We start from the raw sequence: 42,022 nt of genomic DNA, 5'->3' as shown, positions 1-42,022 counted from the left end.
GCCACCAGGTACGACAAACTCGCCGTCCGCTACGAAGCGACAGTGCTGGTCGCAGCCATCAACGAATGGCTGTGACCAGCACTTTCACAACAGGCCCTAGCTCTCCTCGCTCCGCCACGGGATCAATTATCGGCCGGGGCCTGCCGCCAGCCGTCGATGCCACCGAGCAGCTCGGTCAGGACGAGTCCGGGGTCGTCGGCCTCTGCGGACCAGCGGTCGTAGGTCGCCTCCCACAGCGGGGCGAGCTGGGAGGCCCACGGCAGCCGGTAGCGATGGGTGAAGGACGCCTCGCCGGGCTGCTCGATGGTGAGCCGTTGTCCCAGCCAGCCCAAGCGGTGCTGCACCACCGCATCGGGCTTCAACACGATCCGCCGCTCGCCGATGATGAGCATTTGGCGGTCGCCGACTTGGCAGAGCTCCGCCCGCTGGCGACCGAGCTGCCCGGACCAGAGGAGCGTTCCTTGCGATCCAACAGGTTCGGCTTCCAACGAACTTCTCCGTTCACCTGGAGGTCAGGACATGTGGCGCGGCCCTTTGAGGCGGCCGCCCGAACAGAGTGTCCCCTTGCCTGTTCCAGCCGCAAGATCATTTGTCAGACAGGCCTCGCCGCCTACTTCGCCCACACCGACGCTTCGGAACCCCGGCTGTACTCGTACTACGGCGGGCAGGACATCGGCCGGCTTCACATGCTCTGGGACCACAGCCGGGCCGTGATGCCGTAGTTCATCCCGCAGTGGTTCACCGAGCTCCAGGGCCTCATCGTCGACGCTGGGAACCCTCCCATGCCGGCGCAGGCCTCGGGCGAGCACCACGCCCTGGCCGATGCCAGGTACAACCGCGTCATGCACGAGCACCTGCTGCGCCTCCGCGCCGGCCGGGACGGTGCCCGGTGACCGTGCTGGCCACGGGCATGCTGCCCGACGTGAAGCTCGCGACACCGGCGCCGGTCAGCGCCGCGGCCATGTCACGGCCGTGGTCGCCAGGCCTCATCTCCTCGGCAGCTGCGCAAGGTGCCAGGCCCCCTGCCACCGCTACGGGGTCGGCGGCAATCCCTTGTGCCCGGAGCACCGGGCCGAGGTCGCCACCCAGCAGAACCGCACAGGCACCTTCCGAGTCCGGGTCGTGCCCTTCAGCAATATTTCGTACGCCGCCGCCCGCGCCTGCCGCGCCCCCGCTCCCGCTGATGACGGGCGGTCTCCGCGTCCCGCAGCGCCTGCCGGCGGGCCGACTCCGCCCCGGCCGCGGCCGCGTAATGAGGTGCGGTCCAGAACGGGCCCCGGTATGCATCGCCGGAGTCGCCCGCGCCGTAGACGTACCGCTCCTCGTGCTGAACCAGGCGTCCCTCGAGGATCCAGGTCACCGCGTCGTGCAGGGGTATGCCCTCGGCCGCGGTCCAGCCGTCGTCGGCCGTGTACCGGGCGACCACACCGCGTACCGCCCGAGGCCCCCCTGCCGACTCCGTCAGATGCAGCGACGGGACCGCCGCCATCCACGGCCGTGGGCGCTCCCGATCGTCGAACCAGCACACCTGCACCTCGTCCGCCGCGTACCGCTGGGTGCGGTCGCGGACACCAGCCTCGGTGATCGGCGAGAGCTGGGCCTCCAGCGCGAACCGGCGGCCGTCCGGGGCCAAGGCCAGGACGTCGGCCCACCAGGCGCCGTGGGGCGCAGCGGCCTCGAGGAGTGCGTCCCATCCGGCCGCGCGTGCTGCCGCGGCAAGGTCGGACTTCAGCAGCAGGTGCCCCGCGCTCTCCCCTGCAAGGGGGCAGTCGGGCGTGCGGCGGCGGTGGGCGAAGTGTGGTAGTCCCAGCACCGAGACTCGGGCGACCATCCGCCCGTCACAGGCCGGGCAGTGCAGCGGGGCCCGGGCCCGGTGGATCGTCTCCCAGCTCACTCCGCATCCCAGATCGGGCTGGGTGGCGTCCAGCCTCCCGTGCTCGGCGTGCTGAGCGGTGAACGGCATTGCCGGAGCATTCCCTCGCTCTGGCGGCCACACGCGCGCAGCCGGCCTGCCGTGAAATCGTGTGGCGCGTCGAGGCGCTGCGATGCCAAGCTCCACCCACCGAAGGGGCGTAGCTCAGCCCGGCCAGAGCAGCGGACTCCAAACCCGTACGCCGCAGGTTCGAATCCTGCCGCCCCTGCGCAAACAGCGGAGCGGCCAGGGCCCCGTGGGGGCCTGGCCGCTCGCTCATGGACCTACACATAGGGCGGTTATGCCGGTGCGCGCAGAAGCTGACGAGCACCGCGCAGTGTGGTGCGCAGACTCCGCTGGGCCGACCGGCTGTCGAGACGTATGTCGAGCGCGCCGGGAAGCGTGCTCTCGGCTCGCAGGCCCGTGGTCAGCCGGGAGGCGTCGAGACCGTCACGCCTGGCGATGAGGACGCCGAGCTCGTGACGGCTCAGAGCGTGGGCCCTGGGAGATGGTGAATGAGCGTTCGGTCTTGCGTCCTCGGCTGCCGGCTTCGAGCGTGCGGGGGTCGACGGCCTCGGCTGGGGCGCCGGTGGCGTGCAGGCCCTCGGGGACGGTGTCGCGGTCGTGGGGCAGGAGCCAGAAGACCCTCCGCCGGAAGGTTCCAGATGCGCGGGATGCCTTTGCTTGGGGCCGAGAATGGCGTAGCCGACCATGCGGCCGTCGCGGAAGTAGGCCGGCTTGCCGGTGTGGTCTTCTGTCTTGGCGTACGCGGTGGTGGCGATGCGGACCTTGTCGGGGCCGGTGAGGTCTCTCCGCCGAGGTAGCGGCGCGCGCCGTCGATGAGCCAGCTGAGAATGCCCGGGCCTTCCTTGGCGACGAGGATGTCGGCAAGGTTGTCGATCTTGTGCTCGGATGGGTGTGAAGGGACGGGTGCCGGTCGGCTCGTGATAGACCGGCAGCGGTCGGCGGCCGACCTCGATCCGGGTGACGGCGGCCCGGCTCAGCAGGGTTTCCAGCGGTACGGTCTCCCGTCCCGGAGACGGTTCGTGCCGGGGCTGGGACGTCGCCGGTTGTGGTCCGTCGGCCCTTGCCCGACGGCAGGCCGTCCCGGTGTGTCTCGCCGGCCTCACCATGGACTGGAGTTCCGGCAGTATCGCGCGGATGGCTCCGCACGCGCGGCATCCGGCACCGCATCGCCCGCAGAGGAATCGAGTCCTCGCAGCGGCTCGGCCGCCACCGATGGGTAGTTGAGAGGGCCGTGTCCTGGCTGGCCGGCTGCCGTCGGCTGCACCGCCGGTAGGAACGCGAGCCCGAACACTTCCTGGCCTTCGTCGGTATGGCCGCGGCCCTCATCTGCCACCGGCGTCGGTCAAGACGTAACACCGACGACGGCAATGATCCGGCTGGATACGCTGGTCTGTCATGACCAGCTGAAGGTGCCGCGATGAGCCAGTACTTCGGCCTCGGCGACGAGACACTGTGGAACCCGTCCAATGGAGCTTCCCGCATGTTCCGGCGCCAGGTGGCGGTCTTCGAAGCGGAGCTGGAACTCCCCTCGGGCATTGGGCCGATGGAGAACGACGAGTGCCAGATCAGCCCCGACACCTTCGAAACCTTCGTCAACGCCCTCCTGGCGAAGCACCGAAGAACGAGCCACGCCATCTGGCTCGCGCTCTGCGAGGGCTTCATTGCCACCGTGCTCGTTCTTGCAGAACGCGCCGCGATCAAGGTGGACTGGGAACGGCACGGAGCCGCCCCGGAAGCCCCACTGGAAGACGTGCAGGTTTCCACCGTCACTGGGATGTCCGCCCCTGCGGACGCCGCAGCCTGGGCTGCGGGTCTGCGCGAGAAGGCACGGGAGTTGGGACGCCGCATGCCCCGCTGACCAGAGCAGCCGCTTCCGATGAACCGATCACAGCCAGGTTGGCGTCTGCCTGGTCGAGCAACGCCTGCCATCGAGCAGGCTTCGGCCCGCGGCCATCGCACGATCTTCAAGAGTCCACAACCAAACCCTTGATCATCTCGCGGTGGCCGCACGCATCAGGCGTCGTCGTACTCGCCATCGTCACTCTGGGCCTTCGCCTCCAGGACATCCGCCACTTCGGGCATCGCCGCGATCACGCATCGCTCGGGTTCTTGGACACGATCCGCCCGGCGCTCCACCAGATCGGGGCGACCGCGAGGCCGGGATCGGCGGCGACCGCGGCTTCCCCATCCGCTGCGGTGATGTCCTGGCCCTCACCGTTCAGTTGTATCCGCGTGGTTCGTCGCCTGCCGTCGTGGCCTGCTTGCGGTAGGCCCCCGGCGGCGATCCGAAGTGTCGTTTGAAAGCTTTGGCGAAGGCGAACTCCGACGTGTACCCCGTGTGCTGCGCGATGGTGCTCAGCGGGGCCGGCGATTGGTGCAGCAACCGCGCCGCGGTGGCCATCCGCCAGTTGGTCAGGTAGGTCAGCGGCGGCTCGCCGACCACGGAGGCGAAGCGGCGGGCGAACGCCGCGCGGGACAGTCCGGCGCGGGTGCCCAGCGACTCCACGGTCCAGGGATGGCCGGGATCGTCGTGGATCGCCTTCAGGGCCGGGGCGACGGCCGGGTCGGTCAGCGCGGCCGCCCAACCCCGGGTCCGCTCCTTGGGTAGTTCGGCGTACCACGACCGGAGGATGTACAGCAGCAGCAGATCGATGAGCGCCGTGACGACCGCGTCCGAGCCCGGCTGCGGCGCGTGGAACTCGGCGCACAGTTGATCGACCGCTGAGCGCAGTACTGGGTGGCGGCCGGGAACCGCGGGGAGGTGGATGACTTCGGGTAGATCGCTGAACAGCGGATGCGGGCGATCGACGTCGATCGCGTACGCGCCGCACACCAGCACCGTGTGCGGCCCCGGTCCGTCCACGGTGACCTGTCCGATCGGGGAGGAACGGTCCACGCGCTCCGGTACGAAGTCGACCGGATCGCGGCCCGGCACGTCGCACAGGGTGTGTCCGCTGCCGCGCTGCAGGAACACGATGTCGCCGGGTCCAAGGGCGAGCGGTTGGTCGTGCGGTGGCAGGAGGTGGCAGTGGCCTTCCACGACCACGTGGAATCCGGCTCCTGAGATGGGTTGGAACTTCAGGGCCCACGGGGCGTGCGCGTCGGTGCGAGTCACCATCGGGCGTCCCGTGCGCAGGACTTCGAGGGTGTCGCTCAGGATGTCCATGGCGCCACCCTAGCGCCTGCAGGGCGAGACGATATGACAGGGAATCGAGATCTTTAGTCATTCACCGTCTCGATGTGGAGGCGTACGTTCTTGCCGTGGCGGTTGCCGAACCCCGGCACTGCATCGACGAAGGAATGGGTCCCATGTCTCTGGCCGGCAAGAAGATCGTGATCATCGGTGGAACCTCCGGCATCGGCTTCGCGGTAGCCCGACAGGCCGTGGCGGCCGGCGCGTACGTCGTGGTCGCCTCCAGCAGTCAGGACCGCGTGGACGCCGCGACGAAGCGGTTGGGCGAGCCGGCCGAAGGCCGCCTGCTGGACGTCGCCGACGGCAACGCCATCGCCGCGTTCTTCGAGCAGGTCGGGGAGTTCGACCACCTCGTCTACACCGCGGGCGAATCTCTGCTGATCAAGCCGTTGGCCCACACCACCCCGCAGGAGGCCAGGGCCGTCTTCGAGCGCCGGTTCTGGGGCGCGTTCCTCTCCGCCAAGTACGCTGCACCGCGACTGCGCGACGGCGGCTCGATCACTTTCAGCTCCGGCGTCCTCGCGATCCGCCCCCTGTCCGGAACCGCGCTCACGGCAGGTATCACCGGCGGCATCGAGGCCCTGTCCCGGGCACTCGCCGTCGAACTCGCCCCTGTGCGCGTCAACGTGATCCAGCCCGGTGTGATCCGCACCGAGCTGTGGGACGGCAGTGTCCCGGACCCGGAGGCTTTCCTCCAGGGCGCCGGGTCCGAGCTGCTCACGCGGCGTGTCGGCACTGCCGAGGAAGCCGCGGCGGCCTATCTCTTCGTCTTGGCCAACGCCTACGTCACCGGCACCACGCTCGCGATAGACGGCGGCGCGGCACTGGTGTGATACAGGCGCCAGACGCAACAGCCAACGGAGCAACGCCGCCGCGACGCGCACGTGCCGCGGCGGTCGACGCCGCGAGGCCGACCAGATGTGCGGATCCGAGCCGCCCGGCCCGAAGCGGAGACCCGGTCGACCTGACCATCCCGGAGATCCGCCGCCTGATCGGCGCACTGTTCAGCCCGCCGATCACAGCCCTGAACGCACTCCTGCACTGGTCGAACTGGCGCAGAAGCCATCAAGCTTCGGCACGTCGCAGCCACGGGTCGATGCCGAGGGCGCGGACCGTACGCGCTACCCCCACGTCATGGGCTGGTCAAACCTGCTCTTGCCCGGCCAGGAGCCGGTCTCCGACCGGGAAGCGGTCGAACTGCTCGCCCGCGCCGGGTTCGTCGACGACAGCAGCCGATTCGGGCAGGAGGCGGTGGCGACGGCCGCGTTCGGCGACGGCGATGTGCCCGGGCGCCAGGACCTGATCCTGGCGAGCCCCGCCCCCGGGCCCTGCCCTGGCCGGCTACCAGGTGCAGATGGAGCCCGCCGAGACGTGGAGCGTCGGCGGACTGCGAAGTACTGCTCGTCGCGGTGTGCCGGATACGGGGCCCGGGGAGAGCGGGCGCGCCCTGCGCAGCTGGAGGTGCGGTCCCCAGCGAGCCAAGTACGCGGTGAGAGACGCGTCGTGCGGCCTGGGGTACGCCCTCCCTCCGGGCTGCCTCCGGACAGCGCCACACCGGCCGCACGGTCACCCCGCCCACCTCACCCGCCCCCTGGCCAGGTGAGGATGCGTACGCCACCAGCGGTACCTGCTGGACTGGGAGCAGGACGAGCACCGCAGCGGCCCCGTACCGCTCAGTCCTCCCAGTCCTCGTCGTCACCGCCGCGCATGGTGCGCCATCCCTGAAGGTCTTTCAACGCCTCCTGTGCCAACCGGGCGTAGTGCACCGGGCACTCCCACAGCTCGCGGGCCGAGAGCTCGGCGGGCACGGGGGTCTCGGGGTGGTCGTCCGGCGCGTAGAGGTGGACCACCGCGCGGTACCGGGACTGCACGGTGGAGTCGGCGGTGGACCAGGGGTGCTGCCGGTGCTCGCAGGTGACGTCCAGGTCGATGGTGGCGAGCGCGGCGGCCAGGTCGCGCGCGTACGAGGGCGGCAGACCCCCGTATGACTGGGCGATGCCCATCCACAGGCACAGGAACACGCCGATCCGCTCCTCGTCCCGCACCTGCCCGGTGAGCCAGCGGCGGGCGGACCACAGGGCGACCGGGCCGGTGTTGTCCTCCCAGCTGCGGCTGATCGCCTCCTGCATGGCGACGACGTCGATGCGGCCGTCGTCCCGGACGAACTGCGCGTCCAGATGGGAGACGTCGATGCCGCCGAAGAGCTCCTGGTGTGCCTCGTGCAAGCGGTCCAGGGCCTCATCGGCGAGGCCGGCGAGGAACCCCTCGCAGTCGAACACGGCCGACTCCTCCGGGTCGAGACCGTAGTCCTCGGCGAATGCGGCCCGTCCGGTCTCGGTCAGCATGCTCACCCCGGCCTCGACCTCGTACTCCGAGTCCAGCTCCGCGGGGTGGGCGCCGGCCGGGCAGGTGCAGGAGGCCCGGTCCAGCTGCGCACGGAACCCCTCCAGGACCCGTGTGTAGGAGGCGAACAGCGACTTGCTGAAGATGCGTGCGGAGACGTACCAGCAAGTGGCATGGAGGAGGATCGTGTACCCGGTCCGCTCCCGGCCGCCCTGCGGGGTGGCCTCGCGGCCGAGCGCCTCCGCCGCGTCGCCGGCGAGGACGGCGAGGGTCGATTCGGGATCCGCATAGGGGTAGTCGCTGACAATCCCGGACAGGTCGGATATCAGTTCGCGATGGTCGGCAGGCAGCGTCGGCGTCACTTCAGTCACATCCGTAACCGACGAAGGCGCCGGTCGGAACGGTTCCCGGCGAGGGGCGATCAGCCAGGGCGAGGCTCCTGCCCCCGCCGGCGGGGGCCTACGGCCGTGGGTGAGCCGACCGGATTCGCTGACCTCGCCTGTCGTTCCTCCGGTGGCCCGGCGCCCCGTACCCCCCGCATGCGCGTTCGGTTAGGCTGACCTTGCCTGGCGTGCGGGGTGCAGTGGGGTTCCGGTGCCGCAGGTGGCAACCCAGAGGACACAACGGGCAGAGGCAGGGCGCAGATGAGAGACGGTGACCGGGCTTGTGCGCGTCGTGTGCCCGCTGGGGCGTGCCCATGCGGGTGAGGGGCGTCCCTGGTTGTGGCCCGGAGCTCGGGGCGAGGCGTCGTGGGTAGGATCGCGCTCACGGCCGGAGCCCTGTATGTCATTGTCCTGCTCCGTGCCGGTGGGACGTTCGCCGTCGGGTGGCTCGCCGGTGCCGGTGCCCGGCGCAGCAGGTTCGGCGGGCGGATCTCCTCGGCGAAGTTCCGCCGCGCCGAGGGGGCGATCCAGCGGTGGGGCGCGCCAGTGGTGGCCGTCTCCTTCCTGACCGTCGGCTTCCAGACCGCCGCCAACTTCCTCGCGGGCAGCATGCGCATGCCGTTGCCGCGCTACCTCCCCGCCCTGTTCGTGGGCGGAGCGGCCTGGGCGCTGATCTACGCGACCGCGGGGCTCGGCGTCCTCGAAGTGCTGGGAAGGCTCTTCGCCGAGCGGACGGCCCTTGGGGTGTGCGCCGTGGCCGTCCTCCTCCTCGCGGTGTGCGGGGTGGTGGTGTACCGCAGAAGAAGGGCGGCGGCCCCCTCCGGCGGTGACGCCGTGGTCGAGGAGTCGTGAGTCCGTGCCGCGCGGGCGGGTGCCGCGGCGGGCGGGATGGACGCGCGGCCTCAGTGCTCCTCGGGCGGGTTCCGTAGGGCGAGGTCGTGCGCGAGGTCCTGCGGAAGCCTGCCCCTCCTGGGCCTCGTCGGGGACGGGCGGCGGCAGGCTGACTGGCCTGGCGGGCCGCGCGGGCGGGCGCATGGAGAGCGGCCAGGACCCAGCGCGCTGCTGATGCCGGTGATGGTGAGGCGGGTGATGGTGAGGCGGGTGCGGACACCGGGGTCGGAGGCTGCGCGGCGATCGTCGGTCTGATGAGCGCGTCGGCGCTTCAGGAGACGAGGACGCCGTCGGGGCGGGCCCCCCTGGTCCCGGTGTTGCCCGGGTCCTTGGCTGGCGACAAGACCACCACGCGTCTCGTCAGGGAAAGTGCCCCCGCGATCACCGGCGATGCGGACCAGCTACTCCTTTACGCGGGACCCGCGGGACCCGCCGGATCCGCGGGGCCACGCCGGTCCTGGACGTGGACGACGTGCAGTTCGGTGCCGTCCCGGTGGCGCTTGGAACGTCCGAGCAGCCCGACAGCGATCTCCGACTGATCTTGAGGCTCATCAGGGCCGACATAGGTGAGGACGTCGTTGTGATGCCCGGTGACGACCCATCCCTCGACGTCCTTGAGGTCGATCACCCCGAAGTCTCCTGCCGAGGATCCGGCATGCACCGGGCCGAACTCCTTCAGGAGGTCGGTTGCCTGTTCGGCAAGCTCTCCTTCCGGAGCGGTCAGCACGACACACGTGCCATGCTCGAACAGCACCCACGACTTGCGAGGGTCGGCGAGAAGCCGCTGCCAGACGTCTATCAGCATCCTGGTGTTCACGCCGGTCATCATGGCGCAGAGCACCGACAGCAGGGGGACGGTCGACCGACGGCCACGGCGAACACACGGCTGTCGAGCATGCGGGTCTGCCAGGTCCCGGGGCCGGTCACCGGCCCGGCCGAGAACCCCGCAGGGTGGCTGGTGGGGCCGGCGCGGTTGGTGGGCTTGCCGCTCACGTACGGCCTGGCCGTGCGCTGCGCCCTGCCCTGCTGGTGCCGTGGTCGCTCCTGGGCGCTTCAGCGGAAGGCGGGGAGGGCGAGGGCGAGAGTGCCCCAGCCGATGAGGACGGTGACGGTCACAAGGATCAACGGCATCGGCAGCCACGTGAAGACGGCACCCAGGCTCTTGCACGCGACCACGCGTGCGGGGTGCTTGAGGTGGTAGGCGACGTGGTACGTCTCGCCGCGTACGCCGCCGGAGCCGGGGGCGGGGCGGAGTTTGCCGTCGGTGGCGGTGTAGCCGTAGGCGACCTCGCCGTGGATGAGGAGGGGCTGCGCCTCGACCGTGATGCCGTGGCGGGGCAGGTACCACTCGTTCCACAGGATCGCCACCGTACGGATTGCTGCCCGGCCGATCGCCAGGCCGCTGCCGCCGAGCAGCAGCACCGCCAGCGCGCGGCTCACATGGTCCCCGGCGATCACCACGCCCGCGGCGAGGGCGAGGAGTCCGAGGCCGACCGCGGCCATCGTGCAGCGGATGACGAACTCGGCAGGCTGCAGCGGCTCCGTGTCCTCCTCCTCGTCGTCTGCCTCCCGGCCGGCGTCCACGTCGTCCCGGGGCGTGAGCGTCACGAGCGTCGAGCCGTCCACCGGGTCCTGGTCGGCGGGGCGTTGGGGCAGCGAGCTGTTCACCGCCTCCTGGAAGACGGTGGCCGAAGCGCGGCTCACGCCGTCGATCCGGTACACGGTCGGCTCCATCCCGGCCGGGGCCGTCAGTTCCACGGCCACCACCCGCCCGTCGGCGTGCACGTGCGCGACGGCGGCGAAGGGGATGCGGACCTCCTCATGGGGGCGGCGCAGGAGCAGTCCGCCGCTGTCGGCACGGAGCTCGGCGCCCCGGTCACCCAGGAGGACGGGTATGGACGAGATGATCGACATGCGCGCGATCGTAAGGGGTGGGGATTCCCGAAAGGTATCCCGAAGACGTACGGTCACCGCTGTGGACATGGTCATCCTGGTACTCAGCGCGTTCCTCCTGGCGGGCGGCTGCCTGCTTCTCTTCGGCCTGATGTGCTTCAGCGGCGAAAGGCGCGCGCTCAGTGAGGCGAGGGAACTGCAGGAGACGGGCGTCGAGGTCCCCGCGGTCCTGGTCGCGCTGGAGCCGCTGGTCCGCACCGACACCCTGCGCGCCTGCTACGAGTATCCGACGGCGGGCGGCTCACACGCCCGGCACGTCACGGGCGTCGGCCCCAATCCCCTGCACGTCGTGGGCGAGACGTACTCGCTGGTGCGGCTGCCGCGCGTGGCGAACAAGGTCCACATGGGCACGATGGCCGCGGTGCGCAAGGAGCGCGGGGACCGTGAGAGGTACGTCCGCCATGCCGTGTGGATGATGGTCTCGGGCTCCACGGCGTGCGCGATGGCCGTGACAGGCCTCGTCCTCGTCCCCTGACCCCGGCTCCTCCCCCACCGTCCCTTCAAGGGGCAGGCGAAGGCCGGGAGAGCGTGGCGCGGTGAGCGGGGTGAAATCCGGCGACTCGCAGGGAGTGCGGCGCGGTTTCGCCCGCGTGTCCCCGGGCGGGGTTCTTGCGCCTGCCGCGTCGTGGCTCTGGCGTGGGGCGACGATATCTGCCTGGTGTGGTGGGGGCCGGCGTTGGTCACGTGCGGTGGCAGCCTGGTCCGTGTCAGGATGACGGCCGTCGACCGGGAGGCCGGCGCCGCGCAGGCGGCCTGAAGGGGCTGCGCAGGCGGCCTGAAGGGGCTGCGCGCGAAGCGAGGGGTCGGGGAGTTGAGGGATGGTCGCTGTCTACTCCTGCGCGCTGGAGGGAGTCGCCGCCAACCCGGCCCTCCCCACGCCGCTGCTGCTGCGGCTGATCGCCTTCGACGCCGGGGGCCCCGGCCCGCCCTTCCAAGCCCTCCACCGGCCCGGGCTGCCCGAGCAGGCCGTGGCGGCCGTCCTCACCCACCCGGTTGTGGGCACGCGAGTCCAGTTCGCCATGAGCGGCCAGGCAGAGCCCGAGCAGCGCGCCCGGCTCGCGGACGACCTCTCGCCCACGGTGCGAGCCGCCGTCGCCTACGGACCCGAATGGACCCACGATCCCCGGACGAAGGTCCGTCCGCTGCCCGACGCCGTATGCGGGCGTCTCCTCGACGACCCCGAACCTTCCGTACGCAGCGCCCTGTTGGACTCGCCCCACGTGGCGCCGTCCTTCCTCGCCTCCCTGGTCCGGCATCCCGATCCGGCCGCACGACGTGCCGCCCTGCGCGTCTGGAACGAACTGACGGCGGACGGGCGCGCCACGCTGCTTGAGGACCCCGACCCCGAGGTACGACGCTCTGCCGCGCTGCTGGCGTGCCCCTACGACGCACGGCTCACCGCGGCGCTGCTGCGCGACCCCGCCGCCCTGCCCGAGACTCTGCGCCGGGGGCTTGTCAGCCGCGCGGACGCCGAGCGTTTCCTCGCCGAGGGCGTCCACCTGGCCGAACTCGCCGGCAATCCGTCCCTGCCGGCCGACCTCGTGAACCGGCTCGCCGTCGACCCCGACGAGGGGGTGCGGCTCGCCGTCTCCCTGCGGCCCGAACTGACCGAAGCCCGCCGGGCCGCGATCGACTTCACGGTGGCCCCGCACGCACGGGGTGAGGTGGACTGGGTGGCGGCCGGTATCGCCGATCAGGGCGTGCTGCACCAGGCCGCGACCTCCACCCATCCCCTGCTGCGCCGCGCCGCGGCCCGCAGCCCCCATCTACCGCCCGGCCTCTTGCGGCTTCTGAGCCAGGACCCGGACCCCGTCGTCCGCACCCACCTGGCCATCCATCACCCCGACACCCCCGAGGAGGTCCTGATGAGCGTGTACGCACGGCTCGGTGGGACGTTCTCCGCCTGGATGGCGACCGGCCACCCCCGCTTCCCCCGCGAGGGGCTCGCCGCCCGCTACGCCGACCATCCGGAGGCGATCTACCGGCAACTGGCAGTCCGCGACCCCGCCGCCGGCCCCGGCATGATCGAGCGGCTCAGCCACGACCCGGACGTCCGGACGCGTCAGGCGGCGACCCGCGACCCGCGACCCGCGCCTGCCGCTCCCCCGGCTCCTGGAGGCCCTCGCCCTGCCCGACCTGGCCTCCAGCGCGGGTGCCAACCCGGCCCTTCCCCCGGGCGAGATGGCCGCGGTCATGGACGAGGCCGGGGTGCCCGCATGACGATGACGGGCGCCTGGAGCGACGTGGCCCCGGTGCTGGGTGACGATCGTGATGAACGCGCGGTTGATGAACTGGGGCCGGGCTCGGCGCCGGCCGGGACGCGGCGCGGCGGTGCGGGACGCGGCGCGGCGGTGCGGTGCGGGGCGGCGGTGCGGTGCGGGGCGGGGGATTCGAACAGCATGGCGTGCTCTGTGCGGCAGTTGACGGCTCGAACGCGGTATGCCGGAGTCCCGGCGTGAGCGAGAGTGACGGTCTGACGCCGGCGGAAGCGCGTATATGGCGGGCCTTTCCGCGAGGCGAGTCGGTGGACTTCCGCGCCGCCCAGGACGAGGATCCGGCGCTCGGCGACGCCTGGGGCGCTGAGCGGACCGTACGGGCGAGTGTGCTGCGGGCGCTGCTGGTCAAGGCTCCGCAGGAGGAAGGGGAGATCGCCGCGCTCAAGATCACGGGGGCGCGGATCACCGGCGTACTGGACTTGAAGCACGCCCGGATCGATGCCGCGATCCGGCTGAGCCACTGTCACTTCGACGGCGTTCCCGAGCTGTACGGTGCCCAGTTGCGCCAGCTCAATCTGAGCGGGTCGGTTCTGCCGGGCCTGACCTCGGCGACCTTGAGGGTCGAGGGGGTTGTGCGGATGACGGGCTGCCGTGTGCGGGGGCCGGTGCGGCTGGGCGGGGTGCAGATCTCCGGGGCGTTGTTCATGGAGCAGGCGCGGTTCACGGCGCCGGACGACTCCGAGCCGGTGCTGCAGCTCAACCAGGCCGTGATCGGTGCCGACCTGTGGGCGCCGGAGATGCGCGCGCACGGCCAGGTACGACTCACCGGGGCCTCCGTCGCCGGGCGGATCAACGTCCAGGACGCAGAGTTCCACCAGCCCGGTGGCACCGCGCTGGACGCACAGAACCTCACCGTGGGGGCCCATGTGCGGGCGCGGCGCATACGTACACGGGGCGGGGTCGAGCTGCGGGGCTCGCGTATATCAGGGCGCCTCGACCTGCTCCACGCCCGCCTGTCGCATCCGGGCGGCACGGCGCTGCGGGCCAGCAGCTGTGTCATCGGTGAACTCTGGCTGCACGGCGGCGATCGTATCGAGGGCGCCCTGAATCTGCGGCGGTCTCGAATAGAGATCATGAACCTCGAGCCGGAGATGCTGCCGGACCAGGTGCATCTCGGCAATCTCACCTACACCGCCCTCACCCCGCACGAGCCCGCCGAGCGGCGCCTTCCGATGCTGGAGCGCGACGGCGAGCGTTACGAGCCGTACGGCTACGAGCAGTTGACGGCGGCCTACCGCCACGTCGGTGACGACGAAGGGGCCCGGTACGTCCAACTCGCCAAGCAGCGCCGCCGGCGCACCACGCTCACCTGGTACGGACGGGTGTGGGGGTACCTCCAGGACGGCACCGTCGGCTACGGCTTCCGCCCGTTGCGCGCGGCCCTGTGGCTGCTGTCGCTCACGGCCGTCGGGTCGATCGCGTACGGCCTGGACCACCCACGCCCCGTCAAGGCGGGTGAGGCGCCTGCCTTCAACCCCGTCTTCTACACCCTCGACCTGCTCCTGCCGATCGTCAGCTTCGGCCAGGAGTCGGCTTTCGCCCCTGCCGGCTGGTACCAGTGGCTGTCGTACGCCCTGATCGTCACCGGCTGGATCCTGGCGACGACGATCGTCGCGGGTGTGACCCGTACGGTGAGCCGCCCATGACCGTCTCGCCTTCGCGCGGGCCCGCGGCCGGGTAGGCGGGTGCGGGCCGAAGCTCACCGAGGATCAGGCCGCAATCGAGGGATCCATCCGAACGCGGCGGCGGCCGGCGCCGCTTCCGATATCACGGTGCACGCCTGTGGCCTGGGCTGAGGACGAGCTGCAGCCGGACGGCCTGCCTGCGCCTCTGCCTGGTGTCGGCGGGCGCCGGTCCGGGGCGCGGGGTCCGTCCGCTCGTCCTTCACCGTACGGGCCACAGGGTCCACGTGAGTCCGGATGAACGGGCTCTGTCGCTGTCTTGTGATCCGCTGGCCGAGTCATGTCGTCAGGCGGAGTCAGGACAGGTGAAGTGCCACCCCGCACAGGCCGTGCCCGCTGTGCGCGGCGGCGCGCCAGACCCGCAGGGGCCCGTCGAGAACGCTCTCCTCGCCCTTGGAGTAGGACAGCCAGTCCTGGCTGTCTGCGAGGGTGCGCTCCGCGGCGCTGAAGGACAGGGCGCGTTCCACGTGCGGAAGGAACGCGGCTACTTGGGCCGAAGTAAGGAGGAAGTTGCCGCACCAGCCCGGCAGGAGAGCCGCCCTGTCGGGACCGACAGCATGGAAGAGGGCCGAGACCGCGTATTCCTTGGAGTGGACGGAGATGAACATCCCCGCGTCGCTCTGCCCATCCCAGACATCGTCGACGACGTAGAAGGCCGGGTCGGCGGTGCCGTCACAGACTTCGTCAACGTGAGGGCCCGGGGCGGTGAGCTCGCGGAACGATTCGACCGCAGCGCTGTCGGCCGCCGGGCCATGCGGGCTGTTCTCAGAGGCGTACCAGGTCTCGTAGGCCGGGAGGGGTGCTCGGCGCCACTCCTGCCAGCGGCGTTGGGCATCTGGCCGGGCGCGGTCCGCTCGCATGGCCGGCAGCAGCCGTGGTGCCAGGACGGCGATGACGTTGTCTGTATGGCTGGTGATGGCCCAGGCGCCCGTGAAGCCCATGAGAGGACGCTATCGCCAGGATCTGACAGAGCACCGCCTGTTGGTGTGCGCCCGCGCAAGCCCACCGTCACAAGGGTCAGCGACAGCATCGATGACGGTCCGGTCGTTGAGCGTGGCATGACGACGGGAGCCTGCGAGGCCCGCCGTCAGGGACGACGGGCCTCGCAGGTGTGGCTGCCCGCGGGCTGCTCGGGGGGAGGAACGCCTCAGCACGCAGCCGACGGCAGGCGGACGCGGCGTCTGACTTCGCACTGCTCAATCCTCCCGCGACACGGGACGACATCCAGCAGGCGGAGCTGCTTCTTGGCACCCCGCTGCCCGGTGATCTCGCTGAGTCTCTGCAATGCCACAACGGGGTGAGCGCCTGAGTGACCTTCCTGCCGGAGCAGTCACGCTCACGGTGAGCGGCATCGTGGACCGTTGGCAGACCTGCATGGCGGTGACGTGCGCGGGCTGCATCCCTACCTCACCACTCAAGGTGAGCTCTGGGTGGGACGAAGAAGGCTGCGAGGAGCTCAACGGTCATCCGCTGAGGGCAACGCCCATCGGGCTGTCATAACCACCAGCCGTCGCGGACCGGCCGTCGGGCCGACGCGAACCACCCGACTGCTCCTATTGGCGCTGGGGAAATGCGCGATCGTCCACAGCGTCGATGTCGGCGGCGATCGGCAGTCAGATCACCTCGTCCAACTCGGCCTGCATCTGCGCCGCTTCGACGTCGCGCGCGACAGCCTGGGCGAGCAGCAGCCGCAGCAGGAGCACGATGAGCGCGACGCCCAGGATGGCCACGCCGACACCGCCCATGATGACGGTGACGCCCGGGTCCTCCCGCTGGCCCGGCGCGTTGAGGGCCGTGACCGCGAACCAGATGAGGGCAGCCGCGACGATCGCGCCGATGACGCCGTCCACGTACCGGAAGGCGGCGTGGGAGAACACGGTTCCGTGTCGCACCATCGCCGCCAACTGCCACACGCAGACCAGGGCGACCTGGGCCGACATCATGCCCAGGATCGTGATCACGCGCAGCGGGGTCAGCGGGAGCGACCCGTCCTCCGGGTCGGTGGCCAGCGCCCACACCATCAAGGCCTGAACGAACACGGTGCCGGTGAACACCACCACCAGGACGGCGCGCAGCGCACCCACTGCCAGCTTTCCCATAACCCAGCCTTCCATCGACTTACGATGGGAATCTATCGAATTTCGATAGATGGGACAAGGGCTCGGACGGAGGAACGAGGCTCCGGGGCAGATCTGCGACGACGTCGAAGCCAAAGCCATCGCCAACCAGGTCGTCGAACTCGCCGGCCTCGGCATCGAACCCGACGAGACCGGCGAACCCACCGTCGGCACCACAGCGGTCCAGCTCCGTGAGCGCGGCCGGAGATCGGGCAAGTGGCCTGAGATCCTCACGGGGAACCGGCGGACATGAGCGCACGGAAGAGGAAAACGGCTGCGGCGGCGATCGCCGCGGGACTCGCCCTGGCCGGATGCGGCTCCTCGGAGCAGCACCCGGACAACCGGCCGCGGGAGTCCGGCTCGGCGGCCTCTCGCCGGCCTGGCCTGACAGGGCGCTTGCACAGGACATCACTGCGCAGCCAACGGCATCCCGTCCTCGCCGGGAACGAATCCGAACCCGCCGCGCCGCGGCCCGCCGCCAAGCCCGCGCGGCGGTACGAGGGCAGCCCCGCGGCAGGCGGGCGGGGCTGCCGCGGTGGGTGTCAGGCGGCCGGCGCCAGACGAGGGGCGGGTGGAGCGAGGGTGGGAGCGCCGTACGGGACGGGTACTGCGGCGAAGATCGCGTCCTGCTGGGCCTGCAGTTCCTTCTTGCGCTCGGGGCTGGTCGACGGCAGCCGCTGCTCCTCGTACAGCTTGTGCGTCTCCTCCTGGGCGTACTTGCTCGCCGGGGTGTGGAACTGCACCTCGAACAGCTGCAGCGAACCGGGCGCGCGCCAGCCCGTGTTGAGTCCCTTGTAGCCCTTCTCGCGGCCCCAGGTGTTGGACCACTTCATGGTGTCGCTGCCCCAGTGGGAGAGCACTTCCGCGGCGATGGTGACGCCGGCTGTGTAGCGGCCGTCGGGCCACTGGAGGGTGTAGCGAACGGCGTCACTCAGGCGCGCCAGGACGTCGTCGGCGTTGCGCTCCGGATGCTCCTTGAGGTCTGTTGCGACCTTCCGCTTGAGAGAGTCGGGGGACTTGAGCCGGTGGTCGAAGCCGACGAGCTCGGCCTGGCTGAGGGCGGCGGCAGCCCGTACGTCGCGGCTGATCGACGGCTCCGCCGCGCGGGCGCGGGCCAGGTACGCGTCGACCTTGCGGTTGTCCGCGGCGCTCAGGCACAGTCCCTCGCGCGTCCAGCCGTCCGGGCCGGCCTCGCACTGCCCGCCCCTGTCACCGCCGCGCATGGCGGTGGTGTGCTTGCCCGTCGTGTCGAAGGCGGCGGCGTACGCGGTGGGCCCGGTGGTGGCCGTGGCCAGGGCGAGGGCGGCGGCCAGTACGGCGGCTGCCCGGCCGAGGTGGGGCGTGCTCATGGCGGCGGTGGTGTCCCTTCTTGGCGCATGGCACCGCCCGCACCGGGAACGGGGCGGGCGGTGATCGTCGCCGGGGACAACGGGACGAAGGACGCAGAAGTACCGCGAAACAGCGCCGATTTGTCGGGCATTGGCGTGATGGCACCGCCCGGCGGCGGAATCCTGCGGCGGAGCTGTGCTGTCGGCCGGCCGCCGAGCCGGTGACCGTCTCAGCGGATCTCCGTCGAGGGTGCTCGGTCATCAGCTGGGGGATCTCCCCCCGCACGTCGCGGCGGACCGCCGAGGCACCGCCTGGCCGTAGCCCGGCGAGCTCCCGAGCGGCCAGGCTCGGGGTTCCGCTGCCGGAGGACTACAAGGAGCTCTACGAGACGTTCGGCGGCGGCGTCTTCAGTGATTCCGTCTACCAGCCGCTCTGGCGAGAGGCCGGCCGTCGCCGCCGGTGGCCGGGGCGTGCATGCGCAGGGTGGGGAAGCGGGTGAACAGCGTGTCGAAGGCGGCGGCCAGTTCGGGCGTGGCCAGGTACTGGCCCAGGCAGGGGTGAGGGCCAGCTCCGAAGGCCAGGTGGCGGAGGTCTGCGGGCCCGCCATGCCCGGGCCGGGCAAGCGTCCAGACCCGGTTGCCGCCGCGCCGGCACGGTGCGCATCACGTCCGCCTGCGGCTGCTCGACGTACCGGCGTTGGCAGCGTTTCCCCTTGGGAGCGGCGGGGGCTGCCGCGGACGCGGAAGCGCACCAGCCCGCGGCTACGGGGACGCTACGATCACTCGATGGCCAATACGACGATCCGGGTCACGAAGCAGACCCCACCTCGCCGTGCTCGCCGAGGAACGCGGGTTCAGCATCGGCCGGCTCGTCGCCGCCCTCGTGGCCGCGCGGCCCACCGCCGCGCAGCGGGCCGAGCAGGTCGTCGCGGCCCGCGCCCATGCGCGTGAGGTGATCGGCGTCGAGATCAGCGAGTTCGCCTGCCTCGATGTGCTGGGCAGCCTGCGGCGGATCGCGGCGGAGAAGCTCGGGCCATGCCCGGCAGGGACGCCGCGTCGTCACCGTCGACACCAGTGCCGTGACCGCACAGGCATCGGGGCATGGGGCACTCCTACGCGCTCGCGGTGAACCTCACCGCCGGCGGCGCCCCCCTTCTGGTGCCGGCACTGTGCCTGGCCCAGGCCGAGACCGACCACCCGCGAGCCGCGCACCGATGTCGAGACGCTCGGGCAGATCGACGCACCGGCCGTGGGCACGATGTCCCGCGACGTCAGGGTGCCCCGGGCAAAGTGCGGGGCACCCTGACTGCCCTCACCCGGCCCCGCCGGGAGGCGGCGGACCGGGTGAGGCGTCGGACGTGGAGTTCTTACGGATACTCGCTGCGGCACGTGGCGCACATCGCGTATGCCGCGGAGGTGCCTGCGATGGTCTCGCCGCAGATGCAGCAGGTTCCGCGCTTCGGCGCGTCCCTGGTGGTCTCCGGCTCCTTGGCTATGTCCTTCGGCCCCATCTCACGCTCGCTCATGGCCTCTCCTGCCCTCGCACGATGACCGGCACTGAGCACCCGATCGGGCGTAGCTCTTCCAGGGTGGAGCGACACCACGCATCCCGCGCGCTAACCCCCTCTGAGCAGGCACGGAAGCGCTCCGCGAGGGCCCCTGGAAGGCGCGAGCGCCGCGTCGAGCGGCTTGCGAACGGCACCGGGCGAAGGCAATGGAGCGTGGATCGCAGGTCTGCCGAAGCCGCGGCCGCCTCGACACCGGCCTTGCTCAACCGTTCAACTACATGCCAGGGCCGTTTTCGCCCCCTCTTCCGGCGGCGTGAGGCCTGGGGCCCGGCGCGCCGACACGCGCCGTGCGGATGCGGTGGGCCGTCGGCCTGGTCGGGGAGGATCGCGTTGCAGTCATCGGCCCGGGTCCGGCGGGAGGCGGTCGTCCGCAAGGCGAAGGCGTATTCCTGGAATCGGGCCGCGCCGCGGGTGCGAGGTCCGGTTGCGGTGCCGGGCCGGAGAAGCCCGTCCCTCCCTCTCGTCGGAGTCACCATGGCCCCACCTTCCAACTCGCCTCCCCCACGCCGCCGCTTCGGGGCGTCGATCGTGCCGGTTCTGATTCCCATCGCGGTCCTGATCCTGGTGGCGGTGTCGGTGGGATCGTGGCTGCAGTTCACCGAGCGGCAGGCGATCGACACCGTTCACACGGTCGGATCCGACGCCGCCGACCGGGTGGATGTGCAGGCCACCGTCCAGCATGTCGATGCCGCGGCCAGAGAGCTGGTGCTGCGGGTGCGGGTCGTCCCGCGCGGGGCCTTCGGCGAACAGGAGGGGGCCGCCCCCGTCGCCGACCTCAGTCTCCAGACCTCCGCGGCCACCTTGGGCGACCTGGAGTTCACGGCGCATGAACGGCTCGTGACCACCGACGTGCAGGTCGCGATCGCGGGCGGATCGGTCAGCGACTATCCGTTCGACACCTATGAGACCGACATCGGGTTCTGGGCGGCGCTGGGCGGCAAGGAGGTGCCGGTCAGGGTGATGTTCTCCAGCAACGACACCCTCTTTTCGATCTCCGCGACCCCGACGCCGTCCGGGCAGGGCGCCGAGGTGGGGCTGGGGCTCTCCCGGTCGGGCAGCCTGCTGGTCTTCGCGGTCTTCATGATGGTGGTCATGTGGGCGCTGGCCGCGTCCGTGCTCATGGGGGCCTGGTACCTGACGACACGCGGTGAGGGCCTGGTCTGGCCCGCCCTCGCCTGGATGGCCGCGACCCTGTTCGCCCTTGCGGCGTTCCGTAACACCGCCCCCGGCCAGCCCCCGATCGGCTGTGTGATCGACTGGTTCGCCTTCCTGTGGGCCGAGACCGTCATCGCCCTGTGCCTGATCGCCGTGGTCGTCACCAGCGTCCACACCGCTCTGCGCCGGGACCGCGCCCGCCACGCCTAGGCGCGTTCGCGGCTCTCACAGAGGCGTCAGGCTGCGCAGGGTCAGTCCCACTCCGACCGTCAGCACGGCGAACGCCGTCAGCAGGGTGCCGTAGGGCGTCAGCCGGCGCAGGGCGGGCAGGCGGCGTCGGTACGGTGCCGACGGCGCCCATCCCCCCGTCGGCCCCCAAGGTGCCCGGCAGGTGACGCACACGGTCCCCGGATCCCGGCCCAGATCATGCGAGGGCCGGGACCGGAGGATGGTGTGAGGACGTGCGGGAGGACGCCGACTCCTCGCGCCCTCCCGCACCGCCGGGGCGGCACCGCCGGAGAGCTGACGCGTATGCGGCGGGCACGGCCAGGTGTGGCCCGGGGAAGCTGCCGCTCCCCCACCGTCGGGCGGCGGCGCACCGCGCATCGCAGCGGCCGGAGCCGGTGGTGTACGAAGTTGGTCGTGAACGAACAGATCCAGGCCGCGACCGTCCGCGTCTTCATAGCCCTTGCTCCGCCGGATGACGCCAAGGAGGAGCTGGCGCAGGCGCTGCGGCCGGCCTATGACGCCTACCCGGGCATGCGGTGGAACCGTATCGAGGACTGGCACATCACGCTGGCGTTCCTCGGTGAGCTGCCGCAGCCGGCTGTGTCGCTCCTGATGCCGCCGCTCGCGGAACTGGCGGCGAGCCGTCAGCCCCTGCGGCTGGCTCTGCGGGGCAGCGGGCACTTCGACGAGCGTGTGCTGTGGAGCGGGATCGGCGGAGACCTCCAGGGGCTGCGGCTGCTGGCCGGGGAGGTACGGGCGCTGGTGAAGGAAGCCGGCGTCCCCTTCGCGGACCGGCCGCTCAACCCCCACCTGACGCTGGCCCGTTCCCGCCGTGACGACACCTCCAGCGTGGTGCGGGCGGCCGCGGGTCTTTCCGGGTTCGCCGGGCGTACGTGGCAGGCCGGGCGTCTGCATCTGGTGGGCAGCAACTACGGCCGCGGGCCCGGGCCGATCCGCTACCGCGACGTGGAGGCCTGGCCCTTGGGGCTCGCGAGATGAACCACTTGCCGTTCCTCCCGTACCAGGCGCAGCTCGTGGAACCCGAGGATCACCCCCGGGCGGGAGAGCCGCTTGCCGGTCATCAACTGCCGCAGAGGCGTTTGAGGGTGGTGTAGGCGCACTGGACGAAGCGTCCGCCGAGGCGGGGGCCGGTGTTGGCCAGGGCGGCCAGGGCGGTGCCGGTGCGGGGGGCGAAGCCGGCGAAGACCGTGAAGCCGCGGGTGGCGCCGGAGTGGAAGAGGAGGGTGTGGCCGTCGACGTGGCGCAGGTTCCAGGCCAGGCACAGGTGGTCGCGGGAGCGGGGGGCGCGCAGGCGGGGCTTTTGTACGGCGAGCAGGGCGTGGGTGAGGGGGGTGGTGTGGGGGTGGAGGAGGGCGTGGAGGTAGGTGAGGAGGTCTTCGGCGGTGGTGCGCAGGGCGCCTGCCGCGGGCAGGGCGGGCAGGGCGAAGGGGGGCAGGGGTCTGCCTGCGCGGTGGCCGGTGGCCTGGCCGGTGGGCGGGGGGCCGCAGTGGGTGGCGGTGAGGCCGAGGGGGCGGCAGACGGTCTCGGTGAGCAGGGCGGGGTAGGGGGTTGCGGTGGCGTGGGCCAGGGTGTGGCCCAGTAGCGCCATGCCGTAGTTGGAGTAGGTCAGGCGGGTGCCTGGGCGGTGGCGTACGCGGGTGCGGGGCAGGCAGCGGTGGAATTCCTCTTCGCTGTAGGCGGCGTAGGGGTTGGTGAAGTAGGCCGGCAGGGCGCGGGTGAGCAGGCCGGGGGGCAGGCGGGGCAGGCCGGAGGTGTGGGTGGCCAGGTGCAGCAGGGTGATCGCGGCGCCGCCCGGCGTGCGCGGGCGGTGGTGGCGGGGCAGGTGGGCGTCGATGGGGTCGTGCAGGTTGACGCGGCCCTGTGCGGCGAGTTGGGCCAGGAGGAGCGCGGTGAAGGTTTTGGTGACGGAGCCGATCTCGTAGGCGGTTGCGGGTGTGGTGGGGCGTGCGCCGGCGGCGGGGGTGCCGTGGCACCACACGTGGCGTTGGCCGCCGTGGAGGACGGCGAGGGTGACGGCGGTCGCGCCTGGGGCCGCCTGTGTCAGGCGGGTCAGGTCGGCGGTTGTCATGCCGGAACGGGCGTGTGGCTGGTGCCGAGCATGCGGGCGAGGGTGACGGTGCCGGCGATGACGGCGACGACGGCGGTGTGCTCGTTGTCCTTGAAGGCCCGGTGGGGGTCGTCTGCGACGGGTTCACGGTCGCGGGGCGTGAGGCCGTCGGGATGTTGCGCCGCGGCCAGGTGCCGCCAGGGCTCCGCGCCGCAGGCGGGCTCGCCCATGCAGGCGTCCACGATCAGCAGTTCCCCGACGAGGTCCCATGCGCCGACTTCCAGCCAGACGTCGACCCACACGGGCAGCCAGGTGCTGAGGTAAGCGGCCATGTGCGGGGGCAGGCCGTGGGGGCGGGCGCCCCAGTCGGTGAGGTGGAAGACGGTGTGGGTGATGTCGTAGACGGTGCTCCACTCCAGCGCCCACGGCTCGGGGGTGACGCCCAGCCAGGTGGCGGCGGCCAGCTGCCGCCAGTCGGGTTCGCGGCCGGCACCGATGATGCGGCGGGCGTTGGCCACGGCCAGCCGGCGGTTGGGAACGATCTCCACGGCGTCCGGGGCGCGCAGGCCGGCGTAGGCGGTGAGCAGGTCCTCCAGCGGCTGGTGGCGGTATCCGGCGCGGGCGAAGTGGGCGTAGAGCTCCAGCGGGTCGGTGAGTGTCAGGTGGCGCAGCTGCCGCTCGTAGAGCAGGTCGCCCTCGTGCAGCCGGTGCCAGCAGGAGTCGATCAGTTCGTGTGCGAGGCGGGTGTCGTGGGCTCCGGCGACGCCGTCGCGCAGGACCAGGGAGGCGGCCAGGGCGGCTTCGCCCAGTGGCTTGTAGGCGTTGTCGGGGTCGGTGAGGTCGATGGTGGCGTCGGCGCCGAGCCGGCCGTGGCCTTCGCTGTGGCTGGTGTGCAGCCAGTTGAGGGCCTGGGAGGACCAGCGCTGGACCGTGCTCAAGTCCAGGTGCTCCGGGGCGGGGCCGGCGGTGAGGTCTTCGGTGTCGCTCATCGGTCGTTCGTTCCCAGGAGGCGTTCGGCTACGGTCAGGTCGAGGACGGTACGGGCACTGCCGGCACCGACCTGCCTGAGGCGGGTGATCAGCGGCGGGACCTCCAGGGGGACCGGTACGCGGGCCTGGTGCAGCCACGCCAGCCAGCGCACCAGGCGTGCCGCGGTCCGGTGGTCGCGGCGCAGCATGGCCCGTACAGTCCCCCGGGCCAGCGGTACGGGCTGGGAGCGGGCGCGGTCGTGCAGGGGGCTGTCGAGGGTGGGCAGTGCCAGCGGGGCGAGCCGGGCCATCGCCAGGGACCAGTCCCGCCAGCCGGTGGCGGAGGGCAACCGGTCCGGGAGCTGGGGTGGTTGGGCCGGCCCGGTGCGGGAGGCGAGCTCTGCGGTGGCCCAGTCGTGCCAGGCCACGACCACGTCGCCGTCACCGGCCTGGGGGAAGACGCGGTGCGCCTGGGCGACCGCGGTCGCCGCGTCCTGTCCCTGGCCCTGGCCCGAACCGGCGGACGTGCCGAAGGTCTGGGCGGCGAACATGTCCGGGCCCATGATCCGTACGGCGGCCAGATCCGCTGTGGTCAGGGGCTGCAAGGAGTCGCACACGCTCTCGCCACCCCGCAGGGCGGCGAGAGCGAGGCCCGCCATCCGCTCCACGGCGTTGCCGTACTTGGCCCGCAGTGTCGCATCGGTTACTGACATGCCTGGTGAACCTTCTCCCGACGGGGTGAGCAGCGGCGGACGGCGGCGATGAGCGGGGGTGTCAGCGGCCCGTCTCCTTGGGCTCCTTCGGGCTTAGGAGGATGAGGATGAGACTGGCGGCGGGCGGGCAGTGCTGCGGGGCGTCGCTGACCGGCGCCTCACCCTCGGTCAGCAGGGCGGTGAGGGCGGTCTCTTCTGTCTGCGACGCAACCGGCGCGAGCACAGGCACAAGTGCGGTAGGCATCAGGGATCTCCTTGTGGGGGTTGGGCGCCATCAGCAGGCAGCGCCATTACACAGAGTAGACCTGCTGCGACTGTGCGCGATCAAGCGCGACAGGCTTACCGCTCGCTCGGCTACGAAGCGGGGCGCGCAGGCGGCGGCCTCTGTCTCTCCCGGGGGGCGCCTTGGTGTCGTGGCACCCACTCCCCCACCCCGGTCGAACGAGGCGAAGGCGCCCCGTTCCAGTCCCTCGTCTGCACACTCGGCCTCTTGATCCCCATCGGCGGTCTGGGTCGGCGCACGGGCCGGTATGGGTCCAACGACAGCCTCCGCCGTCATCGCGGGCGTCACCCGCACCCTGCACAGAAACCAGCCGCGGCAGGTGAGTTCCACGCGTGGGTTCACCCGTTGTCGGCAGGCCTGTTCCTCGCCACCCCGGAACTCAGGTTCGCACGCATCTCTTGCGGGTCAGGCACGCGCCGCGGCCCTGCCCTGCTCTGCCTGTCCTGCAGGAGGTGTGCCGGCGGGGGGCCGCGGCACGGGTGGCTCGGGGCGCCTGCTTCTGGGCGACGGTGTTGAACTTGCTTCCTTCGCCCGCGTACAGGGTGGTCGTCTGCCGGGTGAGGGGGGCCGTCTGCCGGGTGAGGGGGGCCGTCGTCGTGCCGGTCAAGCGGTAGACGGACGTGCCGTTGGGGCCGTAGGCGATCAGGTCGGGGCGGCCGTCGCCGGTGGCGTCGCCGGCGCCGACGAGGTGGGTGAAGCCGCTCCAGCCGGTGCCGATCTTGACGCGGGAGGTGAAGGTGCCCGTGCCGGTGCCCTGGTAGAGCCACAGGACGCCGGCGGTGTCGCGGGCGACGAGGTCGCCGGCCGGGGTGCCGACGAGGTTCCCCGCGGCCTCGATCTGGCTGTAGACCTGCCAGCCGGTACCGATCTTCGTCCGCTTGGCGGTGGTGATCTGGCTGCCCGAGGGCCAGTCGAAGAGGTCGTCCCGCCACAGGGCACCGGAGGCGTCCCGGGCCAGGACGTCCGTGGAGCCGTTGTCGTTGCAGTCGTGCGGGTTGGCCTGGCGCGAGACGCGGTCCTCGCCCTCTTCGCGCACGACCGCCTGGGCATCGACACCTACGGCTTCGGCCTGCTCCTCACAGCGGAGGCTGCCGGAGGCCTGCTCGGTGCAGGCATCGCCTCCTACCTTGGCCGCCGGCTCGGCACCGCGCTGACCTGCACTGCCGCCGTCGAAGGGCTTGCCATTCTGGGCCTGGCCGCTGCCCCGAACCCGTACGTGGCGGGGCTGGCGCTCGCCGTCTGCGGGGCCGGCATGGGCGCCACGATGGTGCTCGGGCCATCCCTTCGGCAGGCGATCGTCCCCGCCCACTTGATGGGCCGGGTCGCCTCCACCTCCCGCATGCTGGCCATGTGCGCCGCCCCCATCGGGGCCTTCCTCGGCGGCTGGCTGGCCACCACCTACGACATCCGCACCCCGCTCTACGCCGCCGCCGTCCTCCTCCTGGCGATGACGGCCGTCACGGCATCCATGACCAGCAACCGCCGGGTCGAAGCGGCGCTGCGTGCCGCCGCCCCGGCCGGCGGTCCAGATCACCCGGTATCCAAGGATCCCGCCGAGAGTGCACCCGACGTGTTGTGACGCCTGCCGCGAAGGCGTCACAACGATGTCACGAGGCTCAAGCAGTTCGATTTCGGGGCTCACCCAGGTGACTTCCCAAGTGGTGAACATCTGCTGTCGGTTCTCGGTTCTCGTGAACTAAGCCATGTACGCGTTGTGCGAGGCAGGCGGTGCGCTTGGTTCCGGGACGACCGCTCATGGGGGCGAGAGAGGCTGGGAACTGGTGGAGAGCGCGATATAGGCCAGTCCGTCGTAGGCGTCGGCCGGGGTGAGGGGACGGTGCTGGAACCGGTAGGTCCAGCGCGGCACCATGGCGCCGAACCCGCGCGTGAGGTGGCGCTCGTGGAGCCACCGCTGTACGGCCGGCGGCGCGCCGGCCGCGCTGCGGAGATCCACGACGTGGTCGCCGGGGTTGGCCGCGGCCAGCTGGGCCTCCACCGAGGCGGCGCGGGCAGGGCCTGTCCGGTTGACGGCGACGCCTCCGGCGCGGGGCCGTGCCCACGGGCCCGGCCATCTGCGGCGGGCGCGGAAGGAGCCTTGGCCGAAGAGCAGACCGAGTGCGTAGTAGGCATCGCCGTGCCGCTTTCGCAGGTGGTGCCCCATGGCCGGTCCGGCTCCGCTGTGACGGCTGGTGGTGATGTGGCCGTTGTGAGCCCACAGGGCGATGCGCGCGGACGGATCGGTGAGGAGTTCATCGACCGCGTCGGCCATGTACCGGTCGCGGGCTGCCGAGGCGGTCTGCGCGGCCTCCGGGTGCCGTGGCGAGCGGGTCGCCAGGTCGGCGGCGCGGGTGAGGATCCGGGCGTGCCGCAGCACGCCGGTGCCGGCTTCGGGGATGTCGTGGAGGAATCTGCGCAGCGCCTCGGCGTGGTGGAGCAGGCGCTGTTGGGGGTCGGGGTGTGATCCCGGGTAGGCGTCGGCGAGCACGCGCAGCGGGGAAAGGAGTTCGGCCGCGTGCTCGGGTGCCGCGCGGCGCAGTACGGCGTCGAGCGCCGTGAGGGAGGGGCCGCACTTTTGGGGATCGATGCCTGCGAAGCGCACCTGGTGGGCTTCGGGGCGGCCTCGGTTGTAGGCCCGCATCCACTCGATCATCGCCAGCACCTCATGGGTGCGCCAGGTCCAAAACCCGAGCCCGGTCAGGGCTTTGGCGGCGTTGCCGACGCCATGGCGGACGTAGGCGTCGACAGCGGGTGCTGCCGACGCGCTTGCTTCCATGGCGAGAGCGCAGAAGCCCAGCTCTGTCACCAGGAACTCCAGCAGACGGTGCTTGAGACGGAAGAACTCGCGTGTTCCGTGGGTGGCCTCCCCCATGCCGATGATCCGCACGCCGTCGAGAACGCTCTTCAGCGGCTGAAGGTCGGTGGTGCGGCTCCCTGCGGTCACGGTGCTGAGTTGTACGGCGTTCCGGGCCAGCCAGTTCGTCACCGTGTGGGGCGCGGTCCCGCGTGGTGTGGGCGTCATGCCCGTTGAGGCTACCCCTGGGGGGTGACAGCGCCTGTAGCAGCAGGCCGGGGCCGGCCGGGCTTACGGGAGCGTTTCGAGGCGTTCAGCCCGCAGGTACGGCTCCGCCTCCTCACCAGCACTTCTCCCTTACCAAAAGGTGGGTACCAGACAAAATTGTAGGTACTTGCCGACGCATCGGTGTCGCTCGCAGCATGGAGAAGGCATCGCACCGAGCCTCAACTCGCCGTGCGGTGCCGTGTTTTGGCCCTTTCCGGGGCCGGGCCCGTCACCATCAGGCAAGGAGCGACATATGAACAGGCACCACCGGCACCACCGCATTCCCGTGACCGTCGTCGGGCTGGGCTCCATGGGCAGCGCGCTGGCCGAGGCATTCATCGAGGCAGGGCACCCGACCACCGTCTGGAACCGGACTTCGTCGAAGGCGGCGCCGCTCGTGGCCAGGGGTGCGGTCGCCGCGGGTATGGTCGACGAGGCGGTTGCTGCCAGTGGGCTGGTCGTTGCCTGCCTGACCACGTACGAGAGCACCATCGAGGCCCTGGAACCGGCCGCCGCCGCACTGAAGGGGCGGGCCCTGGTGACCCTCAACAGCGGTTCACCGGCCGGGGCCCGTCAGATGGCCGCATGGGCGCGGGGGCACGGCGCACGCTACCTCGCCGGGGCCGTCAAGAACGTACCGTCCGCGGTGGGCGCCGATGACACCCTGCTGTACTACAGCGGCGAGCGCGGCGTCTTCGAGGAGTTCGCACCGACGCTGCGGGTGCTGGGCGGCGACACCGTCCACCTCGGCGCCGACGCGGACCTCGCCGCGCTGTACGAGATGGCGGTGGGCGGCACCCTGCTGCCCGCGCTCGTCGGCTTCTTCCAGGGAGCGGCAGCTCTGCAGGCCCGTGGCCTCACGGCCGCCTCGATGGTTCCGTTCACCGTCAAGTGGTTCGAGATGATCAACTCGATACTGCCGGTGTTCGCCGAGGAGATCGACCGCGGCGACTACAGCAAGCCCGCGTCCTCGGTGAACGTGTTCCTGGCCGGCGCCGCCGCTGACGAGGAACTGGGCAGGGAAGCGAACCTCGACACGCGGTGGCACGAGCCCTTCCACGACCTGCTCAGGCGAGCGGCCGAAGCGGGCCACGGCGAGCACAGCATCGCGGCCCTGACGGAAGTCCTCAAGAAGCCCGGGCACCCGGGGCAGAGCGCATGACTGAACCGGGGCCGGCGTGCGCCGCCGCCGGTGTGGCCTTCCGAGGCAGGAACGCTTCCGGGATCTCGTCACACAGCTGAGCGACGCCGACGAAGGCCGGGCCGTCGTTTCAGGCCTCCTTGGGAGCGCCGCCACCCCCGCCGGGGCCGCCGGCCCCCACAGCCCCCACCCCGCCACGTCCGTCACCTGCCGCGGCGAAGGCGTCGACCCCGACGCTCTCGTCCGCCACCGGACCGAGATCACGATCAACGCCCCGCTGTCCACCGTCTGGAAGCTGCAGACCGACGTGGAGCGCTGGCCGTCCTGGCAGAGCCCGGTCGAGACCGTGGAACGCCTCGACCACGGCCGCTTCCGCACCGGTTCGGCGTTCCGGTGGACGATGCCGATACCGCCCAACCCCTCAACTCCCGCAACCGACCTGGAAATCACCTCCACCGTCCGGCAGCTCAAGCACCACGCGTGCATCCGCTGGACCGGCCCGGCGATCGGCGAAGGACTGCGCATCGACGGTGTTCACGTGTGGAGCTTCATCAAGGTCAAGGGCGGCGTGCGCGTGCGTACGGAGGAAACCCACACCGGCCCCCAGGTCGAAGCCGATGTCCCCACCGCGACCGAGCTTCTGCGGGAGGGGCTTGAGGCGTGGTTGCGCGAGCTGAAGTCCGCCGCCGAGGCTCGCGCCCACAACCGGCCGCGCTGAGCCGGCCGGGCCGGTTCACCGACGCCTCGTACGTCAGCTTGCTCCCCGGGCGGATGCCCCCGCCGGTCCAAGATCGATTGTCAGTGGTGGGTGAGAGGATCGAAGCATCAAGTCGGCAAGGAAAAAAGGGGGAACCGCCATGCCCGGAATCCAGAACTACATCAATCACGTTGCTCTTGTGCTCGATGCCAGTTCGTCCATGTCGAACCTGAGCCGCAAGGTCGTCGAAGTCGCCGACCAGCAGATCGCCTATCTGGCCCGCCGGTCGAAGGAACTGGACCAGGAAACCCGCGTCACGGTGTATGTCTTCGCGGACAAGGTGCAGTGCGTCATTTACGACAAGGACGTGCTGCGCATGCCGTCCCTGAAGCAGCTCTACCGGGTCGGCGGAATGACGGCGCTGCTGGCGGCCACGCTCACATCGCAGCGGGAGCTGGCGCAGACCGCTCAACTCTACGGCGACCACAGCTTCCTGACGTTCGTCCTGACCGACGGGCAGGAGAACGCAAGCCACCGCTGCCCCGATGCCCCCGCCCGGGATCAGCGTGAACTGGTGCGGGCCGTCGCCGAGATGATCGAGACGCAGGACGACAACTGGACGCTGGCCGTGCTGGTGCCGGACCAGATGGGCAAGCGCGAGGCCATGCAGTACGGCTTCCCGAAGGACAACATCGCCATATGGGACGCCACGAGCACCCAAGGCCTGGAGGAGGCCGGGCAGGTCATTCAGGAGGCCACCGAGAAATTCATGGTGGGCCGCACCAAGGGCATCCGGGGATCGCGGGCGGTGTTCTCCACGGGCGCGGATGCGGTCAACCAGGAAACCATCAAGGCGGCCGGTCTCACCCCGGTGGATCCCTCGCGGTATCAGCTGATCGGGGTGGACCGCGACACGGCGATCAAGGCTTGGGTCATCGAATGCGGCCACGAATACCGTACCGGTGGCGCGTTCTATCAGCTGAGCAAGTCGGAGAAGGTCCAGGCACGGAAACAGATCGCGGTGCTGGAGAAGAAGACCGACCGGGTGTACGCGGGTCCGGAGGCCAGGGCGCTGCTCGGCCTGCCGGACGTGGAAGTCCGCGTCAAGCCGGACCACAACGACGACTTCACGATCTTCGTGCAGAGCACCAGCGTGAACCGGAAGCTGCTGCCCAACACGCGGCTGCTGCTGATGAACTGACGCCGCCTTGGAACCCTCCGCCAGGGACGCCGTAAGGACGGGAAGGCACCGCGCGGCCGCACCCCGGTCGGCCCCGGTGCCGGCCGGAGAAGTTGAGCCCGGCGAGAGCCCTAGGATGGGAACATGTATTCGGTTCAGCGTGTGGTCGCTTCCGGGGAGCGGCCGCCCCTCACTCCTGCCCTCAGCGGCGACGAACTGGCCCGCTGGTACTGGACGCTGGCGGAGCTGACCGGCCTCGCCCGGCAGCTCGGCGTACCGCGCGGTGGCGGCAAGGCGCAGCTCACCGAGCGCCTGCGGGCCGTGCTGGACGGGAAGCCGCTGCCCGCGGTCACGGCCGCGGGCCGCCGGAGCCCGGCCGCCCGGCAGCTCAGCGCACCGGTGGACGGCACCACGGTGATCCCCGAAGGGCAGCGGTGCAGCCAGGTCCTGCGGGAGTTCTTCCACCGGGCGATCGGCCCCGGCTTCCACTTCGACGCCGCCATGCGCGGCTACATCGCAAAGAACCCGGGCCGCACCCTGCACGAGGCGGTCGCCCACTGGCACGCCACCCGCGCCGCCGGGGCGCGGCCGCAGGAGATCGGCGCGCAGTTCGAGTTCAACCGCTTCCTGCGCGCCTGGCACACCGCCCATCCGGCCGGCACCAGGCAGGAGGCCCTGGCGGCCTGGCAGGCCAACCGTGCCGCCCCACGCCCCCTCCCCCACCCCTGCTCAGGGCGCTGACCTCGGTCAGCGTGACGGGCCCGCGGCCCGCGCCGCCGGGTGCGCCGCGGTGAGGGTGCAGACGCCGTCCGCGCACCGGCGCTCCAGGCGGCCGCGGGAGATGGTCTGCGCCAGGCCGACCATCCAGCAGGTGGGGCAGCCGCGGAAGGCGATCACGGCCAGCGGGGCCGCCAGCAGGGCGGCCGGGCCGGCGACGGGCACCAGGGCGATCGAGCCGACGATCAGCCCGAAGCCGATGGCGCCGCGCGCCAGATGGCGCGGGAGGGACGTACTGGCGAAGTTCGCCGCGGGCGCCGCGGGCTCTGCGGGCTCTGCGGGCTCTGCGGCGGCCCGGGTCATCGCGCCCTGCGCGGGTTTCATCGCGTTCACGGTGTTCATGGTCGTGTGTCTCCTGCGACGAGAGGGTCGGCGGGTGCGGTCAGTGAGTCGCGCAGGGCTGCGCGCGCTCTGTGCAGCCGTGACTTCATCGCGGCGTTGCTCAGACCGAGCGCGTCGGCGACGGTCCTGCCGGGCAGGCCCTGTACGTCCCGCATGATCAGGACCTGGCGCTGGTCGAGGGGAAGGGCACCGACCGCGGCCGCGATCCGCTCCGCCTCCAGGCGGTGCAGCACCGCGTCCTCGGCGGACGGTTGCGCGAACTCCCCTGCCCCCGCCTCCGGTTCGGCCGGCGCCTCGTTCCCGCGCGAAAGGAGGAGCCGTACCTGCCGGAGGCATTCGTTGCGCACGATCCGGAACATCCATGAGGCGAGCGCGCCGGTGGCCCGCAGGGTGCCGATCTTCCGGTAGAGGGTGATCAGCGCCTCCTGCGCCGCGTCCTCGGCGTCCTGCGGCGAGGCGCACAGCGACAGGGCGAACTTGCGTACATGGGGCTGCGATTCCATGACGACGGTGGTGAGGGATGTGACGTCGCCGTCCTGGGCGGCCTTGATCAGCCGCTCGTCCGGCCAGGGGAAGCGTGGGTTCATCTGCTCCTCGTTTCCGGAAGGTGCCCGCGCGGGCGCGGGCAGGTGCTGGTCAGCCGCGGCTCTTGTAGCGCCGCATCAGGTGCCAGCTGCACGCGCCCACGAGCAGGGCTGCGACGACTACGAGGCTGGTGACCCACATCGGTGCTTCCTCCCGGTTCCGCCGGCCCGTTCGGCCGGTACACGGACAAGAGGCGGGCAGGCCCGGAAAGGATTCACCTCCGGCCGAAGAAACTTCCCCGGACGCGGGCGGCGACGGCGCTCACCGCGTCCCGATGTCGTACGCGGTGCCTTCGGCGACGGCCTGGAGTTTGTCGGGGTTGGCCACGTTGTGGATGGCGGTGATACGGCCCTCGGCGTCGAAGTCGAAGGTGACGGTGGCGATCACGCGTCCCGGCCCGCTGAAGACCATGCCGGGCCCGCCGTTGATCTCGACGAGTTCGGCCTTCATGTCGGCGGGTTCGATGCCCTGGTAGGTGACGGTGCCGATCGCCGCGAACCAGGCGGCCACCGTGGACGCGCCGACCACCGGGCGCAGGGCCTGGCGGACCTTGCCGCCGCCGTCGGTCCACAAGGTGACGTCCGGGGAGAGCAGTTCCATCAGGGCGTTGACGTCTCCGCCGGTCGCGGCGGCGAAGAACTGTTCGGTGGCCTGGCGCTGCCGCGACCGGTCGGCGGCGAAGCGGGGCCGCCGGGCCCGCACGTGCTCGCGGGCTCGGTGGGCGGCCTGCCGCACCGCGGCTTCGGAGCGTTCCACCGCCTCGGCGATCTCGGCGTGGCTGAAGCCGAAGACCTCCTTCAGCACGAACACCGCGCGTTCCAGCGGGCTGAGGGTCTCCATCACCACCAGCATGGCCATCGACACCGACTCGGCGTCCGTGACGGTCTCGGAGGCGTCGGGGCCGGTGAGAATGGGCTCCGGCAGCCACGGCCCCACGTACGTCTCGCGTTTGTGCCGGGCGGAACGCAGCCGTTCCAGCGCCAGGTTGGAGACGATGCGCGTCAGGTACGCCTTGGGGTCGGCCACCTGTGAGCGGTCGGCGGCGGACCACTTGATCCAGGCGTCCTGGACCGCGTCCTCGGCGTCGGCCGCGCTGCCGAGGAGGCGGTAGGCCACGGAGAACAGCAGCCTGCGGTGCTCGTGGAAGACCTGCTGGTCGGGGTCGGCGGGCAGGCCGGTCACTTGGTTCCCTTCAGCCGGGTGAAGCGGCCCCCGCGGGGCCAGAACGCGCCCGAGGCGGGCATCTTCTTCATACGGCCGTACGTCGGCCAGGGCGAGGCGGTCACCGTCTCCTTGTACCGGACGGCCGTCCGGCCTGTCAGGCAGATCCGGCGCGGGGTGTCGTCGGGGCGCGTGAACTGCACCACCGCGTCACCGCGTCCCAGGCTCACCGGTGTGTGGTAGTAGCCGAAACGGAACGGCTTGGGCTGCTTGCCGCGCAGCGCCCGGTCGATCGACAGCGCGGCGTGCACGCCGGTGGGCATGCCTCCCTGGCAGGTGCCGTGCATGACGCCGTACCCCTGGCGGATGGCGGCCGCGTCGCCGATCGCGTACACGTCGGGGTGCGAGACCGAGCGCAGCGTGGCGTCGGTGACGATGCGTCCGCGGTCATCGACGCTCAGCCCGGCTGCGGCCGCCAGCGGCGAGGTCCGCGTGCCGCTGGTCCACAGGACCGCGTCGGCGGCGATGCTCTCCCCGCCCGCCAGCTCCACCGTGTCGGGCAGCACCTTCACCACCTCTGCGCGGTTACGCACCTGAACGCCCAGCCGGTCGAGCGCGGCGTGCAGATACGCCTTGGCCTTCGGGTTCATGGTCGCCCCGGGCTCCTGCCGGCCCAGCAGCACCACGCTCAGGCGGGGGTGCCGCTCGGCGATCTCCGCGGCCGACTCGATGCCGGTCAGGCCGCTGCCGGCGACCACGACCGTTCCGCCGGCGAGCCGCTCCAGCCGGCCGGCCAGCAGCTCGGCGTCCTGGGCGCTGCTCAGGGTGTACGCGTGGTCCTCGGCGCCCGGCACCGCCGAGGTGTCGGCGACGCCGCCCAGGCCGTACACCAGGGTGTCGTAGGGCAGGACCCGGTCGTCGTCGATCCGTACGGTCTTCGCCTCGGCGTCCACCGCCGTCACCCAGCCGCGCACGAACCGCGTGCCCGTGCCTTCCAGCAGCTGGGGGATGCTCAGCTCGGCGGTCTGCTGCCCGGTCGCCGTCATGTGCAGGCGCAGGCGCTCGGTGAACCGCTCCTGCGCGTTCACCAGGGTCACGTCCACCCCGTCGCGCCCCTTCACCCGGGCCGCGAGCTGGATGGCCGCGGCCATGCCCGCGTATCCCGCCCCCAGGATCACCACGCGGTGCGCGGTCGCCGTGCCGGTGGTCGTGCCGGTCTTCTGCTGTGCGTTCATCGTTCCGTCCTCCTCGGCTCGCTTGCTGACACCCACCAGATGGGAGCAGGCGGCCTGGACGTGACATGGGGCGGATGTGATGCGCGCCACAGGAGAGAGCGGCGGGGAGGGCAGGGCAGATTCGGGACGCGGGCGTCTCAGTCGAGGCGGCGACGGTCCTCCTCGGTCCACTTGGTGGTGTCCCGGGGTTCGACGTAGGGCTCCTCGTCCTCCGGGTGGCCGCCCGCGATGGCGCGCTGGCGGACCAGCTCGGCGTCGAATTCCAGGCCCAGGAGGATGGCGAGGTTGGTGATCCACAGCCACACCAGGAAGATGATCACCGCGGCGAGGGTGCCGTACGTCTTGTTGTACGAGGCGAAGTTCGCCACGTAGAGCGCGAAGCCGGCCGAGGCGATCATCCAGATCACCAGGGCCAGGACACTTCCCGGTGTGACCCACCTGAAGCCGCGGCCCCTGGCGTTGGGCGCGGCCCAGTACAGGATCGCGATCATGAGTGTGACGAGCAGGACCAGGACCGGCCACTTCGCGATCGACCACACCGTCATCGCCGTGTCACCGAGACCGAGGGCGGAGCCGGTCTGACGGGCCAGGCCGCCGGTGAAGACCACGATCAGGGCGCTGACGACGGCAAGGATCATCAGTGTGACCGTCAGGCCCAGCCGCAGCGGCAGCAGTTTCCACACCGGACGTCCTTCCGGCATGTCGTAGACGGCGTTGGAGGCGCGGATGAACGCGGCGACGTAGCCGGAGGCGGACCAGATCGCGACGGCGAGGCCGGCGACGGCGAGGAGGGAGCCGATGCCGGCGTTGTTCTGGAGCTGCTGGACCGCGCCTGTCACCACGTCGCGGGCCGGGCCCGGGGTCAGCTTCTGGAGGTTGTCCAGCACCTGCCGGGTCGCCGACTCGCCGGCGACCCCCAGGAGGGAGACCAGTACCAGCAGGGCGGGGAAGAGAGCCAGGACGCCGTAGTGGGTCAGTCCCGCGGCCCGGTCGGCCAGCTCGTCGTCCTTGAACTCCTTCAGGGTGCCGCGCAGCACGGCCATCCATGACCGTTTGGGCAGCTCCGAGAGCTGGTCGGGCGCCCGTTCCCGCACCTGCTCGTCCGGGCCCGCGTGGTCGTCCCGGCCGGAGGCAAGGGGCTCGCGGTCACCGGGCTGTGGTTTCGGTGTGCGTGTCACAGGGGGCGGGTCTCCCCTCACGGCCGTCTCATGCGCCGACCGCCGGGCCGGCCGCCCTGGGGTATCGGTGGCTTCGGGGCGTAGTCGCGGAGGTGCCTTGGGGGGTGCGTGAGGGCGAGAGCGCGGCGACGTAAAATGATCATGAACACTCTCGGGGTGTTCATGACCCATGCACGTCCGCCCGTCAGGGCATTTCAAGGGGGAGAAACCTTGAAGCACACCATGCTGCGCCGCGCCGCCGTGGCCATAGCCACCGCGTCGTTCCTCGCCGGAGGCATGACCGTGGCCGCCCCGGCCTCGGCCGCCGGCGGCAACTACAGCTGCACCAACTGGAAGTCGAAGGTCAACAAGTGGACGGCGAGCTGCACCGTCCGCAGCGGTCAGGCCCGTGCGGTGACCGACTGCAGCAACGGCAAGACCGTCTACGGCAAGTGGGTCGGCCGTGGCACGTGGGCGTTCGGCGGCGACTGCGGCCGGTACTTCATCGTCGCCCAGGACACCCAGGGCCGTAACTGACACCAGGCCCTGGTCCTCGGGCACGGGCCCGCGCGCGCGAGTCCCCCGCTCCCCGTACGACGGTGGAGCGGGGGACTCGTCGCTGTGCACGGCCGGCCCCGGCCGGCCCATGGCTCAGATCGCGCGCAGGGCCCCGGGGCGGCGGTGGGTGAGCTGGTCCAGCGCTGCCGAGGTTTCGGCGTCGGCCGGGAGGTAGGCGATGAGCTGCTGGTCGTCGTCGGCCGGCAGGTCGAGGGTCTCGTACGTCAGGCGCAGTTCACCGGTGTGCGGGTGGACCAGCCGCAGGATTCCCGTCGGCTTCGGCAGGCCCGTCAGGGTGGCGAGCCGTCCGGTGAACTCGGCCCCGCAGGAGAGGGTCAGTTCCTCCATCAGGGCCGCGACATGGGCCTGGGACTGTCCCGAGCCCTGTTTGAGGGCTGCGACCAGTTCGTCGGCGACGCGGTTCCAGTCGGGGTAGGCGGTACGGGCCCGGGGGTCGGTGAAGGCGAAGCGGGCGAGGCTGGGCCGGGTGCCGTCCAGGAGGCCGATCGGCTCGGCCAGGCGCCGGTAGCTGTCGGTGCAGGCCAGGATCTCGCCCAGCCGGTTGACCACCAGCGCGGGTGTCGGCTCCAGCCGGTCGAGCAGCGCGTGCACGGTGGGCCGCACGTGCCTGTTCGGGCCGGCCTCGCCCGTACAGCTGAAGCCGGGGGTGGCGCCCTTGGACAGGCGGTGGAGGTGGACGCGTTCGGCGGTGGTGAGCCGTAGCGCGTCCGCCAGGGCGGTCAGCACCTGCGGCGAGGGCCGGCGGTCGCGTCCCTGCTCGAGCCTGGTGACGTATTCGACGCTGACGCCGGCGAGCGTGGCCAGTTCGGAGCGCCGCAGGCCGGGGGTGCGGCGGCGCGGGCCGGCGGGCAGCCCCACCTCGGCCGGTGTGACGGCCTCGCGCCGCAGGCGCAGGAAGAGTCCCAACTCGTTGTCGCTCACCTGCCCGAACGTAACACCCGCCGCAGAGGCGGATCGTGGCCCTGCCACTACCACTCTCCGCGCGGCCTCCCTGCGGGCGTGCGTGGCTGACAGGTTGGGATGCACGGCCCCCCGAGCGGGGGCCGCCGGTCCGTCACCGTTTTCGAGGAGTACCACCATGTCCAGTGAGCGACTGAATCTCGCCGTGATCGTCGGCAGTGTCCGGGAAGGGCGTTTCGGGCCTGTGGTGGCGAACTGGTTCGCCGCGCAGGCCGAGCGGCACGGTGAGTTCGCGGTCGACGTGATCGACCTGGCGGATGTCGACCTCCCGCTCGAACTGCCTGCCGTGCCGCCCGCGATGGAGCCGGAGTTGGCGCGTCCTTCGGGGATGGGCGAGCTGACCCGGCGGCTGAAGGCGGCCGACGCGGTCGTGGTCGTGACGCCCGACTACAACCGCAGCTTCCCGGCCTCGCTGAAGGCCGCCATCGACTGGCACTACACGGAGTGGCAGGCCAAGCCGGTCGGCTTCGTCGGCTACAGCGGGGCCAGCGGCGGCCTGCTGGCGATCGAGCAGCTGCGGCAGGTCTTCAACGAGCTGCACGCCCACACCGTCCGGGACTACGTCTCCTTCCCCCGCTACTACCTTCTCTTCTCCCCCGACGGCACGCTGCTGCAGCCGGAGGAGCCCGAAGGCGCGGCCAAGGTCATGCTCGACCAGCTGGTGTGGTGGGGGTCCGTGCTGCGTGACGCGCGCCGGGACCGTCCGTACGGGGCGGGCCGGTAGGCCCCGCTTTTCGAGGCGGGGGGCGAAGCCGGGGAGGCAGGTTGTGTCCTCGTGACCGGGGACCGTGGTCGACGTTCAGGGCAGGGCTAGCGGAGCGGTCCTTGTTCGTCGATGAACACGGTGGGCGTGGACAGGAACACATCGGCCTTCACCGGGCCGTAGGCGATGTTGAACGTATCCAGCCAGTACGACCAGCCCCGGATCCCCATGGCGCTGCTGAAGCGGTAGTTGAGCTGCCAGCGCACCCACTGGCCGGGGGCGAGTCGCACCGCCGGGGGCCGTCGCGGCCGGGGCGGCAGGGCGAACAAGGGCTGGACCCGGGGAAAGACCCTCAGTCGTCCGTCGGCTTCCCGGAGCTGGACATCGACCGTGCCGCGGTCTTCCTGGGTGTCGTAGGGCGCGAAGCCGTCACGCTCGCGCAGGCGGATCACGTGTGCGGAGGCGGGGGTCTCGGCGGGCGGAAGAACGAAGCCGACCGGGGCCGCGTTCCTGCGCGAGGCGGCCTGCCCTCCCCGGGACTCCTTCGTCCACGACGTCCGTATCCACTGGACGGTGATCTCCACGGCGTACTCCCCCGGAGTTGTCGAGGGACTCAACCCTAGACACCGACCGCGACTGGGCGGACCCGGCCACCTTCGAGGCGGAACCGGACTCGCAGCCCGCCGGCGGCTGGATCTGGCACCAGCCCGAGCGGACCGGCGAGCGGGGCCTGCCGGCCCGCTTTCCCGCCGTGCTGGTGGGCCGCGCCAAGGCCTGGTCCTTCGAGCAGCCTCTCGGCCCCGAGGCCAAAGCGGTTTACGTCACCGAGCAGCGTGAGGCGGTGCTGCGGGCGCTGGCGGCCTACGCCCCGCGGACCATGGCGGTCTTCGACGTCGACCTCGGGCACACCGATCCCCAGCTGGTCATCCCCTACGGGTGCCTGGTCCGGGTCGACGGGCCGGCACGGCGCATCACCGTGACGTACTGACCCCCGGGGCCAGAACGGCCGCGGCAGGTCCGTCCGCGGTCGGCTAGGCGGGGCGGAGGGCCACCGCCACCGTCGTCACGTACGGCTCGTCCAGCTCCCCGCCGGGGAAGTGCCGCGCCAGGTGCCGGCGCTCGGCCGCGAGGAAGGCCGAGGCCTCGTGTTCGCCGAGCAGGATGAGGGCTGAATGCGTGGCGAGCTTGGCGAGGTGGCCGTCGATGGAGATGCGGCGTGACCAGCGCAGCGTGCGGGTTCGCCAGGGCAGTGCGGCCGGGGTGTCCACGTTGGAGATGTAGCAGCCGGGGCCCAGGCGCTTGTCGATCCGTGCTTCCTGTTCGGCCACCCAGCGCACGGAGGGGTCCGGGTCGTTCCACCACAACGCCAGGGCGCCTTCGGGGCGCAGGGCCCGCAGGGCGGAGGGGAGGGCCTGTGCGGGGTCCGCCCAGTGCCAGGACTGGGCGTAGGTGACGAGGTCGAGCGAGCCGGCGGCCAGCGGCAGCCGGTTGCCGTCGCCGCGCACGAGCGGGACTCCGGGCAGGTCGCGCCGGAACTGCGCCGCCATCCCGGCGCCGGGCTCCACGCCCACCACGCGGGCCCCGCGCTCGCGCAGGGCGCGGGCGGCGATTCCGGTGCCGGTGCCGACGTCGGCGACCCTGGCTCCGGCCAGTGGCTGCCCGCTGAAGGCCTCCACGGTGGCGAAGACCGCCGCGGGGTAGTGCGGCCGGTGCGCGGCGTACGCGCGCGCGGCGAGGTCGAAGGCGAGAGCCCGTGCGGGGGCGGGGATGCCGTACGCCATGGCCCGAACTATGGCGCACGCCCGGGCCGCGGGACAGGGCGCGTGGCCGGGCCGCCCGCTCCCGCGCGGGCGGATTCTTCTCACGGCGCCCACGCACTGAGACATATGTGTCCGATGAACGGATCTATGTCTCTGAATAACGGTCCGGTTTCGATAGCTGGGCTTTTCGAAGATTACTGATGGTTATGTGATCTACATCACTAAAGGTTCCGTAAAGACCGTGGTAGAACTGCGCAACTCCGCAGGTGGCACCACCCCTCGCCGCCGCGTGGAGCCGCCGGCACGCACCGGCCGCACGACCAGGGTGATCACGTTCCGAGTCCGCGGGACACGTTCGCCCAGGGTCGCCGATCGGACAACGGCGTTCGCTCTAAGACCGCACATCAACCGCCGGCACTCCTCCCGTGCCACGGTCCTGCGCCATCGAGGTAGCCACAGTGTCACTCGACTCCATCACCACGTCCGTCGACGAAGCCGTCAGCGGTTTCTTCGAACCCATAGCCAAATGGCTGGGCGAGGTCGTCTTCTACTCCGTTCCCGTCGGGGGTACGGAGCTTCCCCTCATCGTGGCCTGGCTCGTCGTCGCCGGTCTGGTCTTCACCGGCTGGTTCGGCTTCGTGCAGCTGCGCAAGTTCAAGCTCGCCGTGAACGTGGTGCGGGGCAAGTACGACGAGAAGGGGTCGACCGGCGAGGTCAACCACTTCCAGGCGCTGACCGCCGCCGTCTCCGGCACGGTGGGTCTGGGCAACATCGCCGGTGTGGCGGTCGCCGTCTCCATCGGTGGCCCCGGCGCCACGTTCTGGATGATCCTGTGCGGCCTGCTGGGCATGGCCACCAAGTTCGTCGAGGTCACCCTCGGTGTGAAGTACCGCGAGGTGCACGCCGACGGCACCGTCTCCGGCGGCCCCATGCACTACCTGCCCAAGGGCCTGGCCGAGCGCTTCGGCAAGAACGGCAAGACCCTCGGCAAGGTCCTGGCGATCCTGGCCTCGGTCTTCGTGCTGTTCTTCGGTCTCTTCGGCGGCAACCTCTTCCAGGTCAACCAGTCCTACGCGCAGCTGGTCTCCGTCACCGGCGGCGAGGACGGCCTGATGGGCTCCTCCGCCGGCGCGGTCTTCTTCGGCATCCTCATCGCCGCGCTCGTCGGCATCGTGCTGCTCGGCGGCATCCGCTCCATCGCCAACGTCACCAGCAAGCTCGTGCCCGCCATGGCCGGCATCTACATCGCGGCCTGCCTGGTCGTGATCCTGGTGCACGTCACCGCCGTCCCGGCCGCGATCGCCACGATCATCGAGGGCGCGTTCAACCCGCAGGGTGTCGTCGGCGGTGTCCTCGGCGCGCTGATCATCGGCTTCAAGCGGGCCGCGTTCTCCAACGAGGCCGGCCTCGGCTCCGCGCCGATCGCCCACTCCGCGGTCAAGACCAAGCACCCCGCCAGCGAGGGCCTGGTCGCCCTGCTGGAGCCGTTCATCGACACGGTCGTCATCTGCACGATGACCGCGCTGACCATCGTCATCGCCAACCCGGCCAGCTACGTCGAGGTCCGTAAGGGCGGAGACTCCATCGGCGGTGTCACCA

Annotated in this window: 42 protein-coding genes, 1 tRNA gene and 7 pseudogenes; 22 read left to right on the top strand and 28 right to left on the bottom strand. The window is 71.2% G+C overall.

The window, feature by feature from the left end; all coding sequences use genetic code 11:
• Nucleotides 1-122: 122 nt before the first annotated feature.
• Both IEZ01_RS32205 and IEZ01_RS32200 read right to left on the bottom strand, forming a co-directional pair.
• Nucleotides 123-392 carry a hypothetical protein gene (locus tag IEZ01_RS32205; protein WP_189205249.1) on the bottom strand — a complete coding sequence of 90 codons (270 nt, stop codon included), beginning with the start codon at nt 390-392 and terminating at the stop codon, nt 123-125.
• A 737-nt stretch (nt 393-1,129) separates the two neighbouring features.
• On the bottom strand, nt 1,130-1,963 hold the full coding sequence (locus IEZ01_RS32200; protein WP_189205247.1) for a competence protein CoiA: 834 nt from the start codon (nt 1,961-1,963) through the stop codon (nt 1,130-1,132).
• Nucleotides 1,964-2,066: 103 nt separating this feature from the next.
• Here IEZ01_RS32200 and IEZ01_RS32195 point away from each other — a divergent pair.
• Nucleotides 2,067-2,141 (top strand) — tRNA-Trp (locus tag IEZ01_RS32195).
• Between the two features lie 221 nt (nt 2,142-2,362).
• Here the strand turns inward: IEZ01_RS32195 and IEZ01_RS35390 are convergent.
• Together IEZ01_RS35390 and IEZ01_RS35385 are read right to left on the bottom strand one after the other, a co-directional pair.
• Nucleotides 2,363-2,655: pseudogene (locus IEZ01_RS35390) on the bottom strand (DUF6009 family protein); the annotation flags it as partial.
• Nucleotides 2,650-2,822, bottom strand: a pseudogene (locus IEZ01_RS35385) (DNA primase); the annotation flags it as partial. The pseudogenes IEZ01_RS35390 and IEZ01_RS35385, both read right to left, overlap by 6 nt.
• A gap of 255 nt (nt 2,823-3,077) precedes the next feature.
• Between IEZ01_RS35385 and IEZ01_RS32190 the strand changes: the two are divergent.
• Together IEZ01_RS32190 and IEZ01_RS32185 are read left to right on the top strand one after the other, a co-directional pair.
• Nucleotides 3,078-3,338, top strand: a pseudogene (locus tag IEZ01_RS32190) (hypothetical protein); the annotation flags it as partial.
• Nucleotides 3,339-3,356: 18 nt separating this feature from the next.
• Nucleotides 3,357-3,797, top strand: a complete 441-nt coding sequence (locus IEZ01_RS32185; protein WP_028798353.1) for a DUF6086 family protein — start codon at nt 3,357-3,359, stop codon at nt 3,795-3,797.
• 360 nt (nt 3,798-4,157) lie between these two features.
• On the opposite strand, the gene IEZ01_RS32180 is transcribed toward IEZ01_RS32185, so the two are convergent.
• Complete coding sequence (locus tag IEZ01_RS32180) at nt 4,158-5,105, bottom strand: AraC family transcriptional regulator (protein ID WP_019891863.1); 948 nt, start codon at nt 5,103-5,105, stop codon at nt 4,158-4,160.
• A 143-nt stretch (nt 5,106-5,248) separates the two neighbouring features.
• Between IEZ01_RS32180 and IEZ01_RS32175 the strand changes: the two genes are divergently transcribed.
• Both IEZ01_RS32175 and IEZ01_RS36230 read left to right on the top strand, forming a co-directional pair.
• On the top strand, nt 5,249-5,965 hold the full coding sequence (locus tag IEZ01_RS32175) for an SDR family oxidoreductase (protein ID WP_189205244.1): 717 nt from the start codon (nt 5,249-5,251) through the stop codon (nt 5,963-5,965).
• A 71-nt stretch (nt 5,966-6,036) separates the two neighbouring features.
• A pseudogene (locus IEZ01_RS36230) lies at nt 6,037-6,222 on the top strand (IS701 family transposase); the annotation flags it as partial.
• 583 nt (nt 6,223-6,805) lie between these two features.
• Here the strand turns inward: IEZ01_RS36230 and IEZ01_RS32170 are convergent.
• On the bottom strand, nt 6,806-7,846 hold the full coding sequence (locus IEZ01_RS32170) for a hypothetical protein (RefSeq protein WP_229833322.1): 1,041 nt from the start codon (nt 7,844-7,846) through the stop codon (nt 6,806-6,808).
• Nucleotides 7,847-8,224: 378 nt separating this feature from the next.
• Here IEZ01_RS32170 and IEZ01_RS32165 point away from each other — a divergent pair, with 378 nt between their 5' ends.
• A complete protein-coding gene (locus IEZ01_RS32165) occupies nt 8,225-8,710 on the top strand; it encodes a DedA family protein (protein WP_189205243.1) in 486 nt (161 codons plus the stop codon).
• Between the two features lie 448 nt (nt 8,711-9,158).
• Here the strand turns inward: IEZ01_RS32165 and IEZ01_RS32160 are convergent, their stop codons facing one another.
• Entirely contained in the window at nt 9,159-9,578 is a 420-nt protein-coding gene (locus IEZ01_RS32160; RefSeq protein ID WP_019891857.1) for a hypothetical protein, read from the bottom strand.
• A 224-nt stretch (nt 9,579-9,802) separates the two neighbouring features.
• Nucleotides 9,803-10,663, bottom strand: a complete 861-nt coding sequence (locus tag IEZ01_RS32155) for a hypothetical protein (RefSeq protein ID WP_189205241.1) — start codon at nt 10,661-10,663, stop codon at nt 9,803-9,805.
• Between the two features lie 61 nt (nt 10,664-10,724).
• Here IEZ01_RS32155 and IEZ01_RS32150 point away from each other — a divergent pair, with 61 nt between their 5' ends.
• From IEZ01_RS32150 to IEZ01_RS32140, 3 genes are all read left to right on the top strand, one after another.
• Nucleotides 10,725-11,177 carry a hypothetical protein gene (locus IEZ01_RS32150; protein WP_189205239.1) on the top strand — a complete coding sequence of 151 codons (453 nt, stop codon included), beginning with the start codon at nt 10,725-10,727 and terminating at the stop codon, nt 11,175-11,177.
• A 343-nt stretch (nt 11,178-11,520) separates the two neighbouring features.
• Nucleotides 11,521-13,161 carry a Mucin-2 gene (locus IEZ01_RS32145; protein WP_229833321.1) on the top strand — a complete coding sequence of 547 codons (1,641 nt, stop codon included), beginning with the start codon at nt 11,521-11,523 and terminating at the stop codon, nt 13,159-13,161.
• Entirely contained in the window at nt 13,158-14,624 is a 1,467-nt protein-coding gene (locus IEZ01_RS32140) for a hypothetical protein (RefSeq protein ID WP_028798351.1), read from the top strand. Before IEZ01_RS32145 ends, IEZ01_RS32140 begins: the two co-directional genes overlap by 4 nt.
• Nucleotides 14,625-14,956: 332 nt before the next feature.
• Here IEZ01_RS32140 and IEZ01_RS32135 read toward each other — a convergent pair whose 3' ends face one another.
• Both IEZ01_RS32135 and IEZ01_RS32130 read right to left on the bottom strand, forming a co-directional pair.
• Nucleotides 14,957-15,601 carry a hypothetical protein gene (locus IEZ01_RS32135; RefSeq protein ID WP_019891852.1) on the bottom strand — a complete coding sequence of 215 codons (645 nt, stop codon included), beginning with the start codon at nt 15,599-15,601 and terminating at the stop codon, nt 14,957-14,959.
• A gap of 672 nt (nt 15,602-16,273) precedes the next feature.
• A complete protein-coding gene (locus IEZ01_RS32130; RefSeq protein WP_019891851.1) occupies nt 16,274-16,759 on the bottom strand; it encodes a DUF2975 domain-containing protein in 486 nt (161 codons plus the stop codon).
• 49 nt (nt 16,760-16,808) lie between these two features.
• On the opposite strand from IEZ01_RS32130, the gene IEZ01_RS32125 reads away from it, so the two are divergent.
• Nucleotides 16,809-17,030: a hypothetical protein gene (locus IEZ01_RS32125; protein WP_019891850.1), complete on the top strand. Its 222-nt coding sequence runs from the start codon at nt 16,809-16,811 to the stop codon at nt 17,028-17,030.
• A 289-nt stretch (nt 17,031-17,319) separates the two neighbouring features.
• On the opposite strand, the gene IEZ01_RS32120 is transcribed toward IEZ01_RS32125, so the two are convergent.
• Both IEZ01_RS32120 and IEZ01_RS32115 read right to left on the bottom strand, forming a co-directional pair.
• Nucleotides 17,320-18,126 carry an ATP nucleotide 3'-pyrophosphokinase gene (locus IEZ01_RS32120; protein ID WP_189205237.1) on the bottom strand — a complete coding sequence of 269 codons (807 nt, stop codon included), beginning with the start codon at nt 18,124-18,126 and terminating at the stop codon, nt 17,320-17,322.
• A 387-nt stretch (nt 18,127-18,513) separates the two neighbouring features.
• Nucleotides 18,514-18,687: a cytochrome P450 gene (locus IEZ01_RS32115; RefSeq protein WP_106960068.1), complete on the bottom strand. Its 174-nt coding sequence runs from the start codon at nt 18,685-18,687 to the stop codon at nt 18,514-18,516.
• Between the two features lie 250 nt (nt 18,688-18,937).
• Between IEZ01_RS32115 and IEZ01_RS32110 the strand changes: the two genes are divergently transcribed.
• Nucleotides 18,938-19,234, top strand: coding sequence for a hypothetical protein (locus tag IEZ01_RS32110; RefSeq protein WP_019891847.1), 297 nt, complete (start codon nt 18,938-18,940; stop codon nt 19,232-19,234).
• 238 nt (nt 19,235-19,472) lie between these two features.
• Here the strand turns inward: IEZ01_RS32110 and IEZ01_RS32105 are convergent, their stop codons facing one another.
• The gene (locus IEZ01_RS32105) at nt 19,473-19,631 is read right to left on the bottom strand and encodes a hypothetical protein (RefSeq protein WP_019891845.1); all 159 of its coding nucleotides are present in this window, start codon (nt 19,629-19,631) and stop codon (nt 19,473-19,475) included.
• Between the two features lie 570 nt (nt 19,632-20,201).
• Here IEZ01_RS32105 and IEZ01_RS32100 point away from each other — a divergent pair.
• Together IEZ01_RS32100 and thpR are read left to right on the top strand one after the other, a co-directional pair.
• Nucleotides 20,202-21,038, top strand: coding sequence for a DUF4436 family protein (locus IEZ01_RS32100; RefSeq protein WP_019891844.1), 837 nt, complete (start codon nt 20,202-20,204; stop codon nt 21,036-21,038).
• Nucleotides 21,039-21,470: 432 nt separating this feature from the next.
• Nucleotides 21,471-22,055: an RNA 2',3'-cyclic phosphodiesterase gene (thpR, locus tag IEZ01_RS32095; protein WP_189205235.1), complete on the top strand. Its 585-nt coding sequence runs from the start codon at nt 21,471-21,473 to the stop codon at nt 22,053-22,055.
• Nucleotides 22,056-22,137: 82 nt separating this feature from the next.
• Here the strand turns inward: thpR and IEZ01_RS32090 are convergent, their stop codons facing one another.
• The 5 genes from IEZ01_RS32090 to IEZ01_RS32070 form a co-directional block, all read right to left on the bottom strand.
• Nucleotides 22,138-23,145, bottom strand: a complete 1,008-nt coding sequence (locus IEZ01_RS32090; RefSeq protein WP_019891842.1) for a serine hydrolase domain-containing protein — start codon at nt 23,143-23,145, stop codon at nt 22,138-22,140.
• The gene (locus IEZ01_RS32085) at nt 23,142-24,113 is read right to left on the bottom strand and encodes a DUF6895 family protein (protein ID WP_019891841.1); all 972 of its coding nucleotides are present in this window, start codon (nt 24,111-24,113) and stop codon (nt 23,142-23,144) included. The genes IEZ01_RS32090 and IEZ01_RS32085 overlap by 4 nt, the downstream gene beginning before the upstream one ends.
• On the bottom strand, nt 24,110-24,805 hold the full coding sequence (locus IEZ01_RS32080; RefSeq protein WP_019891840.1) for a hypothetical protein: 696 nt from the start codon (nt 24,803-24,805) through the stop codon (nt 24,110-24,112). Before IEZ01_RS32080 ends, IEZ01_RS32085 begins: the two co-directional genes overlap by 4 nt.
• 61 nt (nt 24,806-24,866) lie before the next feature.
• Nucleotides 24,867-25,049: a hypothetical protein gene (locus IEZ01_RS32075; protein WP_063828514.1), complete on the bottom strand. Its 183-nt coding sequence runs from the start codon at nt 25,047-25,049 to the stop codon at nt 24,867-24,869.
• A 418-nt stretch (nt 25,050-25,467) separates the two neighbouring features.
• Nucleotides 25,468-26,124: an FG-GAP repeat domain-containing protein gene (locus IEZ01_RS32070; protein ID WP_229833320.1), complete on the bottom strand. Its 657-nt coding sequence runs from the start codon at nt 26,122-26,124 to the stop codon at nt 25,468-25,470.
• Here IEZ01_RS32070 and IEZ01_RS32065 point away from each other — a divergent pair.
• A pseudogene (locus IEZ01_RS32065) lies at nt 26,089-26,667 on the top strand (MFS transporter); the annotation flags it as partial. The gene IEZ01_RS32070 and the pseudogene IEZ01_RS32065 overlap by 36 nt on opposite strands.
• A gap of 174 nt (nt 26,668-26,841) precedes the next feature.
• On the opposite strand, the gene IEZ01_RS32060 reads toward IEZ01_RS32065, so the two are convergent.
• A complete protein-coding gene (locus IEZ01_RS32060; protein ID WP_229833319.1) occupies nt 26,842-28,107 on the bottom strand; it encodes an erythromycin esterase family protein in 1,266 nt (421 codons plus the stop codon).
• A 292-nt stretch (nt 28,108-28,399) separates the two neighbouring features.
• Here IEZ01_RS32060 and IEZ01_RS32055 point away from each other — a divergent pair, with 292 nt between their 5' ends.
• From IEZ01_RS32055 to IEZ01_RS35380, 3 genes are all read left to right on the top strand, one after another.
• Nucleotides 28,400-29,308 (top strand): NAD(P)-dependent oxidoreductase, encoded by a 909-nt coding sequence (locus IEZ01_RS32055; RefSeq protein ID WP_189205233.1) that lies wholly within the window; start codon nt 28,400-28,402, stop codon nt 29,306-29,308.
• 76 nt (nt 29,309-29,384) lie between these two features.
• Complete coding sequence (locus tag IEZ01_RS32050; RefSeq protein WP_189205253.1) at nt 29,385-30,005, top strand: SRPBCC family protein; 621 nt, start codon at nt 29,385-29,387, stop codon at nt 30,003-30,005.
• Nucleotides 30,006-30,144: 139 nt separating this feature from the next.
• Nucleotides 30,145-31,185 carry a vWA domain-containing protein gene (locus IEZ01_RS35380; protein WP_229833318.1) on the top strand — a complete coding sequence of 347 codons (1,041 nt, stop codon included), beginning with the start codon at nt 30,145-30,147 and terminating at the stop codon, nt 31,183-31,185.
• Here IEZ01_RS35380 and IEZ01_RS36280 read toward each other — a convergent pair.
• Nucleotides 31,163-31,234 (bottom strand): annotated as a pseudogene (locus tag IEZ01_RS36280) (hypothetical protein); the annotation flags it as partial. The gene IEZ01_RS35380 and the pseudogene IEZ01_RS36280 overlap by 23 nt on opposite strands.
• Before the next feature lie 74 nt (nt 31,235-31,308).
• On the opposite strand from IEZ01_RS36280, the gene IEZ01_RS32040 reads away from it, so the two are divergent.
• Complete coding sequence (locus tag IEZ01_RS32040; protein WP_189205228.1) at nt 31,309-31,905, top strand: DUF6434 domain-containing protein; 597 nt, start codon at nt 31,309-31,311, stop codon at nt 31,903-31,905.
• A 6-nt stretch (nt 31,906-31,911) separates the two neighbouring features.
• Here the strand turns inward: IEZ01_RS32040 and IEZ01_RS32035 are convergent, their stop codons facing one another.
• From IEZ01_RS32035 to IEZ01_RS32015, 5 genes are all read right to left on the bottom strand, one after another.
• Nucleotides 31,912-32,283, bottom strand: a complete 372-nt coding sequence (locus IEZ01_RS32035) for a hypothetical protein (RefSeq protein WP_373287699.1) — start codon at nt 32,281-32,283, stop codon at nt 31,912-31,914.
• Nucleotides 32,280-32,870, bottom strand: coding sequence for an RNA polymerase sigma factor (locus tag IEZ01_RS32030; protein WP_189205226.1), 591 nt, complete (start codon nt 32,868-32,870; stop codon nt 32,280-32,282). The genes IEZ01_RS32035 and IEZ01_RS32030 overlap by 4 nt, the downstream gene beginning before the upstream one ends.
• 259 nt (nt 32,871-33,129) lie before the next feature.
• Nucleotides 33,130-34,050, bottom strand: a complete 921-nt coding sequence (locus tag IEZ01_RS32025) for an RNA polymerase sigma-70 factor (protein ID WP_019891827.1) — start codon at nt 34,048-34,050, stop codon at nt 33,130-33,132.
• A complete protein-coding gene (locus IEZ01_RS32020; protein ID WP_019891826.1) occupies nt 34,047-35,264 on the bottom strand; it encodes an NAD(P)/FAD-dependent oxidoreductase in 1,218 nt (405 codons plus the stop codon). Before IEZ01_RS32020 ends, IEZ01_RS32025 begins: the two co-directional genes overlap by 4 nt.
• Before the next feature lie 137 nt (nt 35,265-35,401).
• Nucleotides 35,402-36,442, bottom strand: a complete 1,041-nt coding sequence (locus IEZ01_RS32015) for a YihY/virulence factor BrkB family protein (RefSeq protein WP_189205224.1) — start codon at nt 36,440-36,442, stop codon at nt 35,402-35,404.
• Between the two features lie 210 nt (nt 36,443-36,652).
• Here IEZ01_RS32015 and IEZ01_RS32010 point away from each other — a divergent pair, with 210 nt between their 5' ends.
• Complete coding sequence (locus IEZ01_RS32010) at nt 36,653-36,958, top strand: hypothetical protein (RefSeq protein ID WP_229833317.1); 306 nt, start codon at nt 36,653-36,655, stop codon at nt 36,956-36,958.
• A gap of 114 nt (nt 36,959-37,072) precedes the next feature.
• Here the strand turns inward: IEZ01_RS32010 and IEZ01_RS32005 are convergent, their stop codons facing one another.
• The gene (locus IEZ01_RS32005) at nt 37,073-37,921 is read right to left on the bottom strand and encodes a helix-turn-helix transcriptional regulator (protein WP_189205222.1); all 849 of its coding nucleotides are present in this window, start codon (nt 37,919-37,921) and stop codon (nt 37,073-37,075) included.
• A 157-nt stretch (nt 37,922-38,078) separates the two neighbouring features.
• Between IEZ01_RS32005 and IEZ01_RS32000 the strand changes: the two genes are divergently transcribed.
• Nucleotides 38,079-38,684, top strand: coding sequence for an NADPH-dependent FMN reductase (locus IEZ01_RS32000; RefSeq protein WP_019891822.1), 606 nt, complete (start codon nt 38,079-38,081; stop codon nt 38,682-38,684).
• Between the two features lie 86 nt (nt 38,685-38,770).
• On the opposite strand, the gene IEZ01_RS31995 is transcribed toward IEZ01_RS32000, so the two are convergent.
• Nucleotides 38,771-39,247 carry a hypothetical protein gene (locus tag IEZ01_RS31995; RefSeq protein WP_189205220.1) on the bottom strand — a complete coding sequence of 159 codons (477 nt, stop codon included), beginning with the start codon at nt 39,245-39,247 and terminating at the stop codon, nt 38,771-38,773.
• 38 nt (nt 39,248-39,285) lie between these two features.
• Here IEZ01_RS31995 and IEZ01_RS31990 point away from each other — a divergent pair.
• A pseudogene (locus tag IEZ01_RS31990) lies at nt 39,286-39,651 on the top strand (LD-carboxypeptidase); the annotation flags it as partial.
• Nucleotides 39,652-39,694: 43 nt separating this feature from the next.
• Here the strand turns inward: IEZ01_RS31990 and IEZ01_RS31985 are convergent.
• Nucleotides 39,695-40,444 (bottom strand): class I SAM-dependent methyltransferase, encoded by a 750-nt coding sequence (locus tag IEZ01_RS31985; RefSeq protein ID WP_019891818.1) that lies wholly within the window; start codon nt 40,442-40,444, stop codon nt 39,695-39,697.
• 437 nt (nt 40,445-40,881) lie between these two features.
• Between IEZ01_RS31985 and IEZ01_RS31980 the strand changes: the two genes are divergently transcribed.
• Nucleotides 40,882-42,022 (top strand): alanine/glycine:cation symporter family protein (locus tag IEZ01_RS31980; RefSeq protein ID WP_189205217.1); only part of this gene is annotated, 1,141 nt, incomplete at its 3' end.

The sequence above is a fragment of the Streptomyces purpureus genome, assembly GCF_014648195.1.
Lineage (GTDB): Bacteria > Actinomycetota > Actinomycetes > Streptomycetales > Streptomycetaceae > Streptomyces > Streptomyces purpureus.
This window is presented reverse-complemented; position numbering and strand designations above follow the sequence as displayed.

Excerpts from the sequence above, each read along its gene's own strand:
- IEZ01_RS32135 (WP_019891852.1), bottom strand. The coding sequence starts at position 15,601 with ATGGGCTTCACGGGCGCCTGGGCCATCACCAGCCATACAGACAACGTC.
- IEZ01_RS32000 (WP_019891822.1), top strand. The coding sequence starts at position 38,079 with ATGTCCAGTGAGCGACTGAATCTCGCCGTGATCGTCGGCAGTGTCCGG.
- IEZ01_RS32090 (WP_019891842.1), bottom strand. The coding sequence starts at position 23,145 with ATGACAACCGCCGACCTGACCCGCCTGACACAGGCGGCCCCAGGCGCG.
- IEZ01_RS32175 (WP_189205244.1), top strand. The coding sequence starts at position 5,249 with ATGTCTCTGGCCGGCAAGAAGATCGTGATCATCGGTGGAACCTCCGGC.
- IEZ01_RS32185 (WP_028798353.1), top strand. The coding sequence starts at position 3,357 with ATGAGCCAGTACTTCGGCCTCGGCGACGAGACACTGTGGAACCCGTCC.
- IEZ01_RS32205 (WP_189205249.1), bottom strand. The coding sequence starts at position 392 with ATGCTCATCATCGGCGAGCGGCGGATCGTGTTGAAGCCCGATGCGGTG.
- IEZ01_RS32125 (WP_019891850.1), top strand. The coding sequence starts at position 16,809 with ATGGGACAAGGGCTCGGACGGAGGAACGAGGCTCCGGGGCAGATCTGC.
- IEZ01_RS32020 (WP_019891826.1), bottom strand. The coding sequence starts at position 35,264 with ATGAACGCACAGCAGAAGACCGGCACGACCACCGGCACGGCGACCGCG.
- IEZ01_RS32035 (WP_373287699.1), bottom strand. The coding sequence starts at position 32,283 with ATGAACACCGTGAACGCGATGAAACCCGCGCAGGGCGCGATGACCCGG.
- IEZ01_RS32080 (WP_019891840.1), bottom strand. The coding sequence starts at position 24,805 with ATGTCAGTAACCGATGCGACACTGCGGGCCAAGTACGGCAACGCCGTG.
- IEZ01_RS31985 (WP_019891818.1), bottom strand. The coding sequence starts at position 40,444 with ATGGCGTACGGCATCCCCGCCCCCGCACGGGCTCTCGCCTTCGACCTC.
- IEZ01_RS35380 (WP_229833318.1), top strand. The coding sequence starts at position 30,145 with ATGCCCGGAATCCAGAACTACATCAATCACGTTGCTCTTGTGCTCGAT.
- IEZ01_RS32160 (WP_019891857.1), bottom strand. The coding sequence starts at position 9,578 with ATGATGACCGGCGTGAACACCAGGATGCTGATAGACGTCTGGCAGCGG.
- IEZ01_RS32040 (WP_189205228.1), top strand. The coding sequence starts at position 31,309 with ATGTATTCGGTTCAGCGTGTGGTCGCTTCCGGGGAGCGGCCGCCCCTC.
- IEZ01_RS32120 (WP_189205237.1), bottom strand. The coding sequence starts at position 18,126 with ATGAGCACGCCCCACCTCGGCCGGGCAGCCGCCGTACTGGCCGCCGCC.
- IEZ01_RS32130 (WP_019891851.1), bottom strand. The coding sequence starts at position 16,759 with ATGGGAAAGCTGGCAGTGGGTGCGCTGCGCGCCGTCCTGGTGGTGGTG.
- IEZ01_RS32055 (WP_189205233.1), top strand. The coding sequence starts at position 28,400 with ATGAACAGGCACCACCGGCACCACCGCATTCCCGTGACCGTCGTCGGG.
- IEZ01_RS32060 (WP_229833319.1), bottom strand. The coding sequence starts at position 28,107 with ATGACGCCCACACCACGCGGGACCGCGCCCCACACGGTGACGAACTGG.
- IEZ01_RS32105 (WP_019891845.1), bottom strand. The coding sequence starts at position 19,631 with ATGAGCGAGCGTGAGATGGGGCCGAAGGACATAGCCAAGGAGCCGGAG.
- IEZ01_RS32075 (WP_063828514.1), bottom strand. The coding sequence starts at position 25,049 with ATGCCTACCGCACTTGTGCCTGTGCTCGCGCCGGTTGCGTCGCAGACA.
- IEZ01_RS32145 (WP_229833321.1), top strand. The coding sequence starts at position 11,521 with ATGGTCGCTGTCTACTCCTGCGCGCTGGAGGGAGTCGCCGCCAACCCG.
- IEZ01_RS32030 (WP_189205226.1), bottom strand. The coding sequence starts at position 32,870 with ATGAACCCACGCTTCCCCTGGCCGGACGAGCGGCTGATCAAGGCCGCC.
- IEZ01_RS32085 (WP_019891841.1), bottom strand. The coding sequence starts at position 24,113 with ATGAGCGACACCGAAGACCTCACCGCCGGCCCCGCCCCGGAGCACCTG.
- IEZ01_RS32155 (WP_189205241.1), bottom strand. The coding sequence starts at position 10,663 with ATGTCGATCATCTCGTCCATACCCGTCCTCCTGGGTGACCGGGGCGCC.
- IEZ01_RS32200 (WP_189205247.1), bottom strand. The coding sequence starts at position 1,963 with ATGCCGTTCACCGCTCAGCACGCCGAGCACGGGAGGCTGGACGCCACC.
- IEZ01_RS32180 (WP_019891863.1), bottom strand. The coding sequence starts at position 5,105 with ATGGACATCCTGAGCGACACCCTCGAAGTCCTGCGCACGGGACGCCCG.